We start from the raw sequence: 56,901 nt of genomic DNA on the forward strand, positions 1-56,901 counted from the left end.
ATCAGACCCAGCGCGGCGTCCGCGACGATCTCCCTGGCCGCGCAGTTGCGGCCATCGCTGAGCACCACGTCCGGCGGGTCGTCGTCGGAGAACGCGGTGTGGAAGGGGTGCCCGTAACTCGTCACCCCGCCGAGTGCCCGCAGCTCCTCCAGGGCGGCCGTGTTGGGCGGCCAGTCGGCTGTGCCCTCGAACCCCGTGTGGTAGTGCCGCGGCGGCTCCAGCAGGCCGAATGCGGTGAGGTGGCCCACGACGTCGTTGCGGTACTCCACACCGATCCTCGCCAGGTGCCTGTCGTCGGACCACGGCAGGTCCTTGCCCGCCCAGTGCGCGAGCGCCTCGATGTCGTAGACGCGCCCGCTCGCCACGTTGCCGGCCACGAGGTTGAGCACGTGCAGGTCCTCGCCGTGCTGCGCCGCCGCGGCCAGCGTGGGTGCGGCGGGCTCCTCGCCCATCCAGTTGAGGTGCACGTGCAGGTCGCCGCCGTACCAGCCGCGGGCCGCCGCGTCGTACAGGCGCTCGGGCGCCAGCTCGACCAGCGTCTGCGCGCCCGCCTCCGGGGTGACGACGACTTCGGACGAGGTGTACTCCATGCCCCTGGCCACCGTCACGGTGATCGGCTCGGCGGGCACCGTGACCACGAGGTCGTCGCCGTGGAAGTACGGCCTGCGGTGGCCGTCCCTCTTGGGCGGGGCGCCCTCCGGATACCAGCCCTGCCCGTTCGCGCCCGTCACGTTCCACCGGCAGGGGAAGCCCGCCCGAACCCTGATCGTGGCCGCCTCGACCCGCCTGGACAACGGCGACAGATCGACGGGCTGCCCGCCGACGCTGACGTCCCGCTCCAGCGCCACCACCCTGGCGCCATGGGGCGGCACCTCGTACGGCGTGCCGTCCACGACGACCGTGACGGGCTCGTCCGTGCTGGAGTCCAGCAGCAACGACGTACGGAAGGGCCGGTCGTCCAGCACCACCTGCGTGTCGGCCTCCAGCGCGAACCCCTCGGGCGTCAGGCGTAGCGCGGCCAGGTTGTCCAGCACGTCGCCCGCGAGCGCGTCGCGCACGGCCCGCTCCGGATCGACCTCCTCGAGGTGGTCCTCGATCTGCTCCGGGGGATAGAGGTCGGCCAGCTGCCGCCGTGCCGCGTTCCAGTAGTTGTAGCGGCGGTCGAGGAACACGGTGGCCCATGCCTGGGTGACATACGTGATGGGCGGCTCGCCCCAGCAGGGACCGTGCGCGTCACGCAGCTCACGATATTCGGCCAGCGCGCGGGCCACAGGCGCGGGAAGCAGCGGATCGTCACACATCGGGCACTCCCTGAATCGGACGCGTCGTCATCGTGACACGAATCGCCGTCTGCGGGTACGGGGAGGCCATGACGAACATCATCGATCGTGAAGCCGTACAGGATCTGGTCGCCACCGGCCAGGCCCAGCTCGTCGAGGTGCTGCCCGAGGCGGAGTACGCGTGGGCGCACCTGCCCAAGGCCGTGAACCTGCCGCTGGCCGCGATGGGCACGTCGGCGGGCGAGCTCGACCAGGAGCGGCCCGTCATCGTCTACTGCCACGACTGGCTCTGCGACCTGAGCCCGCGGGCCGCGCACCGGCTCGACCGCCTCGGGTTCCGCGAGGTGCACGACTACCGGCTGGGCAAGATGGACTGGCTCGCGGCGGACCTGCCGTACGAGGGCAGTGCCGAGCTGGTGTCGCGGAACGTGCGCCGCGACCCCGTGACCGCCGCCCTCGACGACCCGCTGGACGAGCTCACCGAGCGCATCATCGCCGACCCCGCCGGGCTCGCCGTCGTGGTGGACGAGGACGACGTGGTCCAGGGCGTGGTCGGGTCACGCGAACTCAAGGGCGCCGACCTGAACGGCACCGCCGAGCGGGTCATGCGCGTCGGCGTGACCACGGTGCGGCCGAGCGAGCAGCTCGGACCCCTGATTCAGCGGATGGACCGTGCCAAAGTGGACCACGTCGTCGTCACCCAGATGGACGGCAGGCTCGTGGGCCTGTTCGGGCTGGGCGACGTGCGCTCGCCCGCATCTGAGTCCGACCTGGGTTGATCAACGCCGGCTCAACCGGAAGTTGGGTTGCCCGGGCACGCCCGGCTGCGCGTCGAGCGACTTGTCGTCGAGGATCTGCGCCACGTCCTCCGCGACGAAGACCCGTACGTCCTCCTTCTCGACCACCTGGTCACCGGCGTGCGGCGTGCTGGCCAGCGACAGCTCGAGCGTCCCCGCCGCATCGGGCTTCGGGGAGATGCGCAGGCCCGCGTCGGCAGGCACGTCCTCTCCCACCATCAGATCACGGATCGCCTCGACGGCGTTGTCAGTCAATGTCAGCACAGCGAGCTCCTTCGCCATCGACGAACCCTTCGCCTCCCCCACACCCCTCGTCCCAAACCCGGCATGTCAGGACAGCTCCCGGGTAGCGGTGCCGGCATGGGTAAGACCGACAAGGCCGTCCTCGACGTCCTGCTCGACCGCTACGGGCGGACGTTCGCCAAAGAGGCCGGTATCAAGCTCGCCGACCAGCCCAAGCCGCTGTACCAGCTGCTCGTCCTGGCCAATCTGCTCAGCGCCCGGATCTCGGCCGAGATCGCGGTCGCGGCCGCCAAAGAGTTGTTCAAGGCGGGGTACGGCACTCCCAAGGCCATGCGGGACGCGAGCTGGCAGGACCGCGTGGACGCGCTGGGCCGCGGCCACTACCGCCGCTACGACGAGCGCACCTCGACCATGCTGGGCAAGGCCGCCGAGCTGCTCCTGGACCGCTGGAAGGGCGACCTGCGCCGCCTGCGCGAGGAGGCCGGCGGCGATGTCCGCAGGATCACGCAGCTGCTGACGGAGTTCCCCGGCATCGGCCCGACGGGGGCCGACATCTTCCTGCGCGAGGTCCAGGCGGTGTGGCCCCAGGTCGCGCCGCACCTGGACAAGCGGGTGCTGGACGGCGCGGAGGAGCTCGGACTGCCGCGCCAGGAACGCCCGCTGGCCCGGCTGGCCCATTCGAACGACGAGCTGGCCCGGCTGTCGGCGGCGCTCGTACGGGTGTCGCGCAGCAAGAAGACGGTGGACGAGGTGATGGCCGCCGCCCACTGACCGCTGGATCCATGGCCAGGCGCGGGCGCTCTGTTAGGTTCGGGTCCATGGGTGAGTTTGTGAGCGTCGAAGTGGCCGACCAGATCGCCACGATCCGTCTTGACCGTCCGAAGATGAACGCCCTCAACGGCCAGGTCCAGCGGGAGATCGCCGAGGCCGCCCGCGAGGTGGACGCCGACCCGCAGGTGCAGGCGGTGATCGTCTACGGCGGCGAGAAGGTCTTCGCCGCCGGCGCCGACATCAAAGAGATGGCCGACATGTCCTACGCCGACATGGCCACCCACTCCCGTACGCTGCAGGCCTGCTTCACGGCGGTCGCCCAGATCGGCAAGCCGGTCATCGCCGCCATCGCCGGATACGCCCTGGGCGGCGGCTGCGAGCTCGCCCTCTGCGCCGACTTCCGGGTCGCGGGCGAGTCGGCCAAGCTGGGCCAGCCGGAGATCCTGCTCGGCATCATCCCCGGCGCCGGAGGCACGCAGCGCCTGCCGCGCCTGATCGGCCCCGCCCGCGCCAAGGATCTGATCTTCACGGGCCGCCACGTGCCCGCCGCCGAGGCGCTCGCGATGGGCCTGGTGGACCGGGTGGTGCCGGACGAGCAGGTCTACACGGCCGCCCTGGAGTGGGCCGCCACGTTCGTCGGCGGCCCCACGGTCGCGCTCCGCGCCGCCAAGCAGGCCATCGACCAGGGCCTGGAGGTCGACCTCGACACCGGCCTCGAGGTCGAGCGCCTGCAGTTCTCCGGCCTCTTCGCCACAGACGACGCCAAGACCGGCATGCGGGCGTTCACGGAGAAGGCAAAGCCCAAATTCACAGGTCGTTGACAAGAAAGTCGACCCATTCGGAAAGCTCGTCCTTTCGGGCGGGGGTTTACCACTATGGTGGCGTTTCATGATGCGCCTCCTGGTCCCCGCCCGGCTCCGGAAGGCCGTGCGCACGTGGTTCGACTCCCGCTACATCTCCATTTCCGACCATCGTCAGGACATCAGGGACGCGCTCTGGGAGGTCCAGACGCTGCGGCGGGAGATGGCGACCCTCCAGAGCGAGGTCGAGCGCCTCAGGAACGCCCGCCCGGCGCCGGCCGACAGGGCTGACAGGGCCGACAGGGCGAAGATCGACGAGGCCCACCGGCTGGCCGAGGAGACGGCGAAGGCGCTGGACGGCGTGCTCCAGAACGAGGTCCTGGTCTGGCAGGCCATCGACGACCTCCGCGCCGGCCGTACCGCCGGCGAGCAGGGAGAGCAGTCGTGCGCGTGACCTGGTCAGGCACGGGCCTGACCTTCCGCCTCGACGCGGAGGACGAGATCACGGGCAAGGCCTCCGACGAGCACCCCGTCAAGCTGGCCACCAACTCCTGCTCCATCGGCGGCGTCCCCGACGACGCCCACCCCGACCTCTTCGCCGTGGCCGCCTGGACGGTCGTGGCGCCGTGGACCAGGAAGCGGATCACCTTCGACCGCGCCATCTCGGCCCAGGTGGCCGAGGCGCTGCACGCCGGCTGGGGCATCGAGGCGGGCCCGGTGGGAGTGGAGCCGCGCCAGACCGGGGCCAGGCTGGCGATCTCGTACAGCGGCGGCGCGGACTCCGTGGCGGCGGCCACGATCTACCCCGAGGCGCCCTTCGTGCACTTCCGGCGGGTGCCCCATCCGCGCGTCCCCAACCGCTGGTCCCACTACCGAGCGGACGTCCTGGCCAAGCTCGCCGCGAAGACGGGGCGCGAGCTGAGCACGGTCGACTCCGACCTCGAGTTCACGCTGGCCGAGCCCCGCCCCGGCTACCCGGAGCACCACGCGGTCGCGGCGGGCGCGTTGCTGCTGGCCGACCAGCTGGACCTCGGCGGTCTGGGGTTCGGCTACGAGCTCGGTTCGCGCTGGCTCGGCGGTGACCGCTATCTGTTGCGCTACACCCCCGACAACCCCATGTGGTCGCCGCACGGAAAGTGGGGCAGGCTGTTCGCCGCCGCCGGCGTGCACATCGTGCTGCCCGTCGGCGGGGTGAGCGAGGCGACCACCATGCGCCTGGCCCTGGGCTCCGACCTCAAGGACTACGTGCGCTGGTGCCTGCGCGGCACCGACGGCCCCTGCCGTACCTGCGGGAAGTGCCTCTACAAGGAGCTCATCCAGGCGGCCGTCGAGCGCCGCCCGCTCGACACCCCCGTCACCGCCGACCGCCCGGTCGCCCGCAAGTGGCTCAGGAAGCCGCCGTACGGGGGCATGGAGATGATCCAGTACGGGCTGGCGCGCGTGCCCGGCATCGAGAACACGCTCTTCGCGGGGACGCTCGACTACTTCGACGTCACGGAGGAGTCCACGAGCTGGCTCGACCGCTGCTACCCGCGGGCCCTTGAGGAGATCCCCGCTCAGTGGCGCGGCGAGGCGACGGCGTTCGTCGGCGAGCACGTCGGGCTGATGACGCAGGAGCAGGTCCGCCAGGTGGAGACATGGGGCTCCTGACCCCTTTCGAAGGACCCGGCAGTTAAGGAGCCCGGCAGTTGAGGAGTAGGGACGCGTGAAGGTTTATCTGTCGGTGGACATGGAGGGCGTGACGGGGTTGACCGACCCCGAGGAGATGCACGCCGGCAAGCGCGGCTACGAGCGCGGCTGCGAGCTGATGACCGCCGACGCCAACGCCGCCATCGAGGGGGCGTTCGACGCAGGAGCGGCAGGCGTGCTGGTCAACGACGCCCACGGGTCCACGAAGAACCTCAGGATCGATCTGCTGGACCCCCGGGCGAGCCTCATCCGCGGCCCCGGGAAGGCGCAGCGGATGGCTCAGGGGCTCGACGGGTCGTTCCAGGCCGCGTGCTTCGTGGGCTACCACGCCCGCGCGGGCGTACAGGACGGCGTCCTGAACCACACCTGGATGGGCAAGGAGATCCAGAACGTCTACCTCAACGGCGACCTGTGCGGCGAGACGCGGCTCGTCGCGGCGTGCGCCGGGTTCCACGGGGTGCCGGTCGTGCTGGTGACCGGGGACGAGGCCGTCGGCGCGGAAGCGCGCGAGCTGCTGGGCGATGTCGAGACGGTGGCGGTGAAGAAGGGGATCGACAAGTTCTCGGCCGAGTTGTTGCCACCCAGCGTCGCCCAGGCCAGGATCCGTGAGGCCACGGCGCGAGCGCTGCGCCGGTTGACCGACTTCACGCCGTACCAGGTGCCGGCGCCGTACACACTTGGGGTGGAGTGGAACTCCACCGCCATCGCCGCCGCCGTGGCGCTGGTCCCGGGGGTGAAGACGGTGGGGTCGCGGCACACGGAGTTCACGACTGACGACTTCACGCAGATCATGGCGCTGTTCGGCATCTTCGCCACCATCGGCGGCCAGGTCGCCTGCGGCAGCGGCCCGTACGGCTGAGCCGGGCAGCGAGGAGACGGAGAAGTGGACGGGGCGGCACTGACGCGGCGGGGGTTACTCGTCGGGATCGGGGCGGTGGGCGGCGCGGGAGCCATGTACGCCGCCATGGGCGCACTCGGCCTGGCGCCGTCGGAGCAGGACAAGCAGTTCGTCGCTCCGAGGCCGGGCGACTTCAGCCTGCGTGGCAAAGGGGCGGCCAAGGTCGTGATCCTCGGCGCCGGGGTGGCGGGGCTGACGGCCGCGTACGAGCTGGGCAAGGCCGGGTACGACTGCACGCTGCTCGAAGCCAGGGACCGGGCGGGCGGGCGCAACCTCACCCTGCGCGGCGGCGACCGGCTGGCCGAGCTCAACGGCCCCACCCAGGAGGTGAAGTTCGGGGAGGGCGTCTACTTCAACGCGGGCCCCGGCCGGATCGCCCCGTGGATGGTGACGCTGGACTACTGCCGCGAACTGGGCATCCCCATCGAGACCTTCGTCAACAACAACGCCGCGGCCTACGTGCACACCAACGGCCAGACGATGCGGGCCCGCACTGCCCGAGCAGATATGTACGGCTATATCGCGGAATTACTGGCCAAAGCGACAAATGTCGGTGCACTCAACAAGGCCATCACCAAAGACGACCAGGAAAGGCTGCTCGAGTTCCTCAGACGGTTCGGCGACCTGGGTCCCAAACTCGAGTACGAAGGGTCCATGCGGCGCGGTTTCGTGAAATATCCGGCAATAAGCGTCGGCACCCCGCTCGACGCCCCCGGCTCGCTCAGCCAGGTCCTCGCCGCCGGCACCGGCCGGGCCATCACCAACGACTTCGGCTACGAGCAGGCCACCCCCATGTTCCAGCCGGTCGGCGGCATGGACGCCATCGTCACGAAGCTGATGGAGGCGGTGGGCAAGGACCGGATCAGGACCGGCGCCCGGGTCACCAAGATCACCAACCTCGGCGACGGCGTGGAGGTCCTCTACGAGGGCGGCAGCGTCAAGGCCGACTACTGCATCGCCGCCCTCCCGCCCCACCTCCTCGCCAAGATCCCGCACAATCTGGGCGACCCGGTCACCACCGCGCTCAAGGCCCCGATCCCGGTCGCCACCGGCAAGATCGGCCTGGAGTACGGCAAGCGCTGGTGGGAGCTGGAGGACCGCATCTACGGCGGCGTGACCGAGACCGACCTCGACATCACGCACATCTGGTACCCGTCCCACGGCTACCACTCGGAACGCGGCCTCCTCGTCGGCTACTACAACACCGAGCAGAACGCCGAGCTGTACGGAGCCCTCACCCCGGAGGACAGACGGCGCAGAGCGCTCACCCAGGGCAAGAAGATCCACGGCGACAAGTACCGCCAGAACCTCCTGTCCAGCGTCTCCATCGCCTGGCACCGCCAGCAGCACATCCAGGGAGGCTGGGTGCGCTGGCCGGACTTTGATTCGTCCTTCACTTTTCTGCAACGCCCCGCCGGAAGGGTTTACTTCGCGGGCGACTGGCTCACCCATCTGATCGCCTGGCAGGCGGGGGCCATGGAGTCGGCCCGCGGCGTCGTCACCCAGCTGCACCAGCGAGTGCTGCAGTCCGGGTGATGCCGCACGCTGCTCCCGTGACTGGAGTTAGGGTCCTGGGAGAAAGCGATCGAGGAGAGATGGGATGGCGTTGCACTGGATGCCCGCGACCGAACGGACCGACCTGCTGGCCGATCCGGTGGCGGCGGCCGTGGGGGACATAGAGGGTGCCGAGGTGGCCGAGATCGACCCCGAGCTGGCCGACACGGCGGCGTTCTGCGAGCGGTACGGCGTGACACTCGACGAGTCGGCCAACTGCGTGGTCGTGGCGGCCAAGCGGGGTGGCGAGACGCGCTACGCCGCCTGCATGGTGCTCGCGACGATGCGCGTGGACGTCAACGGCGTCGTCCGCAGGCACCTCGACGCCCGCAAGGCGAGCTTCGCGCCGATGGCCGACGCGGTCGAGCTGACCGGGATGGAGTACGGCGGCATCACCCCGCTCGGCCTGCCGGGCGACTGGCCGATCCTGGTGGACACGCGCGTCGCCGAGCACCCGAGGGTGGTGATCGGGAGCGGCGTGCGCAGGTCCAAGCTGGCCGTCTCCGGCGCCGCGCTGGCCGGGCTGAAGCACGCCGAGGTGCTGCCGCTGGCCGGCTGACAGAAAACTGAAGCCGATTCGAGACCGTTGGATGGGAAACCGATGGGGCCTTTCTGGACGTTGTACGAGTGGGAATGTGGCCTCATGGTTCATCTCGTGGGCGGGGATTAAGCCGGTATGGTGCTTCATGCCATGAACGATGACCGACTAGGCCCTTACCGGCTGCTCAGGCGGCTAGGTGAAGGCGGGATGGGCGTTGTCCACCTTGCTGTCGACCCCCAGGGGCGGCAGGTGGCGGTCAAGGTCCTGCGCGGAGAGGTCGCCGGCGACGAGGTCGCCAGGCGGCGGCTTTCGCGTGAGGTCGAGACGATGCGGCGCGTGCGGAGCAAATACATCGCCGAGGTGCTCGACGCCGACGTCACCGGTCATCGCCCGTACATCGTCACCCGCTACGTCCCCGGCCGCCCCCTCGACGAGATCGTCAAGGACGACGGGCCGCTCGACCTGCCCGCGCTGGTCAGGATCGCGCACGGGGTGGCGTCCGCGCTGGACTCCGTGCACTCGGTGGGCGTGATCCACCGCGACCTCAAGCCGGGCAACGTGCTGATCCTCGACGGCGAGCCCGTCCTGATCGACTTCGGCATCGCCCAGGCGGTGGACGCGACGCGGCTGACGCAGACCGGCATGTTCATCGGCACGCCCGGCTATCTCGCCCCCGAGATCATCGAGGGGCAGGAGGCCGGTCCCGAGGTCGACATCCACGCGTGGGCGGGCACGCTGCTGTTCGCAGCGACCGGCCTGCCGCCCTTCGGCAAGGGCACGCTGGAGATGATCTTCTACAACATCACCGCGGGCAAGGCCGACGTGAGTGCCGCCCCCGCGGAGCTGCAGCCGCTGCTCAAGGCCGCGTTCCAGCGCAATCCGAACAAGCGCCCCAGGGCGGCGGAGCTGGCCGCGAAGACCATCAGGATCCTGCCCGAGCCGAAGGGTGTCTCGCCCGACGACATCTTGACCGTCCCGCGCCCCAAGGAGGTCGTGCCCGACCTCGCGCCGGTGCAGGACAAGCCGTCGTACGACATCTCCACGCCGCCGGTGACGCCGAAGCGCCTGCTCGAGTCGCAGGAGCAGCCGGTCGCGCCGCCGCAGGAGCAGGAGTACGTCTCGCTCCTGCCCAACCAGCCCGACCCGTGGCCGACCCGCAGGGTGACGCCCGAGGAGCTGCGGCGGATCCAGCGCGAGAGCGGGATGACCCCGCCCTGGCAGCAGCAGCCGGCCAACAACCACGGCCTCGCGGCCCCGCCCGGCGAGGGCGACGTGCCGACCAAGCGGGTGCGTCCCGAGTCGCCCGACTACGGCAGGCTCCACACGCCGGTGCCGAACGCGCCGGTCCCCCATGCCCAGGGCCACGGCGCGGGTCCCGCCCTGCCCGACTACGCCAGGCCCGCGCCGAGCCCGCTCCAGCCGCCCCCGTACATCCCGCCGCAATACCCGCAGCCCGAGCCGTACGTTCCGGCGGTCCCGTCAGTCAACGGGCTGCAGCGTTCCAAGGCGTACGGCGTGGCGAGCGCGATGCTGCTCGTCCTGATGATCGTGGCCGCGGTGCTCGCGCCCGTGGTCGTCGCGGTTCTGGCGATCCCGGCGGCGATCCTGCTGCGCGCGGCCGACCTGGCCCAGCCCCAGCTCGCCGCCCGCCGGGCCGCGGGGGCGGCGGCCGCCGACGTGGTCAAGGTGTTCGCCCATCCTCAAGCGCTGGCCAAGTCGGTGGGCATCACGCTGGCGCTGGTCCTCTACGCGCTCATCCTCGGCCTGCCGGTGACCCTGCTGCTCACCGTGGTGGCCAGAATGGACCCGTCCAATGCCCTGGCCTGGGGCGCCGCGGTCGCGCTGTGGACCGTGTGCGCGGGTCCGGGAGTGGAGGGTCCTGGCAAACAGATGCGCAGGACGCTCTCATCGCTCGTACCCTCGAGGACAGCGGCGATGGTGATGGCGGGAGTCCTCGCGGCGGGCGCCGCGCTCTCGCTGATCCTCGCTGCCGGCACGTTCGGGGACAAGCCAAGGGGGGCCGTATGGACTCCGCTGAACGTCGATCCAGTGGTCGAGCAGCTAGAAGGTCTGAGGGGGAATTCCGGGGGATGACGCGGGGAAGGTGGCGATGAACACCCAGGCAGCAGACCGCCTCGGCCCGTACCGTCTGGTCAGGAAGATCGGCGAGGGCGGCATGGGGGTCGTCCACCTCGGTCTCGACGGCGAGGGTCGCGAGGTCGCCATCAAGGTCCTCCACCCGCACGTGGCCGCCGACCTCAAGGCGCGCGACCGGCTCACCCGCGAGGTCGAGACCATGCGCCGGGTGCGGAGCCCGCACGTCGCCGAGGTCATCGACGCCGAGCTCGTGGGCGGCCAGCCGTACGTCGTGACCCGCTTCGCGCCGGGTCGCACGCTGGAGGACACCGTCCTGGAGGAAGGTCCTCTGGAAGCGCGCGAGGTCATCAGGCTCGCCCAGGGGCTCTGCCAGGCGCTGGTGGCCATCCACGCGGCCGACGTGATCCACCGCGATTTCAAGCCGTCCAACGTCATGCTGGTCAACGGCGAGCCGCTGGTCATCGACTTCGGCATCGCCCACCTGGTGAACGCGACCAGGCTGACGCAGACCGGCATGTTCGTGGGCACGCCCGGCTACCTGGCGCCCGAGATCATCCGCGACTCCGACATCACGCAGGCGGCCGACGTGCACGCGCTGGCCTCGACGGTGTTCTTCGCCGCCACCGGCGCGCCGCCGTTCGGCACGGGGACGTTCGAGGCGGTCTGCTTCAACATCATGGAAGGGCGGGCGCAGCTCGACAAGGCGCCCGCGTGGCTGCGCGGCTGGCTCGGCAGGGCGCTCAGGGTCGATCCCGCGACCCGGCCAGGCGCGCAGGAGCTGCTGCGGATGGCCAGGGCGCTCGATCCCTCGGTGACCACGTTCCACGAGAACTCCTTCGACGAGGCCTCCGCCGACGGGCCGACGGGCACCAAGCGCATGGGCGGCGGCACCCGGACCATGGACACGTTCTCCGACCTGCTGCCGCCGGTCGAGTACGGCAGGCCCGCGCCGCCTCCGCACAAGGAGGAGAGGCCGCCCCCGTACCGCGAGGAGAGGCCGCCGCCATACCGGGAGGAGAGGCCGCCACCCTACGTGCCCGCACCGGTCGCGGCCAGGCCGCCGATGCCGCGCCCCGACCAGCGGGTCGCCGGCTACCCGGCGCCGCCGCCGACGGCGCCGTCGCAGGCCAGGCCACATACGCCGCCGCCCCGCTACCAGCCGCCGGCCGAGCGGAAGAGATACCTGTTCGGCAGCCAGTTCGTGGGCCTGCTGCTGCTGGTCACGCTGGTGGCGCTGACCGTCATGATGCCGGTCATGGTGGGCGCGGTCGCCGTCGCGCTCGCCCTGGTGCTGCGCCTCGGCGAATACCTCTTCGGCGACCTGGCCAAACGGCGGCAGATACGCGGGAGCAGCTCGGCCGATCCGCTGCTGGCGGTGGCCGGCACGCCCTGGGCGCTGGTGAAGTCCGCGCTCATGACGGTCGTGCACGTGCCGCTGGCGTTGCTGTTCGGCCTGTGTGTCTGGGGCGCGCTCCGCTGGGTGGGCCAAATGGGGTTCAACGAGGCGGCCTCGTTCGCGGCGGGTGCCTTCGTGGCGGGCCTGTTCGTGCTGCCGGGCGGCGGCGCGCCGCGCAAGGCCGTCACCCGCTCGCTGACCGGCGTGCTGCGCAGCCCCGGTGCGGCGCTGGTCGCGGTCGTGGTGGTGGGCACGGCGGCGCTGTTCGCGGTGATGTTCGCGCTGGGGCAGGACCCGGTGTGGTATCCGTGGCGGGCACCGGAGTCGGTCTTCGACGACCTGGCGAGCGACGCCAAGCAGAGCACGATCGGCCTGATCACCGGAATGATCGACAGTCTGCTCAAAGACCTCGGATTGGGATTCCTGACGTCCTGGTTCTGAGTGTCCCCGCGGGCTCTCGGGGGGAGAGATGAGGGTATGAGCGAGCGCCTCGGCCCATATGAGCTCCTTTCCCGGCTCGGGGCGGGCGGGTTCGGCGAGGTGCACCTCGCGCTCGACGCCGAGGGCCGAACGGTCGCGGTCAAGGTGCTCCACCCTCACGTCGCCGCCGACGGCGGGGCCCTGGCCCGGCTGGGGCGCGAGGTGGAGACCATGCGCAGGGTCGGCGGGCCGCACGTGGCGGAGGTGCTCGACGCCTCGCTGGAGGGCGCCAGACCCTACCTCGTGACCCGCTACGTCCAGGGCCGCCCGCTCAGCGCCGTGCCCGTGCCCGTCGCCGACCTGCGCACGCTGGCCTCCGGTCTGGCCGACGCGCTGCTCGCCATGCACGAGGCCGGGGTGGTGCACCGCGATCTCAAACCGGCCAACGTGATGATGGCCGAGGGCGAGCCCGTGGTCATCGACTTCGGCATCGCCAGCGCGCTCGACTCGTTGTCGGTCACGGCCTCCGGCGCGGTGGTGGGCACGCCCGGCTACCTGGCCCCCGAGGTGCTGGAGGGCAAGAGCGCGGGCATGGAGGCCGACGTGTTCTCCTTAGGGGCGACACTGGCCTACGCGGCGACCGGGCGGCAGCCGTACGGGCGGGGGCCCGCCTCCGCGGTCGCGTACCGGGTGGTGCATCACCCGCCCGATCTGGAGGGCGTTCCAGAGTGGCTGGCGCCGCTGTTACGTGAGTGCCTGGCCACCGACCCGTCCGCGCGGCCGACGGCCGCGCAGCTCTGTGCCAGGCTCGGTGTCGAGCCCGTCTCCCACGTACGCGAGGTCCCGCCCCGAGAGGTGCGGGCCGCCGACGACATGGCCACCAGGGAGTGGCGGCCGGGCAAGGAGCGGCATCGCAGGTCGGTGGAGGAGTCGAGGGCCAGACACCGGGAGAAGGTACGCAGACGCTGGCTGATCGGCTCAGGGCTGTTCGTGTCGCTGCTGGCCGCCGCCGCCCGCGAGCCGCTGCCCGAGGTTGCGCTGTTCCTGCTGGCGGCGTACGCGCTGGCCGTGGTGTCCGACGCCGGGGTGGCGCTGTTCTCGCACAGCCCCTACCGGCGCAGCCGGTTGATCGCCGACCTGGCCAGTGTGGCGGGCGCCGTGGGGCTGTGCTTCGGACTGGCGGCGATGGTCAGCACGTTCACGCTGGTGCTGTTCGCCGGCACGGCGCTGGTGGTGGGGGTCGTCTTCTTGCTGTCAGCCTAGACCGAACAAAGTTCTGTATAGTTGGTACCTGTAGGTTTGCGGTTAAGCTACTCATGGGTAACATGACTCGCGGAAAACTGAGGCACACCCTCTGTCGGTGGCCCGACGGGCACCTGGCAGTCTGGACAGCATTGCATTCGGCGTCCATCGCAACGAGGCGGTGGCGCACGCGAACACGGGAGGTCGGCCGCCGGCCATGAACATCGTCGTCTGCGTGAAGCAGGTCCCCGACACTGCGACCGAGCGCAAGCTGCGGTCCGATGACAAGACGCTCGACCGCGACGCCGCCGACGGCGTGGTCAACGAGCTTGACGAGTACGCGGTCGAAGAAGCGCTGCGGCTCAAGGAGGCCCACGGTGGTGAGGTGACCGTGCTCACCATGGGGCCCGGCAAGGCCACCGAGACCATCCGCAAGGCGCTGGCCATGGGAGCCGACAAGGCCGTCCACCTCAGCGACGACGCGCTGCACGGCTCCGACGCGCTGTCCACCTCGTACGCGATGGCGCAGGTGCTCAAGAAGATCGGGTTCGACCTGGTCGTCCTGGGCTCGGAGTCCACCGACGCGCGCACCGGCGTGCTGGCCGCGATGCTGGCCGAGCGCCTCGGCGCGCCGCAGCTCACGCTGGCCAACAAGGTCGACGTCGACGGCGCCTCGATCACGATCCAGCGCATCACCGACTACGGCTACGACAAGGTCGAGGCCACGCTGCCGGCCGTCGTCTCCGTGGTCGAGAAGATCAACGAGCCGCGTTACCCCTCGTTCAAGGGCATCATGGCCGCCAAGAAGAAGCCGGTCGAGACGCTGGCCATCGGCGACGCGTCCATCGACGCCGCCCACGTGGGTCTGGCCGCCGCGTGGTCCTCGGTCGTCGACTTCGCCGCCGCCACGCCGCGCGCGGCCGGCACGATCGTCAAGGATGAGGGCGACGGTGGCACGAAGGCCGCCGAATTCCTCGCGTCCAAGAAGTTCATCTGAGAACGGGAGTATTTACAGAAATGTCGGAGATTCTCGTTCTCGTCGAGCAGGTCGAAGGCGAGGTCAAGAAGGTCACGCTCGAGCTGCTGACCCTGGCCCGCGCGCTCGGCACCCCCGCCGCCGTCTGGGCGGGCCCCGGCATCACGCCGGAGGCCAAGGCCAGGCTGGCCGAGTACGGCGCTGAGAAGATCTACGTCGCGCCGTCGAGTGACATCGTGGAGTACGTGGTCGCGCCCAAGGCCGAACTGCTCGCCCAGCTCGTGGCCGACAAGTCGCCGGCCGCCGTGCTCGTGGCCGCCACGCCCGAGGGCAAGGAGACCGCCGGCCGCCTCGCCATCAAGACCGACTCCGGGGTCATCACCGACGCCGTGGGCCTGGGCGAGGGCTTCGTGGCCGACCAGTCCATCTTCGGCGGCGGCGTCAACGTGCAGTCCAAGGTGAGCAAGGGCACGCCGATCGTGGCCGTACGCCCCAACTCGACCACCCCGGAGCCCTCAGCCGGGGCCGGGACCGAGGAGGAGGTGTCGGTCACGCTGTCCGACGCCGCCAAGGCGGCCCGCGTGGTCGAGCGGGTCAAGCAGGAGAAGGGCGCCCGTCCCGAGCTGACGGAGGCCGCGATCGTGGTCTCCGGCGGGCGCGGCGTCGGCTCGGCCGAGAACTTCTCGATCATCGAGCAGCTGGCCGACTCCCTCGGCGCCGCCGTGGGCGCCTCACGCGCCGCCACGGACGCCGGGTGGTATCCGCACCAGTTCCAGGTGGGGCAGACGGGGAAGACCGTGTCGCCGCAGCTGTACATCGCGGCGGGGATCTCCGGCGCCATCCAGCACCGGGCCGGCATGCAGACCGCCAAGACGATCGTGGCGATCAACAAGGACCCGGAGGCGCCGATCTTCGAGCTGGCCGACTATGGCGTGGTGGGCGACCTGCACCAGGTGGTGCCGCAGCTCACCGAGGAGGTCAACAAGCGCAAGTAGGGGGCAAGTGGGCCCCAGGGGCAACGGCACGGTCTTCGCTGGACAGCGCTTCGCGCATAGAGCTCAGGCTGTGACATCGGGGGGCGCGGCCCCCCGAACCCCCAGCTCAAAGGCGCGGTCCCTCGCGACGAGGCGCTTCGCGCCAGAGGTTCGGGCTGTGACTTTGGGGGGGCGCGGCCCCCCAAACCCCCACCCAAAGCCGCGTCGCCGATCCGTCGGCCGATTGCGTTCGCGAGGGGCACGCGAAGAGAGGGAAGGCGTTGCTACGCTTGTAGCAAGTCGCCTACAGTTGTGGTATGACCGCAATTCCTGCCCGAGAACTGCGCAACAACACCGCTGAGGTGCTGCGGCGCGTTGAATCCGGCGAGGAGATTGAAGTTCTCCGAGACAATCGACCAGTTGCGAAGATCATTCCAATCTCTCGTCGTCGTCGCTGGATTTCCGCAGTGGAAATCGGCACCGAACTGACCCGTCTCGGCGTCGACACGACCGGCTTGGCGGACGAACTACGGGAGACTCTCGTCGAGACGACGGACGATTTGCCGTGGTAGAGCGCAAGCGCGCATTGGCTGACACGTCAATCTTCATCGGATTGGAAGCAGAGCGCTTCGACGCCAGTCGGTTCGCGGACTATGCGTGGGGCGTGTCGGTGGTGACGCTCGGTGAGCTCAGGCTCGGGGTGCTCCAGGCTCGCGATCCCGACACGTCCGCCCGCCGACTCACCACTTATCAACTCGCCGGACGCTTCGAGCCGATCGCGATCGACGAGGCCGTCTCCGACGCGTGGGCCTTGCTGGTTTCCCGGCTACGAGCCGCCGGACGCAAGGCGCCCATCAACGACAGCTGGATCGCCGCCACAGCCATCGCACACCAGGTTCCTGTCGTCACGCAGGGCTCGGACTATGACGAGATGCCAGGCGTCGAGGTCATCAAGCTGTGACATTGGGGCGGCCTCCAACCCCCGCTAAAGCCGCTTCGCCGGTTCGTCGGGCGACTACCCGCTGAAGCAGACCGTCTCGGGGCCTTGGCGCAGGTCTTCGACCTGTATTCAGTTGAGTGGCTTGCCGACCAGAGACGCCTGCCAGCCGACCTGTGCGTAAGCGATCACGCCGCCTTCGACGACTCCGATGCCCACACCTCACGCCCGCAGCACGGTGACCTGCCGCCCCGCCGGGGTGTGGGCCTGATCGAACCGGACCCGCTCCTCGATCGGCGACGCATCAGGACGGCGATCGAAGATCACCAGGTAGCCGGTGTCGAGATCAAGCCGGTCCAGATAGCGGTCGAGCTGAGTGAGCCCCTCGTCCACCGGATCCCGCTGATCAGGCCGCCACACCTTGAGCTCCATGGCCTCCCGCTGCACCTGCCCCTCGCCGTACGGCCAGCGCAGGTAGACATCCAGCCGTCCGGTGCCCGCGGCATACTCCCTGTCGAGGAAGCCGCCGCCGTTGACGATCCGGTGCAGGTAGGCCATGAGGATGATCTGGCACGCGGCCTCGTGGTAGGCGGTGCCACGGACCAGCGTCTCGCCGTGCTGCTTCCAGAAGGCGGTGAACTCGCGCAACAGCTTGAGCGGGTCCAGACGGCCGTCGGGGAGGACGAAAGATCGCGAATCGTCCCGGACGATGGCTTCCGTACGGGCCGGATCGGCGCACCGGGGATGACGGCTGACAGAGACGAATGTCAGGCCGGGACCTTCATGGGCTCGCGTTCGACGGCCGGAGCCGGGGCGATCGCGGTGGGCTCCCTGCGCGGGAGGAGCCGGGAGGCGAGGGCGATCAGCGCGCCGAGTACGACCCCGATGCCGAGCGCGGTACGCAGCGAGGTGGCGTCCGACAGGAAGCCGATCACCACGGGGCCGAGCAGCAGACCGGTGTACCCCATGGCTCCTGCCTGGGCGATCGCCGGTCCTGGCGTGTCGGTCGCGGTGCCCGCCAGCGACAGTGTCAGCGGCGAGATCGTCGCCACGCCGAGCCCGACGAAGAACATCGTGAACACCGCCACCGACGCCGCCGGCGCGAGCAGCACCACCGCGAAGAACCCCGCCGTCGCCACCCCCGACACGGTCAGCATGCCGCGGACGCCGAACCTCGTGCGCAACCGGTCACCGGTGAGCCTGGCGACCAGCATGCCCACCTCGAACACCGGGTAGCCGAGGGCCGCAAGCGCTTCGGGGGCGCCCAGCTCGTTCCGCAGGTAGAGGCCGTTCCAGTCGGCAACGGTGCCCTCCACCATGAACGCGAAGAACATGATCGCGCCGAGCAGGTAGACGATCGGGGGCATGCGCCGGCGGGCCTCCGTCATGGTCCCCGTCGCCGGGGGCTCGGGCAGGTACGTACGGCCGAGCACCACCATGATGGGCAGCGAGACCAGCCCGATCAGCGCCACGTTGGCGGTGAACGGCAGCCCCACGGCGATCGCCAGACTGCCAAGCGCGCCCGCGGAGATGGCGCCTACGCACCAGCCCGCGTGCATGCCGTTCATCAGCGGCCGTCCGAACGCCCGCTCGACCGTGGAGCCCTGGGCGTTCATGGCCACGTCCACGGTGCCGAACGCCATGCCGAAGAAGGCGACGGCCACCAGGAGCAACGGGAGGTTCGGCGCGAACGCCACGGCCAGGAGGCCCAGCGCGGTGAGCGGTCCGCCGACCCGCAGCACGGCCCTGCTGCCCGCGCGGGCCATCACCTTTCGCATGGACTGCATGGTCACCAACGCGCCCAGGCCCCACACGAGCAGGATCGTGCCGACCGTCGACTCCGAGAGGCTCAGCTTGTCGGTCAACGCGGGGATGCGCACCGTCATGGTGCCCACCATCAGGCCGGCGAGCACGAACGTAAGGATCGCCCCGTAACGAGCACTCCTCAGGGCGCGGGTCATTAGTACACCTCACACAAAGTCATAGTTTTTCGCGATATTTCGCCCGCAAAGACCCGCTAGGTCGCCGCGTGGCACTGCCCCACTTCGCCGCACCCCCGAGGACCTGCACCCCCACAGTGGCGGAAGGGGGCGCGTCCACCGAGGCAGGAGGGCGCGCAGGGCCGCGTGCCCACGGTCGGGGCGGAAGGCGGAAGCAGAAGTCGGGAACCGGCGCTGGCCCAAGCCAGGCCGAGCGTCCGCCAGGCCGAGCCGCGTCCAGCCGAAGCCCGGCGCAGGCCGGACAGAGGGGGCCGGAACAGGACCAGGACAGGCGAGGGCCGGGCCGGTTGGCATGGGTCGGCTTGGCCGGAAGGCCGCCGAGCGCCGGGGCCGGGTGGGCCGGTTAGGAGGGGGGTTTGAGGAGGGTTTTCAGGCGGGACTCGAGGGCCTGGAGGTCGTTCTCCGTGTTCAGCTCCGGGTCGTGGCTGGCCACGTCCCAGAGCCCCTCACACGCCAGCCGTACGATCTGCGACGCCAGCGGATCCGGCTCCTCGTCCAGCTCCTCGCGATGCCAGCGGGCCATCGCGTCGCGCAGCGGCGCCAGCAGGAAGAGGTTGCCGGAAGCCCCCGTGACCACGGCCCATCGTCGCAGCCGTCCGGAGCGGACGGCGGCCAGCGTGGCGCCCAGGTAGCGCTCGGTGTAGGTCTCGCCGGGCTGCTCGGCCACGAGGTGGTCGAAGTCCTCGATCAGGCGCTCCACCATGCCCTTGATCAGGGCCTCTTTGGAGCCGTAGTGATAGAGGAGGCCGCCCTTGCTGACGCCCGCCCGGTCCGCCACGGCGGCCAGGGTGAGCGCGGCAGAGCCCTGGTCGCAGAGGAGATCCTCCGCCGCGTCCAAAAGCTCATCCCTTCGCATGTCCGTAACTGTACCGTCCGGACGGTACAGTTGCAAACGAGATACCCTGATCGGGTGACCAGACCGTCGGCCTATCTTGATCATGCGGCGACCACGCCCATGCTGCCCGAGGCGATCGAGGCCATGACGGAGCAGCTTCAGCGCGTCGGCAACGCATCCTCGCTGCATGCAGCGGGCCGCCGGACGCGCAGAGTGGTCGAGGAGTCACGCGAGACGATCGCCGACGCGCTCGGCGCGCGGCCCAGCGAGGTCGTGTTCACCTCGGGCGGCACCGAGGCCGACAACCTCGCGATCAAGGGGCTCTACTGGTCGCGCCGTCCGAGGCGGCGCATCCTGATCAGCTCCGTGGAGCACCACGCCGCGCTCGACCCCGCCCGGTGGCTGGCCGACAGCCAGGGCGCGGAGGTGGAGCTGCTCGACGTGGACGCGTACGGCCGGGTCCAGCCCGACACGCTGCGCGAGGCCATCGAGCGCGACCCCGGCGACGTGGCCATGGTCAGCATCATGTGGGCCAACAACGAGGTCGGCACGGTCCAGCCCGTTCACGTGCTGGCCGCGATCGCCCACGATCACGGCATCCCGTTCCACACCGACGCGGTCCAGGCGGTGGGGCAGCTGCCCGTGTCGTTCTCCGCCTCGGGGGCCGACGCGCTCACGATGACCGGACACAAGATCGGCGGCCCGATGGGGGTCGGCGCGCTGCTGCTGGCCAGGGGGCTGACGCCGGTCTCCGTGCAGCACGGCGGGGGGCAGGAGCGCGACGTGCGCTCGGGCACGCTCGACGCGCCCGCCATCGCGGGGCTGGCCGCCGCCGTCACCACGGCCGTCAAGGAGCAGGAGGCCCTGAGCCGCCGCCTGACGTCGCTGCGCGACGAGCTCATCCAGCGGGTACGCGAGGCCGTCCCCGACGTCGTGCTCAACGGCGACCCGGACCTGCGGGAGGCAGACCCTTCGCCGGCGCGGCTGCCCGGCAACGCCCACTTCTCCTTCCCCGGCTGCGAGGGAGACGCGCTGCTCATGCTGCTCGACGCCAAGGGCGTGGAGTGCTCGACGGGCTCGGCCTGCTCGGCGGGCGTGGCGCAGCCGTCCCACGTGCTGCTGGCCATGGGGGCCGACGCGGCGGCGGCGCGGGGCTCGCTCAGGTTCACGCTGGGGCACACCTCGACCCGCGACGACGTCGACCGCCTGATCGAGGTGCTGCCCGCCGCCGTCGAGCGCGCCCGCCGAGCCGGGCTCAGCTGACCACCGACGGGCCTCAGCCACGGGTCGACCGGCCTCAGCTGACCACCGACGGGCCTAGCTGACCACCGACCGGCCTCAGCCGCGGGACGAGCAGCCGGGCGAGCTCAGCTGGAGGCTCAGCAGACGGGCAGACCTCAGGTGAGGAAGGCCACCACGGCCGACCAGGCGGAGTCGGCGGCCACGTCCACCCGGGGCTCGCCCTCCTCCCAGCTCACGATCAGCTCCTTGGCATGGATCGCCGCGTCGCCGGTCGGGTCGGCGTACACGTGGATGATCCGGTGCCCCTCGGCGCTCATGTGCGCCGCGAGCACCGCGTCGTCGCGCAGCTTGAGCAGCCGCGCGGCCAGGCGCTCCTCGAAGTCGCGCAGCGCCGTCAGCGAGTCGCCGACCGGCAGGCCGTTCTCGTCGCGGTGCGCGTACGGCAGCGTGATCGCGATGTGCTGGTCGAACAGCGGATAGTCCACAGGACGCAGCGGATGGCGGGTCGTGGCGACGAGCGGCGCGCCGCTCGCCGTCTGCCCTTCGAGCAGCACCCACTCCTCCTCGGTGTAGCCCGAGGCCAGGTCGGCGACCACGGCGGGCAGGTGAGCGGCGGCCACCGAGTCGATCGGCTGGAACGTGGCGGGTGTGATCTCCCCGACCCACCTGGCCACGTCGTCCTCGCCGAGCAGCCAGTCGAGGGCCAGCAGCGTGGCCTCCATCCTGGTGTCCTCGTCGAGCTCGCCGAAGATCGGGTGGTAGGCGGCCACGTCCACGCGCGGCTGGTCCCTCGGCACCCGCAGCCCCAGCATCAGCTTGTCGAGCGCGAACTCGTAGCCGCCCACGTCGAGGGTGAGCTCCAGCGCCTGCGGATTGGCCTGCCGTGACGGATGGAACTCCCACAGCAGATCCAGCGGCGGCGCGGCCTTGGCCCAGCGGTGCGCGAGCGAGCGCAGCTCGGGATCGCCCGCCGCGGTCACCACTAGGGCGTGCGCGGCGTTCTTGCCGGGAGCCACCTCCCAGACCAGGCCTGGGTGGATCGCGGCGACCGCCGGGGCGAGCCGTTCCTCCAGCCCTTCGACCTCGCCCTCGGCGACCAGGGAGTCGAGCCCCGGCCTGGCCTCCTGCCACCACGCCCAGAACTCGGCGATCCCGTCGCCGGCCTCTTCCTCTGCGTCCTTGCGCCCGAACAGTCGCATGGGCTGAATACTCGCAGATACCGACCATGGTCGCGCACTCCCGTCAGGACAGTACGCTGGAATGGTCATGGGACTGCGTGTGCTTGCCGCCATGTCGGGCGGCGTCGACTCCGCCGTGGCCGCCGCTCGGATCGCCGAGGCCGGTCACGACGTCACTGGTGTGCACCTCGCGTTGTCGGCCAACCCCCAATCCCACCGCACGGGGGCGAGGGGCTGCTGCACGATCGAGGACTCGCGCGACGCGCGTCGCGCCGCCGACGTGATCGGCATCCCGTTCTACATCTGGGACATGGCCGAGCGCTTCCAGCGTGACGTGGTCGAGGACTTCGTGTCCGAGTACGCCGCGGGCCGCACGCCCAACCCGTGCCTGCGGTGCAACGAGAAGATCAAGTTCTCGGCGGTGCTCGATCGGGCGCTGGCCCTGGGCTTCGACGCGGTCGCCACCGGTCACCACGCCAAGCTGGTCGACGGGGTGTTGTCCAGGAGCGTCGACCAGGGCAAGGACCAGTCATACGTGCTGGGCGTGCTCACCCGCGAGCAGCTCAGCCACGCGATCTTCCCGCTGGGCGGCTCGACCAAGGCCGAGGTTCGCGAGGAGGCCGCCAGGCGTGGCCTGACCGTCGCCGACAAGCCCGACAGCCACGACATCTGCTTCATCGCCGACGGCGACACCCGCGGCTTCCTGGCCAAGCGCCTCGGCGCGGCCGAGGGGCCCATCGTCGACCAGAGCGGCGAGGTCGTCGGCAGCCACCAGGGCGCCCACGGCTTCACGATCGGTCAGCGCAAGGGCCTGCACATCGACCGCCCCGCCTCCGACGGCCGGCCCCGCTACGTGCTGTCGATCGAGCCGGTGTCCAACACGGTCACGGTCGGCCCGCGTTCCGCGCTCGAGGTCACCTCGATCACGTGCGGCAGCCCGGTGTGGAACGGCCCGTCCACGGTCGAGGATCTGACCGTGCAGCTCCGGGCGCATGGAGAGGTGTACGGGTGCCGTTTCGAGGAGGCCGGCGGCGGCCTCCGCATCGAGCTCGACCGCCCGGCCACCGGAGTGGCGGCGGGCCAGGCGGCGGTGCTCTACTCCGGCGACACGGTGATCGGGTCGGCGACGATCGTCTCCGCTAGCTGAGCGTGGCGGACTCGCCGACCGCCAGCCGGCGGAAGTCGGCGCTCTGCGTTTCCGACTCCGCCTTCAGCCAGTTGTCCACCAGGCCCAGGCCGACGTCGTTGTACAAGCCGTCATGGGTGGAGAACGCCCTTCCCGGGCGGACCGTGCGGAGATACTCCACCATGTCCCCCAGCTTCAGCCACGGCCCGCCGGTCGGGACCAGCAGGGTGGGCACCTCCACGCCCGGGACCGTCAGCGCGTCACCCGGGTAGAAGATCTCATCGTCGATGAGGAAGCCGACGTTCTGGACGACGGGCACGTCGGGATGGTTCTTGGCGTGCCACTCGCCGAAGGCCCGCACGCGGAAACCGGCCGTCTCGAACGCGTCGCCGTGCCGTACCACCTGGACCTTCCCCGGCACGTCCGTCAGCTCCGCGGCCACGCCCTCGCAGGTGTAGATCTCCAGGGCGGGCGAGGCGGCCTTCAGCTTGTCGACGTCCACGTGGTCCCAGTGCTCGTGGGTGATCAGGACCGCGTCGGCTCCGTCGAGCACCGGGCTCTCGGTGAACGTCCCGGGGTCGATGACCAGGACCTTGCCGTTCTTCTCCACGCGTACGCATGCGTGATCGTATTTCGTCAGCTCCACCCGGCAGAGCCTACGCTTGTGCTCATGTCTACGTGGGAAGCAACCGGGGTCGGGTCGCATCCGGGCGAGGATCATCTCGAGGCGATCAGGGTCGTGTTCGGCGAGGTGCCGGGGCTGCCGTACCTCCCCGAGCTGCCGGCCAGGGGCGTCGGCGCCGACATGATCGGCAGGACGGCCGGGATGCTCGTCGAGCTGCCCGTCGAGGTGCAGCCCTCCGGGTGGCGGCTGACCGATCGGCCGGGGCGCGACCACCAGCGGGCCGTCGACCATCTCCGGCGGGACCTCGACGGGCTCGAGGAGGTCGGGCACGACTACTCGGGGCCGCTCAAGCTGCAGGTCTGCGGGCCGTGGACGCTGGCCGGGTCGATCGAGCTGAAACACGGGGACAAGGTGCTCTCGGATGCGGGGGCCGTACGCGATCTGATCGCCTCGCTGGCGCAGGGGGTGGCCGACCACTGCGCCGAGGTGCGGCGGCGGCTGCCCGGGGTGACGGAGATCGTGCTGCAGCTCGACGAGCCCGGGCTGCCCGGGGTGCTGGCCGGGACCGTGCCGACCGCCTCGGGGTTCGGGCGGCTCGCCGCCGTCGAGGAGTGGCGGGTGGAGGAGTCGCTGCGGTCCTTCGACAGCCCGATCGTGCACTGCTGCGCGCCGTCCGTGCCTTTCGACGTGCTGCGCAGGGCCGGGGTGCGGGGAGTGTCGGTGGACGCCTCGCTGCTGCGGCGCAGGGACGAGGACGCCGTCGGGGAGTGCGTCGAGGCGGGACTGGCGTTCTTCCTGGGGGTCGTGCCCGGCACGGACGCCCGGTTGCCGGACGTCGGGGTGGTCGCCAAGCCGGCGCTGGACCTGTGGCGGCGGCTCGGGTTCGCGCCCGATCGGCTGGCCGGGCAGGTCGTGCTGACTCCCTCCTGCGGGCTGGCAGGGGCGTCGCCACGGTACGCCCGTGCGGCGCTCGCGGCCTGCCGGAAGGCGGCCCAGGTGCTCAGGGACGACCCCGCAAGCGGGATGCAAGGCGGCTGAGTAGCCTCCGGTTCATGATTCTTCGCACTGTGGCGGTGGCCGCCGCCGTCCTCGTCGCGTCCGCCACGCCCGCCCTCGCCTCCGCCAACCCGGAGGTGTGGAGCTGGGGGTCGATCTACTCGGCCGACCGGGCGGGCAAGGCCAAGGGGAAGGTGGTGCACGACCGGCCGGGGTTCGTGGTCAGCGGGAAGCTGTACGACTTCCCGGGGCGTGCGGGGTGCTCGTGGGTGAAGTTCCGGTGGGTCAAGGAGTCGGGCGGCAAGGGGTACAAGACGTACCACAACTGCTCGGGGACGAAGCCGCTGGAGTTCTCGTTCGAGGCCGGATACATGCTGTCCATCGAGGGCAAGGTCTGCCGCGGCACTGCCAAGACGGTCACCGGCAAGTGCTCGACCTGGGAAGGGGTCTGGGCACAGGGCGGGTGAGGAGGTGTTCTTGTCGGTGCCCGGCGGTAGCGTTTGGTCAGGGTGTTGGACGAGAGGAGACCCTGGTGACTGAGCCTGGCGCCGAGGTGGAGGGCGTTCCCGTGACCGCGCTCAAGCGGCATGCCGAGCTGAGCGAGCTGGTCGAGGACGCTCGCTGGCGCTACTACGTGCTCGACCAGCCCACGGTTAGCGACGCCGAGTTCGACGAGTGGTTCAGGGAGCTGCTGGCGCTGGAGGAGGCGCATCCGACGCTCCAGACGCCCGACTCGCCCACACAGAAGGTGGGCGCGCCGGTGTCGGGCGACTTCGCCAAGGTGCAGCACCTCAACCGGATGGAGAGCCTCGACAACGCCTTCAACGAGGCCGACATGGCCGCCTGGATGCAGCGGGCCGAGCGGCTGGCCGAGGGCGACCCGGGGCCCTACCTCTGCGAGCTGAAGATCGACGGGCTGGCGATCGCGCTGGTCTACCGCGACGGCAAGCTGGAGCGGGGCGCGACCCGTGGCGACGGGCGCACGGGCGACGACGTGACGGCCAACGTCCGCACGATCAAGGGAGTCCCCCACCGGCTCAAGGGTGACGACATCCCCAGCCTGGTCGAGGTGCGCGGCGAGGTCTACATCCCCGTCGAGGACTTCAAGAAGCTCAACGAGCAGCTCGTCGAGCAGGGCAAGCCGCCGTTCGCCAACCCGCGCAACTCCGCGGCGGGCACGCTGCGGCAGAAGGACCCGCGCATCACGGCCCAGCGGCCACTGCGGATGCTGGTGCACGGCATCGGCATCTGGGAGGGCTCGCCCGTGCCGAAGGCGCAGTCCGAGGTCTACGACCGGCTGCGGGAGTTCGGGCTGCCGGTCAGCGATCTCTACAAGGTGCTGCCCGGGCTGACCGAGATCAACGAGTTCATCGAGCACTACCGCGTGCACCGGCACGATCCCGCGTACGAGATCGACGGGGTGGTCGTGAAGGTCGACGACTTCCGCACGCAGCGGGAGCTGGGCTCCACGTCGCGGGCGCCGCGATGGGCGATCGCGTACAAGTACCCGCCGGAAGAGGTCAACACCAAGCTGCTCGACATCCAGGTGGGGGTCGGGCGCACGGGGCGGGTGACGCCGTACGCGGTGATGGAGCCCGTGTCGGTGTCGGGCTCGACCGTCGAGCGGGCCACCCTCCACAACGCCGCCATCGTGGTCAAGAAGGGCGTGCTCATCGGCGACACCGTGGTGCTGCGCAAGGCGGGCGACGTCATCCCGGAGATCGTCGGGCCGGTGGCGGCGCTGCGCGACGGGTCGGAGCGCGAGTTCGTCATGCCGACCCACTGCCCCGAGTGCGGCACCGAGCTGGCGTACGAGAAGGAGGGCGACGCCGACCTGCGCTGCCCCAACGCGCGCAGCTGCCCCGCCCAGATCCGCGAGCGCATCTTCTTCGCGGCCGGACGGCGCGCCCTCGACATCGACGGGCTCGGCTACGTCGCGGCCACCGCGCTCACCCAGCCGCTGCCGCCCCAGGAGCCCGTGGTGCGCACCGAGGCCGACCTGTTCGACCTGACCCTGGAGCAGCTGCTGCCCATCAAGTCGGTGGTGCGCGACCAGGACACCGGCCTGCCCAAGATCGATCCCAAGACGGGGGAGCAGAAGGTCGTCACCTTCTTCTCCAACATCGACGGCAAGCCCAGCCAGAATGCGCTGCAGCTCATGGAGGAGCTGGAGCGGGCCAAGCAGGTGCCGCTCGCGCAGCTGCTGGTCGCCCTGTCCATCCGCCACATCGGCCCGCCCACCGCCCGGGCGCTGGCCGACGAGATGCGCTCGATCGAGCGCATCATGAACGCCTCGGAGGAGGAGCTGGCCGCCGTCGAGGGCATCGGGCCCCGGGTGGCGGCGACGATCCGGGAGTGGTTCTCCGTCGACTGGCACCGCGAGATCATCGAACGGTGGCGGGCCGCCGGAGTGCGGATGGAGGACGAGCCCGCGCCGGAGAAGGGGCCGCAGACCCTCGCGGGGCTGACGTTCGTGGTGACGGGCACGCTGGAGGGCTACACCCGCGACTCGGCCTCCGACGCGCTCACCAGCCGGGGCGGGAAGGTGTCGGGGTCGGTGTCCAAGAAGACCTCGTTCCTGGTGGCGGGGGAGAACGCGGGGTCGAAGTACGACAAGGCGGTGAGCCTCGGGGTGCCGATCCTGGACGGGGGCGGGTTCGAGCTCCTCCTGAAGGAAGGCCCGGAGGCGGCGGCCGCGGCCGCGATCGCCCCGGAGGCCTAGCCGGCGGCCGCCCACGCGGGCGGCCGTGACTCCCTTCTCGGCGCTGGGGTGCGGTGCTCGCACGTGGCGCAGGCCCCGTGCGGCATGGCGAGTGGCACACTCGCGCATCGGCACGCCGCACATCGCGTGGCGCATTCGCACATGGCACACCGGCGCCGGGGTCCGCCACGCCACATCCCGCCGGTGCGGCGCTTCAAGGAGACGCGCCACCGTGCCGACACCAGGTGCGATGTGCCTGGCCCGCCGATTCCGCGTGCGTGACGTGCCGCGTTCCACGTGCCGCGTTCCACGTGCCGCGTTCCACGTGCCGCGTTCCACGTGCCGCGTTCCACGGGCCGTGTGGCACGCGCCGTGTGCCATGCCCGACTGCGCGAGATGCCGGGTGCCACGCCGTCTCGATGCAGCGGCGGCGGGGTGTGCCGGGAGTGTGTGCGGTTTGCTACCGAGGGTGGTTTCTGGGTATATGTCGGAAAGGAGAAGTGACGGAACGTACGCGCTTGGTTTCGCGAAGTGGGGTGAAGGTCGTACCCTCCCATAGTGACCTAATGGGGGTTCTGTTACCGATGACTGGCCCAACCGACACCCGCGACACCGGACCACGCGTCGGCACGCCGCTGTGGGCGTTCCTCGCGGGCATAACCGTGATCGGCTTTACCGCGCTCGTGGTGGCCATGCTCAGGCTGGACGCCGGCGGACTGCTGGAGCTGGCCCGCACGTCGCTGTTCTGGGTGCTGGCGGTGCTGGTGATCCTTGGTGAGCTGAGGCCCGTGATGGTGTCCTCCGCCACCGCCGTGGGCGGCACGTACCCGTCGACCATGTTCACCTTTGCCGTGCTGCTGCACTTCGGGCTGCCCGTCGCGGTGCTGATGCAGGCCGTCGCCGTCGCCATGAACGGGGTGGTGACGCGTAAGTCGTGGCATCGGGTCATGTTCAACATCGCGCAGTCGACCCTCGCGCTCACCGCGGCGGCCGTGGTGCTGGGGCTGTTCGGCATCGTGCCGAGCCCGGCGGCGCCATGGGTGCCGGGCGGCGGAGATCTGGCGGCGATCGCGCTGGCCGGGGTCGCGTACTTCGCCACCAGGGCCACCCTCGTGTGCGGCGCGGTCGCGCTGCACGAGAGGCGCTCGATCGCGCGGGTGCTCAAGGTCACGGTCGGCCCGCAGGCCCTCGTGTACGTCGGGCTCCTCGGCCTGGCGCCCCTGGTCGTCGTGGTCATGGAGCACTCGCCTGGGCTGGTGCCCCTGTTCGTCGCTCCCCTCACGGCCGTCTACTTCACCGCCACGCTCTCGATGCGCCGTGACCACCAGGCCCTGCACGACGAGCTGACCGGCCTGCCCAACCGCAAGATGCTCATCGTCAGCACGGAGGAGGCGCTGGCCGAGGCCAGGCAGGACGAGCGGGTCGGCCTGTTCCTGCTCGACCTCGACCGGTTCAAGGAGGTCAACGACACGATGGGGCATCCGGTGGGCGACCGGTTGCTGCAGATGGTCGCGCACAGGCTCACCCATTCGGTACGGCCGGGCGACGTCGTGGCGCGGCTGGGCGGCGACGAGTTCGCCGTGCTGCTGCCCTCGATCAGGGACGCCCACGCGGCCAGGGAGGTCGCGGCGCGGCTGCGCGCGGCGCTGACCGAGCCGGTCCGGTTGGAGGGCATGACCTTCGACGTGGACGGCTCCGTCGGGATCGCGCTCTATCCTGACCACGCCCCCGATTTCGAGCTGCTCCTGCAACGGGCCGACGTGGCCATGTACCTGGCGAAGGAGGGTCGTACCGGCGTAGAGCTCTACCAGCCCGACAAGGACCGCAACTCGCCGGAACGCCTCAACCTCCTCGGCGACCTGCGCCGCGCCATCGACAACCGTGAGCTCCGCCTGCACTACCAGCCCAAGGTCAGCCTGGAGACCGGCGCCGTCCAGGGAGTCGAGGCCCTGCTGCGCTGGCACCACCCGGTGCACGGGTCGATCGCGCCGTCGGAGTTCGTCCCGCTGGCCGAGCAGTCGTACCTGATGCGGCCGCTCACGGCGCATGTCATCGAGGCGGCGCTCGAGCAGGCCGCCCGCTGGTGGCACGCGGGGATGCGGGTGCCGATCTCCGTCAACATCTCGGCCCGCGACCTGCTCGACTCGGCCCTGCCTGAGCGGCTGGAGGAGGGCCTGGCCGAGCACGGGCTGCCGCCCGGGGCCATCCAGCTGGAGGTGAAGGAGCGCATCCTGACGGGCGACCAGGCCTACACCCAGGAGACCATCAAGGCCCTGGCCACGCTGGGCGTGCCGTTGGCGCTCGACGACTTCGGCACCGGCTACTCCTCGCTCATCAGGCTCCAGCGCCTGGCGGTGTCCGAAGTCAAGATCGACGCCTCGTTCGTCCGCCGGATCGCCGAGTCGGAGGACGACGACCGGATCGTCCGCTCGATCGTGGACCTGGTCCGCTCGCTCGGGCTGCGCTCGGTCGCGGAGGGCGTGGAGTCGGACGAGGTGGCGATGCGGCTGGCGGAGATGGGCTGCGACATGGGGCAGGGGTGGCTGTTCGGCCGGCCCATGCCCGCCGCCGACGCGACGGTCTGGCTCAGGGAGCACGCGGGGGCGGGCCCCGGGATCGAGTACAGCTACCGGCCCGAGGTCAGCCGCTCCGCCTGACCCGGTGAGCCGCCATTCAGCGCGGCCGCTGACGAACGGGCGGGTTACTGGTTCGGGCGTGCTACGTCAAGGCCCCTAGGATGGCAGTGTCCACCAAGAACACTCCATCCACGAAACGGGTTAAACGACTCATGTCCGCCATAACCCGCGACGAGGTCGCACACCTGGCCCGGTTGTCCAGGCTGGCGCTCACCGACGACGAGCTCGACCACTACGCCACCCAGCTCGATGCCATCATCGAAGCGGTCGCGAAGGTTGCCGAGGTCGCCGCCGAGGACGTGCCGCCGTCGTCGCACGCGCTTCCGCTGACCAATGTCTTCCGTGCCGACGAGGTGCGACAGTCCCTGACGCCCGACCAGGCGCTCTCCGGCGCGCCCGCCGTCGAGGACGACCGCTTCCGGGTGCCGCGCATCCTCGGGGAGGAGGCATGAGCCTTATCCGTAAGACCGCCGCCGAGCTGGGATCGATGATCGCCGGCGGCGAGGTGTCGGCCGTCGAGGTGGCCGAGGCGCACCTCGACCGCATGGCCGAGGTGGAGCCCAAGATCCAGGCGTTCCTCCACGTCGATCGCGAGACGACGCTGGAGCAGGCGCGGGCCGTCGACGCCAGGCTGCGGGCGGGCGAGAAGCTCGGGCCGCTGGCCGGCGTGCCGATCGCGCACAAGGACATCTTCGCCACGCGCGACATGCCGACGACCGCCGCGTCCAAGATCCTCGAGGGCTGGCGCCCGCCGTACGACGCGACCGTCACCGCGCGGCTGCGCGAGGCGGGGCTGGTCTTCCTCGGCAAGACGAACCTGGACGAGTTCGCCATGGGCTCCTCCACGGAAAACTCGGCCTACCAGATGACCCGCAACCCGTGGGACCTGTCCAAGGTGCCAGGCGGCTCGTCGGGCGGCTCCAGCGCCGCCGTGGCCGCGTACGAGGCGCCGCTGTCCACGGGCACCGACACGGGCGGCTCGATCCGCCAGCCGGCCGCGGTGACCGGGATCGTGGGGATGAAGCCGACGTACGGTGGCTCGTCCCGTTACGGGCTCATCGCGTTCGCCAGCTCGCTCGACACCCCGGGCCCGTTCGCGCGTAACGTGCTCGACGCGGCGCTGCTGCACGAGGCGTTCTCCGGGCACGACCCGATGGACTCCACCTCGGTCGACGCGCCCGTGCCGAGCGTGGTCGAGGCCGCGAAAAACCCCGACATCGCCGGCATGCGGATCGGCGTCGTCAAGGAGTTCGCCGGCGAGGGCTACCAGCCCGGCGTGCTGGCCCGCTACCACGAGGCCGTCCAGCTCCTCGAGTCGCTCGGGGCCAAGGTCGTCGAGGTCTCCTGCCCGTCGTTCACGACCGCGCTGCCCGCCTACTACCTGATCGCGCCGTCGGAGTGCTCGTCCAACCTGGCTCGCTTCGACGCCATGCGCTACGGCCTGCGCGTCGGTGACGACGGCACCCGCAGCGCCGAGGAGGTCATGGCGCTGACCAGGGCCGCCGGGTTCGGTCCCGAGGTCAAGCGGCGCATCATGCTCGGCACGTACGCGCTGTCGAGCGGCTACTACGACGCCTACTACGGCCAGGCGCAGAAGGTGCGCACGGTCATCTCCCGCGAGTTCGAGGCCGCCTACCAGCAGGTGGACGTGCTGGTGTCGCCGACCACGCCGACCACGGCGTTCGCGATCGGCGAGCGTGCCGACGACCCGATCGCGATGTACCTCGCCGACCTGTGCACCATCCCGTCCAACCTGGCCGGCAACGCGGCCATGTCGGTGCCGGTCGGCCTGGCCGACGAGGACAACCTGCCGGTCGGCCTGCAGATCATGGCGCCGGTCCTGGCCGACGACCGCTGCTACCGCGTCGGCGCCGCCGTCGAGAAGGCCCTGGAGAGCCGCTGGGGCGGCCCGCTGCTGAAGGAGGCCCCGTCGCTATGACCATGGTCTATGACGAAGCGCTCGACCGGTTCGAGCCGGTGCTCGGCCTGGAGACGCACGTCGAGCTGGGCACCAGGTCGAAGATGTTCTGCGGCTGCAAGACCACCTTCGGCGCTCCGCCCAACACGCAGGTCTGCCCGACCTGCCTGGCGTTCCCCGGATCGCTGCCGGTGGCCAACGCCCAGGCCATCGAGTCGACCATCCGCATCGGCCTGGCGCTGAACTGCTCGATCGCCGAGTGGTGCCGCTTCGCCCGGAAAAACTACTTCTATCCGGACATGCCGAAGAACTACCAGATCTCGCAGTACGACGAGCCGCTCTGCGTCGACGGCTACGTCGACGTCGAGATCGACGGCAAGACCGTGCGGATCGAGATCGAGCGGGTGCACCTGGAGGAGGACACCGGCAAGTCCACCCACGTGGGCGGCGCGACCGGGCGCATCCACGGGGCCGACTACTCGATCGTCGACTACAACCGCGCCGGCATCCCGCTGGTCGAGATCGTGACCAAGCCCATCCCCGGCACCGACCGGCTCGCGCCCGAGGTGGCCAAGGCGTACGTCACCGAGCTGCGCGAGATCATGCGCTCGCTCGGCGTCTCCGACGTGCGCATGGAGGAGGGCTCGCTGCGCTGCGACGTCAACGTGTCGCTCATGCCGCGGGGCTCGTCCGAGTGGGGCACCCGTACGGAGACCAAGAACGTCAACTCGCTGCGCAGCGTCGAGCGGGCCGTGCGGAGCGAGATCGAGCGGCAGGCCGGCATCCTGGCCGACGGCGGGAAGATCGTTCAGGAGACCCGGCACTTCCACGAGGACACCGGCACCACCACGTCCGGTCGGTCCAAGGAGGAGGCGCAGGACTACCGCTACTTCCCCGAGCCCGACCTGGTGCCGATCGCGCCCGACCCGGCGTGGGTGGCCGAGCTGAAGGCGGCGCTGCCCGAGCTGCCGTCGGTCAAGCGCAAGCGGCTGCAGGCCGAGTGGGGGCTGTCCGACCTCGACATGGAGGCCATGCACAACGCCGACGCCATCGACCTGGTCGAGGCCACGGTCGCGGCGGGCGCCCCGGCGGCGGACGCGCGCAAGTGGTGGATGGGCGAGCTGGCCAGGCGTGCCAACGAGGCCGGCACCCCGCTGGCCGACCTGCCCATCACCCCGGCCCAGATCGCCAGGGTGACCGAGCTGGTGGCCTCGGGCGCGCTCAACGACAAGCTGGCGCGCGAGGTGCTCGAAGGCGTGCTGGCCGGTGAGGGCACGCCCGACGAGGTGGTCGAGAAGCGCGGGCTGCAGATCGTCAGCGACGAGGGCGAGCTGCTGGCGATCATCGACCAGGTCCTGGCCGCCAACGCCGACGCGGCCGAGAAGGTCAGGTCCGGCAAGATCGCGGCGGCGGGCGCCCTGGTGGGCGGCGTCATGAGGGCCAGCAAGGGCAAGGCCGACGCGGCCCGTGCCCGCCAGCTGATCCTGGAGAAGCTGGGCGTCTCCGAGTAGTCGCTGTTGTACCAGGAAGGCCTCGCCGCCATGGGTGGCGGGGCCTTCGTGCTGCTGGACGGTCCTAGGTCCAATTGCCGGTGCCGATGTAGGACTCCCGCTGGATGTGGGGAGAGCCGGGCCGCCGTAGGTTCGCCGGGTGACGCGGAAAGCATTGACGGCGGGCCTGGTGGCCATGGTGTCGCTGGTGGCCTTCGAGTACATGGCGGTCGCGATCGCCATGCCGGTCGTGGCCAAGGAGCTCGGCGGGCTGGAGCTGTACGGGTTGGCGTTCAGCGGCGCGATGGCCGCCAGCGTGATCGGGACCGTGCTCGGCGGCCGGTGGGCCGACGTGCGCGGCCCTCTGGCGCCCCTGTGGACCGGCGTCGCGGGCTTCGTCGGCGGGCTGACGGTGGCCGGGCTGGCGCCGAGCATGGAGGTGCTGATCGCCGGACGGTTCCTGCAGGGGTTCGGCGGCGCGCTGGTCAGCGTGGCGATGTACGTGGTGGTGGCCCGGGTCTATCCCGAGAACCTGCATCCCAAGATCTTCTCATTGTTCGCGACCGCGTGGGTGGTGCCCTCCATGGTGGGGCCGGCCATCGTGGGCGTGGTCACCGACACGCTCGGCTGGCGCTGGGTGTTCCTGCTGGTGCCCATCATGACCGTGGCCGGCGGCCTGGTGCTGCTGCGCGGACTGGCCGGGCAGCCGGTGAGCGGCGGGCAGGCCGAGCCCGCGCCAGGGCTGCCGGGCAAGGTCGCCTGGGCGGCCGTGACCGCCGTCGGGGCGGGGCTCATGCAGTACGGCAGCGACGGGCGCCTCCCCCTCCTGGTCGCGGGCCTGGTCGTGCTGGTCGTGGCCCTGCCCAGGCTGCTTCCCGCCGGCACCCTGCGGGCCGCCCGCGGGCTGCCTGCCGTGGTCGGGCTGCGTGGCCTGGCCGCCGGCGCGTTCTTCGCGGCCGAGGTGATGGTGCCGCTCATGCTGATCGAAGAGCGCGGCCTGTCCGCGCTCGCGGCCGGGTTCGCCATCATGGGCGGCTCCCTGACCTGGTCGTTCGCGTCGTGGTTGCAGGGACGCGAGACCTTCAGCCAGCTGACGAACCTGCGGCTCGGCTCGGCCGCGATCGCGCTCGGCATCCTGCTCATGGGCGCGGTGACGTTCACCGCGGTGCCGCTGGCGCTGGCGTACCCGGCGTGGATCATCACGGGGTTCGGGATCGGACTGGTGTACCCGACGCTGTCGGTCCTCACGCTGGAGCTGTCGGCGCCCGGCGAGCAGGGGAAGAACAGCTCGGCGCTGCAGGTGGGCGAGTCGGTGTTCTCGGTGGTGGCGGTGGCCGTCACCGGCGCGTTGTTCGCGGCCGCCGGGTCGGGCTACTGGGCGGTGTTCGCCGCCACGCTCGTCATGGCGCTCGCCGGGCTGGCGATCGCCCCTCGGGCGGTGAAGAGCGGTTCCGCCGTGCCGGCGGAACCGTCTCCAACGCCGCTCACTCGACAGGCGTGACCGCGCGCCGCCGGACCGACAGCTTCCTGAACACCGGCGCGAGCAGGGCCAGGAAGGCCAGCACCAGCAGCGCCACCGCCACAGGGCTCTTCACCAGCACCGTCACGTCGCCCGCCCCGATGGCCAGCGCCCTGCGGAGCTGGATCTCGGCCATCGGACCCAGGATCATGCCGATCACCGCCGGGGCCACCGGAAGGCCGAAGCGGCGCATGGCGTAGCCCAGGAGGCCCAGGACGTACAGGACGACGAGGTCGACCACGGTGCCGTTCAGGGCGTAGACGCCGAGGGCGGCGAACAGGACGATCCCGGCGTACAGGTACGGGCGCTCGATACGCAGGACGCGGGCCCACAGGGGCGCCAGGGGCAGGTTGAGCACCAGCAGCATCGCGTTGCCGATGAACAGCGACGCGATCATGCCCCACACCAGCGCCGGGTTGTGGTCGAACAGCTGCGGTCCGGGCTGGAGCCCGTACTGCTGGAAGGCGGCCAGCAGGATCGCGGCCGTCGCCGACGTGGGCAGGCCGAGCGTGAGCAGCGGGACCAGGGTGCCCGCCGCCGAGGCGTTGTTGGCCGCCTCGGGCCCGGCCACGCCCTCGATGGCGCCCTTGCCGAACTCCTCCTTGGCGACCCCGCGCGCCAGCCGCTGCTCGGCCGCGTACGACAGGAACGTGGGGATCTCCGCCCCGCCGCCGGGCAGCGCGCCGAACGGGAAGCCCAGCGCGGTGCCGCGCAGCCACGGCAGCCACGAGCGCCGCCAGTCGGCCCGCCCCATCCAGGCCCGGCCGACCGGCACCACCTCGGGCGGCGCGTGACGCAGCCGCGAGGCCACGTAGAGTGCCTCGCCGAGCGCGAAGAGGCCGACCGCGACGATCACCACGTCGATGCCGTCGAGCAGCTGCGGGATGCCCAGCGTGAGCCGTGCCTGCCCGGTCTGCTGGTCGATGCCGACGAGCCCGATCACCAGCCCGAGCCCCAGGGAGGCCAGGCCGCGCACGACCGAGCGGGACAACACGGACGACACGGCGGTGAAGGCCAGGATCGCCAGCGCGAAGTAGTCCTCAGGGCCGAACGAGATCGCGAAGCTCACCACCGCCGGCGCGGCCACGACCAGCAGCGCCGTGGCGATCGTGCCCGCCACGAACGACCCGATGGCCGCCGTGGCCAGCGCCTGCGCCGCCCGCCCGCGCCGGGCCATCTTGTTGCCCTCCAGCGCCGTGATCATCGAGGAGGACTCGCCGGGCGTGTTGAGCAGGATGGAGGTGGTCGAGCCGCCGTACATGCCGCCGTAGTAGATGCCGGCGAACATGATGAACGCGCTGGCCGGCGGCACCGTGAACGTGATCGGCAGCAGCAGCGCCACGGTCATCGCGGGCCCGATGCCGGGCAGCACGCCGACCAGGGTGCCGAGCGTGACGCCGACGAGCGCGTACAGGAGGTTGACGGGGGTGAGCGCGGCGGCGAAGCCGTCGATCAGGAGCTGCAGCGACTCCACCTAGATCACCCCCGCCAGCGGCCCGCCCGGCAGGGACACGCCGAGGCCCTTGACGAACAGCAGGTACGTGGCGAGTCCCATGATCACCGAGACCACGGCCGCGCGCCGCTTGTGCTCGGCGCCCAGCGCCACCGACAGGCCGAAGAACAGCAGGCTCGCGCCGATGATCCAGCCGACCACGTTCAGGAGCGCCGCGAACGCCAGGAAGATCCCGCTGACCAGCCCGACGCTCCGCCAGTCCGCGGGGGCGTCGACGTCCACGTCCTCGCTCTCCTCTGGATCACCGTGGCCGCCGCGGATGACGTCTGCCACGTAGAGCAGGCCGATGAGCACCATGGCGCCGCCCACCAGCATGGGGAAGAAGCGCGGGCCGATGCCGAGCTGGGAGGCCGCGGCTGAGACGTCGAGCGTTCCGACCACGACGAACACGCCCAGCACCAGCACCACGACCGCCAGCCCGAGCTCGGGCCGCCACCAGCGAGCCATCAGGAAACGAGCCCCATCTCGGCGATGATGCCCTTGACCCGGGTCTGCTCGGAGTTCAGGAAGTCGGTGAACTGCTGGCCGGTCTGGAACGAGTCGATCCAGCCGTTCTTGGCCACCGCGTCCTTCCACGGCTGCGAGTCGTGCATCTTGGTGACCAGGTCGGTCAGGGCCTTCTTGTCGGCGTCGGAGAGGCCGCCGGGGGCGACGAAGCCGCGCCAGTTGGACAGCTCGACGTTCAGGCCGCCCTCCTTCAGCGTGGGCGCGTCCAGGCCGGAGATCCGCTGGCCGGAGGTCACGCCGAGGGCGCGCAGCTTGCCCGACTTGACGTGCTCGGCGAACTCGCCCACGCCCGAGATGCCCGCGCTGACCTTGTTGCCGAGCAGCTCGTTGAGCGCCTCGCCGCCGCCCGAGTGGGCGATGTAGTTGACCTGCTTGGGGTCCACGCCCGCGGCCTTGGCCATCAGGCCGGCCACGATGTGGTCGGTGCCGCCCGCGGAGCCGCCCGAGATCGACACCTTCTTGGGGTCGGCCTTCCAGGCCGCCACCAGGTCAGCCAGCGTCTTGTACGGGGACGCGGCCGGGACCACGACGATCTCGTACTCCTCGGTCAGCTTGGCGATGGGCGTGGTCTCGGCCAGCGTGACCTTGGACTTGTTCTGCTCGATGGCGCCGACCATGACCAGGCCCATGGTCATCAGCAGGTTGCCGTTGCCCTTCTCGCCGGCGAGCTGCGCCAGGCCGATCGTGCCGCCCGCGCCGGGCACGTTGAACACCTCGACCTTGCGCTTGGAGTCGGCGGCCTTGATCGCCTGCTCGGCGATGCGGGAGGTCTGGTCCCAGCCGCCGCCGGGCGCGGCCGGAGCCATGATCCGCAACGAGCCGCTGGCGGAGGTGCCAGTGCCGGACTCGCCGCAGCCGGTCAGCGCGGCGAGGGAGAGTGCCGCGAGAGCGGCGAGTACGCGCAAGCGCATGATCACTCCAGGGGGTGTTTCGCGGTTGTAAATCCGGGGTTAAGACTGGGATCGTGAAGCCTCTTCCCGTCCGCGTCGAGGGTTTGCGCGCTTGCCGTCATAGTGGTCGTATTGGTCGCGACCTGGCCGTGACCTGCGTTTGTTTCCATGTGCAACGTGAGATGGGTGCGCGACGCCTCCCTAGGGACCCAGCTGTTCGTGCTCCAGATGGTGATCGTGATCCTCGCCGTCGGGGGCACTGCGGGAGTGTGGGCAGAGCACACGCGCGACCAGCTCGACGCGCTGCACCAGCAGCGCGCGCTGGCCATCGCGCAGTCCGTGGCAGGGCTCCCGCAGGTGCGCGAGGCGTTCAAGCTCAAGAATCCGGAGACGGTGCTGCAGCCGCTGGCCATGAGCGTGCAGCACGAGACCGGCGCCGACTACGTCGTGATCGCCAACGACCAGCAGAAGCGCTATGCACACCCCAACACCGCGCTGATCGGCAAGCAGCTCTCCACGGACGGCACCACCGTCCTGCGGACCGGCAGGAGCTGGGTCGGCACCGAGACCGGCACGATCGGCACCACGGTCAGGGGCAAGACGCCGATCCGCGACGAATACGGCAACGTGATCGGCCTGGTCTCGGTCGGCGTGCTGGAGACCACGGTCGTCGGCCAGCTCGGCGCCGCGCTCCCGCCGCTGATCTGGACGGCGCTGGCCGTGCTGCTCGCCGGGCTGGCACTGGCCGCGGTGATCACCGCGCGGGTGCGCAGGCAGACGTTCGGGCTGGAGCCGCGCGAGATCGCCGCGCTGCTGGAGCAGCGTGAGGGCGTGCTGCACGGCGTCAAGGAGGGCGTGCTCGCGCTCGACCTCAACGGCCGCGTCACGCTGGTCAACGACGCCGCCCGCGAACTGCTCGGCGACGTCGGTGAGGATCTGACCCAGATGCCCGTCTCCGAGCGCATGCGCGACGTGCTCGGGGGCGCCGACCCCGGCGAGGACCGCGTCGTGCTGCACGGCGAGCGGGTGCTGGTGCTCAACCGCACTCCGGTATGGGTACGCGGCCGGCACCGCGGCTGGGTGATCACGCTGCGTGACCGGACAGAGCTGATTCGCCTGGCCCGCGAGCTCCACGACACCAGCAGCGCGACGGAGGCGCTGCGGGCCCAGGCACACGAGTTCGCCAACCGGATGCACACCGTCGTCGGGCTGCTGGAGCTGGGCGAGCACGAGGCGGCCGTCAACTTCATCACCAGCACCACCCGCGGCACGTACGCCACCGACCTGCGCGAGCGCGTCCAGGAGCCCACGCTGGCCGCCCTGCTGCTGGCCAAGTCCGCCGAGGCGGCCGAGCGCGGCGCCCGGCTCGTGCTGTCGGAGGACTCCTGCGTGCCCGAGGGCACGCTGGGCGACCCGCAGGACGCGGTCCTCGTGGTCGGCAACCTCGTCGCGAACGCCATGGACGCCCTCGACGGCGCCGAGGGCACGATCGAGGTGTCGGTGCAGGCCGACGCCGACGGCTTGCACGTGCGGGTGGGCGACTCGGGTCCCGGCATCGCGCCCGACCTGGTGGAAGAGGTGTTCAGGGAGGGCTTCACCACCAAGGCCGCCCGATCGGGCCCGCGCGGGCTGGGGCTGGCGCTGACCCGGCAGGCGTGCCTGCGCAGGGGCGGCTGGGTACGCGTGCGCAACTCGGGCGGCGCCGTCTTCACGGCCCTGCTTCCGCCGAAGGCGCACCCATGACCCGCGACGGCGCCCGGCGGCCGGGCATGGGGGCCAGGGACGCCGCGGCACCGCCACCTGGAGGAGCGGCGGACGCGTGGTGACCGGAGCGATGAGGGTAGGCGGCACCGTGGGGACCGAGCCGCCGGACGGGGTGAGGCCATGAGCGACCTGCGCGTGCTTGTGGTGGACGACGACTTCATGGTCGCCCGCATCCACAGCGGCTACGTGTCCAGGATGCCGGGCTTCCGGGTCGTCGCCGTCGCGCACACCGGGGCCGACGCGCTCGCCGCGGTGGCCGAGCAGCGGCCCGACCTCGTGCTGCTCGACATCTACCTGCCCGACATGTCAGGACTTGAGGTGCTCAAGCAGCTCCATGACGTGGACGTCCTCATGATCAGCGCCGCCCGCGACGTGCCCACCGTCCAGGAGGCCATGCGCGGCGGCGCCGTCAACTACCTCATCAAGCCGTTCACCGCGGCCGCCCTGACCGAGCGCCTCCAGCAGTACGCCGACACCCGCAGGCGCCTGTCCACCATCGGAACCGAGGCCCGCCAGGACGACGTCGATCGGCTCTTCGGCACCCCCAAAACCGCTGCACCCATGCCAAAAGGGTTGTCCGCGGCCACGTGCGCGCTGGTCGCGGATACCCTGCGGGAGGCGGGCCGCGACCTGTCGGCGACCGAGGCGGCCCAGCTCACGGGCCTGTCGCGGGTGAGCGTCCGCCGCTATCTCGAATACCTGTGCGCGGCGGGTCAGGCCGAGTTCCGGCCCCGGTACGGCACGGCCGGCCGACCCGAACATCGCTACCGGTGGCTAGGTTGACACACTTCCGTAGCCATTTCCCGTGACATATGCGGATCCGCGTGCCTTACTGTTGCCTGAGACTTGGCTGCGGACCGGGAGGAGATTGAGGCGTGCGTAACGCCGGACCGATCGAATCACCGACCGACCCGTTCGCCTCGGTGCCGTTACCCACGTCAGGCGTCTCCAAGAAGCCGCGGATCGAAGGCCTGCCCCCGGGCGTCTCCCGGGACATCTTCGGCCCACCGGACAGGCAGGAGCCCCGACCGGCCCAAGGCCCGAGCGCCCCGGGCGGTCCCTCGGGCGGCGCGCTGCCCCCTGTGGCGCCGCCGGCGCAGCCGTGGCCCATGAACGACAAGCAGTCGCCGGCCCCGGCCGCCCCCATGTTCGGCACGCCTGTGGAGCGACCGCCCGCGTATGAGCCCGAGCCGCCCAGGCGGCGCCGCCTCCTGCCCGGCCTGCTGGCGTTCGTGGCGGTCCTGGCGGGGCTGGCGTACGTCGTGCCCGCCGTGCTCATGTCGGGCTCCGTGCTGCGCGGCACTCACGTGGCGGGCGTCGACATCGGCGGGCTGACCGTCACCCAGGCGGCCGACAAGCTCCGCAACGAGCTCGGCACCAGGCTGAGCAAGCCGGTCGTGGTCGACATCGCCGGCCGGAAAGAGACCATCCAGCCCGACGAGGCCGGGCTCGAGCTCGACGTGGTGAGCACGATCGGGCAGGCGCCCAGCGGGTTCCCCAGCCCGCAGGAGGTGTGGCAGGGGCTGACCGGCAAGACCGAGCTCCAGCCGAAGGTGAACCTCGACTCCTCCCAACTCGCCAGGACCGTCGAGGGCCTGGCGGAGGCCGCCGACAAGAAGGCGCGCGAGGGCCGGGTGTTCTTCTCCGGGCTGCAGCCGAAGATCCGCCGGCCGGAGGACGGCGTGCTGCTCGACCGGGACGACGCCGTACGCAGGGTCGGCGACGCCTTCCTGCGCGGGGGCGGCAACGTCGTGCTGACGCTGCGGCCGGCCAAGCCCGTCACCACTCCGCAGGCCGTCGAGGCGGCCCTGGCCAAGGCGAAGCAGGCCGTCTCCGCGCCCATCACGCTGGCCCTCGGCGGCAAGCAGGTGCAGATCCCGCCGGCCATGATCGCCGCCAACCTGACCTACGGCTCCGACGGCTCCGGCGGGCTCGCGCCCACGTTCAACGCCAAGGCGGTGCTGGCCGCCGTGGAGAGCCGGCTGGTGGACGCCGCCCAGCAGCCGCGCGACGCCACGTACGACATCGTGAACGACAAGCCGGTCCTGGTGCCCGCGCGCACGGGACGGGGCGTGAACGACAAGCTGCTGGCCAGGGACGCCGAGCGGGTGTTCGACCAGGGCGGCAGCCGCACCATCCCCGTCCGGCTGGGCGCCGTCGCCCCCACCGTCACGACCGCCCAGGTACGCGGCCTCGGCATCCAGGAGGTCGTGGGCACGTTCAACACGACGTTCGACTGCTGCCAGGCGCGGGTGAAGAACATCCAGCGGATGGCGCAGGAGCTCGACGGGCACCTGGTCAAGCCGGGGGAGACGTTCTCGATCAACGAGGTCGTGGGGGAGCGCACCGTCGAGGACGGGTACGTCGAGGCGGGGCAGATCGTCGGCGGGCGGATGGTGAACATCGTGGGCGGCGGCGTGTCGCAGTTCGCCACGACGATGTACAACGCGGCGTTCTTCGGCGGGTTCGATCTCGTCGAGCACAAGCCGATGGACTATTTCGCACCTCGCTACCCCGCCGGGCGTGACGTCACGCTGCTGTATCCGGAAACGGACCTGAAGTGGCGCAACGACTCCGAGCACGGGGTGCTGATCAAGACGGCCTTCACGGACACGTCGGTGACGGTCACGCTGTGGAGCACCAAGCGGTACGACAAGGTGGAGGCGGTGGAGTCGGACCGGCGGGACTTCGTGCCGTTCAGGACCGAGAGCAGCTCCGCGCCCGACTGCCTGCCCACGCAGGGACAGCAGGGATTCACGATCGACGTCACCCGCGTGTTCCAGAAGGACGGCGAGGTGGTCAAGAAGGACAAGAAGGTGACCACCAAGTACCGCGCCCAGCCGCAGACGACCTGCACGGCGACCCGCTGAGGCCCGCGCGCACGGGGGCCGCGGCGCTTGGCCCGGCCCCCCGGATCAGCGGCCGGTTCACGACGGGGTGACCGAGAGGATGCGGTCGTCGCCCGGCCGTGGGGAGCCGCGGCCGTCCTTGTTGCTGGTCCCGACCCACAACGTGCCGCCAGGGGCGGACGTGACGGCGCGAAGGCGGCCGTAGCGGTCGGTGAAGCGGGCGACCGGCTCGCCCGCCGACCCGTCCGGCCTCAGCGGGACCTGCCACAGGCGCTCCCCCCGCAGCGCGGCCACCCACAACGAGCCCTTCGCGTACGCCATCCCCGACGGTGACGCCTCATCGGTGGTCCACGTGACGATGGGGTTCACGAAGCGGGGATCGTCGCCGCGCCCCTCGACCTCCGGCCAGCCGTAGTTGCCCCCGGCCTTGATGAGGTTCACCTCGTCGTAGGTGTTCTGGCCGAACTCCGTGGCGTACAGCCGCCCAGAGGGGTCCCAGGCGAGCCCCTGGACGTTGCGGTGCCCGTAGCTGTAGACGAGCGTGCCGAACGGGTTGCCGGGGGCTGGGGCGCCGTCCACGGTCATGCGCAGGATCTTGCCGCCGAGCGAGTCGCGCTGCTGGGCGAGCTGGTCGTCGCCGGTCTCGCCCGTGGCGGCGTACAGGTAGCCGTCCGGCCCGAACGCCAGCCGCCCGCCGTTGTGGATCCCGCCCCTCGGGATGCCCCGCACCAGGACCCGCTCGTCGCTGAGGCGGTCGCCGGAGAGCCGGTAGCGGACGATCCGGTTGTCCTGCTCCGCGCTGTAGTAGAGGAAGACCTGCTCATCCTTGACCGCCACCCCCATCAACCCGCCCTCGCCTTCGGGCCGCACCCCGGAGATCGTCCCCAGCGACGTCACCTTCCCGTCCGGGCGGACCCGCAGCAGCCGCGCCGAGTCCCGTTCGGTGACCAGCGCGTCGCCTCCGGGCAGGAACGCGATCGCCCACGGCACGGACAGCCCCGTCGCCACGTCCTTGGGCTCTCCTGGGCCGCCCGTGGCCGTCGGGGGCACGTCCCCATCGCTGGCCAGGCCGTTGGAACAGGCCGTCGACGCGGCGATGAGCATGATCGTCAAGAGCTTTCTCATATGTTCCATACTTCCCGGCGAGTCGCAAGGTTCTCGGCATGAAGACCTAGGTTCCATCCGCCACGCCGGCACCGCGGGCATGGTGGACGCGGCGTTCCTCGCCCGGATGAGTGGACGGCGCCGTGCTGGTCAATGCCGCCAGGGGCGGGATCGCCGACACGGACGCACTGATCGCGGAGCTCAAAACCGGTAGGCTCCGTGCGGCGCTGGATGTGACCGCGCCCGAGCCGCTGCCCGAGGGCCACCCCCTTTGGAGCGCTCCGGGCGTTCTGATCACTCCGCACATCGCGGGCAGCACTCCGGCGTCGGGACGGCGCGTGCTGCGACTGATCCGCGCCCGGCTCCTGCGTCACCTCGCAGGCGAACCGCTGGTCAACGTCATAACGGACACATACTGAGAGGATCCCGGACCGTGGCTGGTCCGTGACCTTCGGTGCGTACCGTGGCCCTTGCAGGGAGGTCCTGACTCGCTGTCAAGGATCTCTTGGCGGAAATTGGTCTTTGTGGTTATCAGATCGGTGACGACATCGGCGTTGTCACCACCTGCGCACCCACGAGCGCACACACTGGCGAAGTGATCGGCCGGGCTTCGGCGGTCATCAGGTGCAGAGTTCGAGACGGGATGGGCAACGACTGTGATCCGCTGGCGTGATCCACGGGTGCCGCTGACCGCCGCGGCGGCGGCAGGCGCGGTGGCGTTCGCCGCTGCGCTCAGCGTAGGCCGTCAGGCCTTGCTCGCCGGCGCGGTCGCCGGCGGGCTGGCGGCGCTGATCGCCGCCTGCTCCCTGCTGGTCGCCTCGGTGAAGTCGGCGGCGGACCGGCCCATGGCGCTGGGCGCCCGCTGGATGGGCGGCGGAGCCGTCATCTGGGCGGCCGGGGTGGCGCTGCGCCCGTTCGCCGAGAGCTTCCTGGTCAGCTTCGCGGACCTGTTCGTGCTGCTCGGCACCGTGGTCACGGCCAGCGGGGCGCTGATCGCCGCCGACCGCAGGTTCCCGGCCAGGATCGTTTTACGGCATGTGACCGACTCCTATCTGTGCGCCGCCTCGCTCTTCCTGATCGGCTGGGTCGTGGCACTGCGCCACGTCTACGACGATTCCGCCGATCCCGCGGCGTTCACGCTGGTGATGTTGCCGCCGATGATCGCGCTGCTGGTGACGTGCGCGGTGATCCCGTCGGTGCTCACCAGCCGGGCCTCCTCCTGGCTGCTGGCCCTGGCCGGCGTCGGCGTGCTCGCCACCATGACCGTGGCGGGCCTGGCTGCCGCGGTGGCCAGGCTCGACGGCGGCCACCCGCAGATCTGGAGCGTCATGCTGGCGCCCGTCGCGTTCCTGCTGCTCGCGGCCGTGCCCTGGGGCCCGCCCGCGCGCGAGTCGGACAGGTCCGCCGTCGGCAACGTGGTCGCGCTCGTGCCGCTGGCGCTGGTCGCCGTGGCCGCCTGCACGTGGCTCGCCCACCTGGCCGGCGAGCGCCCCGAGCGTCCGGTGACCGGCGTCGTGGTGGTCGCGGTCTCCGTGGTGCTGCTCCTGCTGGTGCGCCTGTTCGTGGCCTCGGCGGCCAACATGCGCCTGCGCGGCCAGGTCAAACTCGCCGAACGGCAGCTCAAGGAGCTGGCGGAGAGCACCGGCGACGTGGTGTTCACCTGCGACTACACGGGCGTGGTCCGTGAGATCGGCCCGGGGGTCGAGGTCACGTACGGCTATCACCCCGACGCGGTGGTCGGCGGGTCGATCTTCGACTACATCCACCCGGAGGACGTCCCGGGCATCCAGGTCGCGCTGCGCGCCATGCACCTCGACGAGGACAACACCACGGCACCGGGCGCCTGCCTGATCGCCTGCCGGGTGCGCGCTGCCGACGGCACCTGGCGGCCCACCGAGTCCGTCGCCACCCGCCACGTCGGCGGCGAGGACCTGATGCTGGTCACCACCAGGGACATCAGCGACGAGGAGGCGCTGCGCAACCAGGTCGCCCACCTGACCTTCCACGACGGCGTGACCGGGCTGCCCAACCGCTCCTACTTCGAGGAGCGCACCCGCGAGGTGCTCTCGGGGCGCACCTCGGGACATGTCGCGGTCATCTTCCTCGACCTGGACGGGTTCACCTCGGTCAACGACTCGGTCGGGCACGCCAGCGGCGACTACCTGCTCGGCCAGGCTGCGCGCAGGCTGCGCGGCGCCGTACGCGTCGACGACACGCTCGCCCGCTGGGGCGGCGACGAGTTCGCCGTGCTCGTCGAGACCGGTGGCGAGGCGCAGGTCGCGGTCGACCTGGCCGAGCGGCTCGTACGCGCGGTCTCGCAGGAGCCGTTCCGCGTCGCCGACCGCGACGTGGCGCTGACCGCCAGCGTGGGCGTGGCCTTCACCGAGGACGACATGCCCGCCGGCGACCTCATCCGCAACGCGGACGTCGCAATGGCACGCGCCAAAGAGCTGGGCGGACGCCGGGTCGAGGTGTTCGCCGCGCAGATGCACGCCGACGTGGTGCGCAGGCTGGAGCTGGCGGCCGACCTGCAGCGGGCGCTGATCGACCAGCAGTTCGCGATCGAATACCAGCCGGTGGTCGATCTGGCCACGTCCCGGGTCACCGCGGTCGAGGCGCTGGTGCGCTGGTGGCGGGGCTCGGTGTTCGTGCCGCCGGAGCAGTTCCTCGGCCCGGCCGAGGACACCGGGCTGATCGTGCCGCTGGGCGAGTGGATCCTGCGCGAGGCCTGCCGCGAGGTGGCCGCCTGGCGGGCCTCGTCCTGGGACATCGGCCTGTCGCTCAACCTGTCCGCCCGCCAGATCACCGCGCCGCGTTTCGTCGAGACGGTCGAGGAGGCGCTTCGGGAAAGCGGGCTGCCCGCCTCCGCGCTCACCCTCGAGGTGATCGAGGAGATGCTGGTCGAGGACGCCGAGGAGACGATCAAGCGGCTGTCCGAGCTGCGGGCGCTCGGGGTGCGGCTGGCCATCGACGACTTCGGCACGGGCTACGCGTCGCTGGCGTTCCTACGGCAGCTTCCCGTCGACATGATCAAGATCGATCCGTCGTTCGTGTCGGGGCTGGGCAAGGACGACACGCTGACGCTGCTCACCCGTACGATCGTGCGGCTCGGCCACGACCTCGGTCTTGTCGTGGTGGCCGAGGGCATCGAACGTCCTGAGCAGCTCGAACTGCTCAAGCGGATGGGGTGCACGAAGGGGCAGGGTTTCCTGGTGGCACGGCCGATGGCGGCCCGCGGAGTCGACTCGCTGATGCGGACGAGTCTCACTGTTTGAGACATGTGTCCACGAAGTTGGCACCGGGGCGTTCCGAGCGGCTATGGTGTTTGCCATGCTTCGCAGTGAGATTCTCGTAGTACTTCGCCGGCGCGCAGGCCGATAGCGAAGCACGACGACCTGCGCGCCGCCCCAGACCCGCCGACCGGTGGGAAGGGGCATTTTTTATGTCCTTAAGCGAGTAGCCACGCAAGGAACGAGCCGATGACCGAACGGATGACAGGTGCACAGGCCCTGGTGAGGGCTTTGGAGCACGTTGGAGTCGACACAGTGTTCGGGATCCCGGGCGGTGCCATTCTGCCGGCCTACGATCCTCTCTACGACTCGACCAAGGTCCGGCACGTGCTCGTACGCCACGAGCAGGGTGCGGGTCACGCGGCCGAGGGCTACGCGCAGGCGACCGGCAAGGTCGGGGTGTGCATGGCCACCAGCGGTCCCGGTGCCACCAACCTGGTGACGCCGATTGCCGACGCGTACATGGACTCGGTGCCGATCGTGGCGATCACCGGTCAGGTGGCCAGCGCGGCCATCGGCACGGACGCGTTCCAGGAAGCCGACATCTCCGGCATCACCATGCCGATCACCAAGCACAACTTCCTGGTCACGGACCCCGCGGACATCCCCCGCACGATCATGGAGGCCTTCCACATCGCCTCCACCGGCCGTCCCGGCCCGGTGCTCGTGGACATCTCCAAGGACGCGCTGCAGGCCGACACCACCTTCAGCTGGCCGCCGACCATGCAGCTCCCTGGCTACCGCCCGGTCACCAGGCCGCACTCCAAGCAGATCCGCGAGGCCGCCAAGCTGATCGCCGAGTCCAAGCGGCCGGTCCTGTACGTCGGCGGCGGCGTCCACAAGGCGGGCGCGTCCGCCGAGCTGCTCCAGCTCGCCGAGCTGACCAACATCCCGGTCGTCACCACCCTGATGGCGAGGGGCACGTTCCCCGACAGCCACCCGCAGCACATGGGCATGCCGGGGATGCACGGCAGCGTGTCGGCCGTGGGCGCGCTGCAGAAGGCCGACCTGCTCATCGGCCTGGGCGTGCGCTTCGACGACCGGGTGACCGGCGATCTGGCCTCGTTCGCGCCGAACGCCAAGGTCGTGCACGCCGACATCGACCCGGCGGAGATCTCCAAGAACCGCCACGCCGACGTGCCGATCGTGGGCGACTGCAAGGAGGTCATCGGCGATCTCGTCGCCGCCATCCAGGCGTCGGAGCAGAAGGGCGACTACACCGCCTGGTGGACGATCCTCAACGGCCTCAAGAAGACGTACCCGCTGGGTTATGAGACGTTCGAGGACGGCTCGCTGGCGCCGCAGTACGTCATGGAGCGGCTGAGCGCGATCGCCGGGCCCGACACGTACTACGTGGCCGGGGTCGGGCAGCACCAGATGTGGGCCGCGCAGTTCATCGACTACGAGAACCCCGGCACGTTCATCAACTCCGGCGGCCTCGGCACGATGGGCTTCGCCGTCCCGGCCGCGATGGGCGCCAAGATGGGCCGCCCCGACGCCACGGTGTGGGCCATCGACGGCGACGGCTGCTTCCAGATGACCAACCAGGAGCTGGCCACCTGCACCCTGGAGGGGGTGCCGATCAAGATCGCCGTCATCAACAACGGTAACCTCGGCATGGTCCGCCAGTGGCAGACGCTCTTCTACGACGAGCGTTACTCCAACACCGACCTGCAGACGACGCGCCGCATCCCGGACTTCGTCAAGCTCGCCGAGGCCTATGGTTGTGTGGGCCTGCGTTGCGAGCGTGCCGAGGACGTGGACGCCGTGATCGCGAAGGCCATGGAGATCAACGACGTGCCCGTCGTGGTCGACTTCGTCGTCCACCAGGACGCCATGGTCTGGCCCATGGTGGCGGCAGGCACCAGCAACGACGACATCAAGATCGCCCGTGACATGGCGCCTAAGTGGGAGAACGAGGATGAGTAGGCATACTCTGTCGGTGCTTGTCGAGAACAAGCCGGGCGTCCTGGCGCGCGTGTCCGCGTTGTTCAGCAGGCGGGGCTTCAACATAGACTCGCTGGCAGTGGGGCCGACCGAACACGACGACATCTCGCGCATGACCATCGTGGTCAGCGTCGAGGAGTTGCCGCTTGAGCAGGTCACCAAGCAGCTCAACAAACTGGTGAACATACTGAAGATCGTCGAGCTCGACACGTCGCAGTCCGTCCAGCGCGAGCTGATGCTGATCAAGGTCAAGGCCGACGCCGACAGCCGTTCCCACGTGCTGGAGCTCGTCAACCTCTTCCGCGCCCGCTGCGTCGACGTGGCCGCCGACGCCGTGACCATCGAGGTCACCGGCACTCCCGACAAGCTCGAGGCGTTCGTCAAGGTGCTCGAGCCGTTCGGGATCAAAGAACTCGTCCAGTCGGGCATGGTGGCCATCGGCCGCGGCGCCCGTTCCATCACCGACCGGTCCCTCAGGGCATTGGACCGTACCGCCTGAAAGGTTTTGAGCAAGTGACCGAGATTTACTACGACGACCAGGCCGACCTGTCGATCATCCAGGGACGCCACGTGGCCGTGCTGGGGTACGGCAGCCAGGGCCACGCCCACGCGCTCTCCCTGCGTGACTCCGGCGTGGACGTCCGCGTCGGCCTGCCGGAGGGTTCCAAGAGCCGCGAGAAGGCGGAGAACGACGGGCTGCGGGTCGTCACTCCGGCGGAGGCGGTCGAGGAGGCCAACCTCACCATGATCCTCGCGCCGGACCACATCCAGCGCGACCTGTACACCCAGCACGTCGCCCCCAACCTGGTCGAGGGCGACGCGCTGTTCTTCGGCCACGGCCTCAACATCCGCTACGGCCTCATCGAGGCCCCGGAGGGTGTGGACGTCTGCATGGTCGCCCCCAAGGGCCCGGGCCACCTCGTCCGCCGCCAGTTCGAGGCCGGTCGCGGCGTGCCCGTCCTCGTGGCCGTCGAGAAGGACGCTTCGGGCAAGGCGCTGGACCTGGCGCTGTCGTACGCCAAGGGCATCGGCGGCACGCGCGCCGGAGCTCTCCGCACCACCTTCAAGGAGGAGACGGAGACCGACCTGTTCGGCGAGCAGGCCGTGCTGTGCGGCGGCGTCTCCGAGCTCATCAAGGCGGGCTTCGACACGCTGATCGAGGCCGGCTACCAGCCCGAGGTCGCGTACTTCGAGTGCCTGCACGAGATGAAGCTGATCGTCGACCTGATGTACGAGGGCGGCATCTCGAAGATGTACTGGTCGGTCTCCGACACGGCCGAGTACGGCGGCTACACCCGCGGCCCGCGCGTCATCACCGACGAGACGCGGCAGGAGATGCGCCGGATCCTGGGCGAGGTCCAGGACGGCACCTTCGCGCGGCAGCTCGTCGAGGAGTTCGAGAGCGGCCAGAAGGAGTTCAAGCGCTACCGCGAGGAGCTGGCCGAGGACGCGATCGAGAAGACGGGCGCGAAGCTCCGCCCGATGATGAGCTGGCTCAAGGCGTAGTTTTCGCTGGGACGCACGCTCTTCGAGTAGTAGGTTGCGCAGGCTCACCCACAGTGCGACTTGAAGGGCAGGAGTGGCCCGGGGTCTGACTCGCTTACCCACTGGCGTTGTTGCTCGGAACGGGATTTGCCGATCCCGAGCGGCTCTTGCACCGCATGCTTGCAGGGCGGTGTGACCTGATAGGTGCTTGCCTGGTGGCTCATCACTGTGTTGTCCGTCCGTCCTGCTGGTATGCGAGCCCGCAGGACGGACGAGGCAGAGGTGACAGGGCGTGGCGGGTAAGAAGGGCAAGGCGCGGGTGATCGGCGGGGTGGATACTCACGGCCAGACGCATCACGCTGCGGTGATCCTGATGAACGGGCGGCGGCTGGCCGATGCCGAGTTTCCGGCCACTTGTCAGGGCTTTGACAAGCTGCTGGCCTGGCTGCGCGGGTTCGGACGGGTCGCGTCGGTGGGTGTGGAGGGGGCCGGCAGTTACGGTGCGGGCCGCGGCCGTGCCCAAGGCCAGGGACGCGCGGGTGGAAGCCATCCGCGCTCTGCACGCGGCCCGAGCCGGCGCGGTCAAGGCCCGCACGGCCACGCTGAGTCAGCTCAAGGCCATGCTGGTGACCGCCCCTGCCGAGTTGCGTGAGCAGCTGAGCTGGCCGGGCCGCGCGGCGGGCAGTATCGTGGCCGCCTGCCTGCGGCTGCGTTCCGGTGCCGATACGGACGCGTCATCGTCTCAACCACGGTGGCGTTGCGCAGTCTCGCCCGCCGGCACCGGCACCTGAGTGAGGAGATCGGCGACCGCGACGCCAACCGCGCCCTGCACATGATCGCCGTCAGCCGCCTGGCCCACGACGAACGCACCCGCGCCTACGCCGCCCGCCGGACCAGCGAAGGCCTGTCGAAGAAAGACATCCTGCGCTGCCTCAAGCGCTACATCGCCCGCGACGTCTTCCGTATTCTCACCCACGGCCACGAACGAGCGACCAAACCCGCTTCTGACTGTTGACAAGACATAGGAGCATCCCGTCGCCCGACTGGGTGGTGGGCCTGCTGGACCCCGCCCCAAGCGGTCCTCGCTTCGCTCGGGCGCTCTTCCCCGGTCGGCAAGACGTCGGCGGCTTCCGGCTGAGCGGTGAACCACATGGGACGGTGTTCGACGAGCTGATGTCGACCGGTGCGATGATCACTGGCAGACGAACGTGAGGCCCGGGCGTACGCGTGAGCTTGGCCTCCATGCTCTCGTGATGAAGGGCATACGCTCCACCGAGGAGCAGACGGTCAGCGCTGATGGATGTCGTCATGCGTCGGCGCGTGCTGGTCGCGTATCCAGAGCCCCGAGTCCGTCGCCCAGGGTGGCAGCCGTCCCCTTCTGGAGAGCTCAACCGGGCAGGTGACGCCCGGGACGCCCGTGCACTTGCCGGCCGGTCAAGGCATTGATCGTTCGGATGGCGCTGGAGAAACCCAGTGCGAAGGGATGTCTTCTTCCCCACCCTCAGCCCGGAGCTTCATGCCTATTTGCTACCTCTGTCCGTCGTGACAGGGAGAGTATTCGACCCCGCTTCCGTGCCGGCGAGCCCGGCATACCGAAGGCATACCGCGGTGGGGGAGGATCTGGGCCGAGGTAGGTATAAATGATCAAATTACTTGGGTCTTTCGCAGTGTCGGACGCCAGTGGTCGGTTGATCAAAGTTGGCGCGGCGAAGCAGCAGGCGATCCTCGCCGTTCTCGCGCTGTGCAGGGGCAGGATGGTCACCATCGACAGGCTGATCGGAGAGCTCTGGCAGGATGAGCCGCCGACCACGGCGAAGGCGAGCTTGCAGACATACGTTTACCGGCTGCGACGGACACTGGCCCCGCTCGCCGCAGACGGTGTCGACCTGATCACGTCAGGACAGAGCTACGCGTTGATGGTGCCCGATTGCGCCGTTGACGTCAGGGCATTCGAGACCGCGGCTGAGCAGGGTGCCGATGCCCTGATCCACGGCCAGGCCGATCTCGCGGTGAGCCTGCTGCGGGAAGCGCTTGGTTTGTGGCGCGGCCCGCTGATGCCGGAGATCGACGTCGAGCTCGTCCGCATCGAGCGCCGCCGGCTGGAGGAGTTGCAGCTCACCACTCGTGAACTGTGTGCGGAGGCCGAGCTCCGGCTCGGGTACCACAGTCGCGTCATCCCTGACCTGGAGCGGCTTGTCCGGCGCCATCCGCTCCGCGAGACGTCGTGGGCGATGCTCATGAGGGCTCTGGCGTGCCGTGGTCGCCGCGCGGAGGCGCTCGCCGCTTACCGCCGGATGCGCGGCATCCTCGACGAGGAACTCGGCGTCGAGCCCACCGACGACGTTCGCCGGCTGCACCAGGACATCCTTCGCGGCACGCATGCCTGACCCGAGCGCCGGTCAGGTGCTCACCTGGACACGGTGAGCACCTGACCGATGCTGCTCTTACGCGGTCAGCAGCATCGCCGGGTGTAGCGGTCCCACCAGCAAGCGCCCGGCCCGCAGACGCACTTGTTCAGGGTCTTCTGGTAGCCGCTGCTTCCGCAGGCAGGGTTGGGGTAGCACCGACTCCAGTAGGAGTACCCGGAGTTGCAGTCGACGGCGGCGGCCTTCGACTGAGGAAGCAGCCGGCTCAGAGCCTGGTCGGCGATTCTTCCGATGGTTTTCATCTCTCTCTTCCTTGTGTTGTGATCATTTTTCTGATGGAGATGGCTTGGATATCGGAGACGGGGAAGAAGCCGAGAGCCCGGGAGTCGAAACTCGTGTGCGCGTTGTCGCCGAGCAGGACCAGCTGCCCCTCGGGCACCCGCTCGTCGGCGATGACGTCCTTCGCTATCTCGGGAACCAGGTCGCCCGGGAGCGCGGCGATGCGTTTGACGAGGAGGCCCCCGCCGCCGAGCAGCCGGTTGGCGACGACGGCTATCTGATCGCGCCGCAGGTCCGAAGGCGACACCCGGCGAGCAAGGATTCTGTCGCCGTCGACCAGGGCCGGGGCCATGCTGTCGCCGTCGACGCGGATGATCGAATACGTACGGCGCAGCCGTACCAGCAAGGCGACGAACAGGCAGGCGGCGGCGAGCAGCCAGAGCATCATGCGACCACCGCCTGAGGCGGATCGACGTACCCCTTGGCCTGCAGGTTGAACAGTCGCGCGTACCGGCCGCGGGCGGCCATGAGCTCGTCATGCGTCCCCGCCTCGACGATCGTGCCGTTCTCCAGGACCACGATCCGGTCCGCGTCGCGGACGGTGTTGAGCCGGTGGGAGATGAGCACGCTGGTGGCGCCGTCACGCTGGTGCCGGGTCCTGGCGTGCACGTCGGCCTCGGCCTCGGGGTCGAGCCCCGCGGAGGGTTCATCGAGGATCATGAGGTCGCGGTAGCCGCGGAACATCGCCCGGGCCAGCGCCGTGCGCTGCCACTGGCCACCGGAGAGCTGCACGCCGATCTCGGGGTCGTCCGTGTCGTCTTCTTCGAAGAACATCCTGGTGAGCAGGGTGTCGTAGCCGCGGGGGAGGGACGCCAGCTTGTCGTCGATGCCCGCCTGCTGCGCGGCGGCGCGGATGCGTTCGCGATTGTCGCGGGCGGCGACGAAGCCGATGGAGACGTTGTCGGCCGCGGACATGTCGTAGGTCATGTGGTCCTGGAAGAGGCCGGTGAGGCGATGTCTGAGGTCCTCCGGGCGTACCAGGCGGATGTCCACGCCGTCCCAGGTGATGGAGCCGCGCTGCGGGTCATAGAACCTGCACAGCAGCTTGACCAAGGTGCTCTTGCCCGCGCCGTTCAGACCCACGATGGCGACCGCCTTGCCGGCTGGGATGAACAGGTTCACGCCGCGCAGGATCCAGGGGTGCCGGTCGCTGTAGCGGAACCAGACGTTGGAGAACTCGATGCCGTGGCTCAGCCGGGGCAGCGGCCTGGGGTCGGCGGGGATCGGCAGGTCAGAGCCCGCCTGGGTCACCGCCACGTAATGGTCGAACATGATCAGGTCCTGGTGCAGGGCGGCGATGCCGTTGACCAGGTTGTAGAGGGCACCCTGGACCGCGGCCACGGCCGCGATCAGCAGGGACACGTCGCCCACGCTCAGCGCGCCGGACCTGGCGGCGATCACGGCCCAGACCAGCCCGCCTCCGGCGACCGCCGCGCCCAGCAGCGTCAGCGCACCCTCGACGGTGAGCTCCCTGAGGTCCATCCGGCGATGGGCGGCGTTGGCGGCCTGCAGCTCGGTCATCATCCGGCCGCGCAGGAATCTGCCGCTGTTGAAGAGCCGGATCTCCTTGGCGGCCTCAACGGTGCCCAGCAGCGACCCGTAGAACATCTGCCGGCGCTCCGTCGGGCCGATCTCCCACATCAGCGAGGCACGGCGGCGTGACAGGCGGAGCTGGGCCACCAGCGCTGGGACCCCGGTCAGCAGGACGATCCCGGTCAGGATGGGGCTGATCACCAGGAGTGAGCCGACCATCCCCACCAGGGTGATCGATGACCGGATGGTGCCGAACGAGCCGGTGATGATGCTCTGGCCCGACTGAAGACTGTTTTGCGCCAGCCGCAGCCGGTCATGGAAGTCCGGATCCTCGAAGCGCCGCAGACCGGCGAAGCGCAACGTCGCCGTGAACAGCTGCGCCGTGGTCCGCGCCGTGAACGCCCTGGCCATCTGGTTGCCCAGATACTGGCTCACCTGGGGAAGCGCCGCGATCAGCACACCGGATGCCGCCAGTGCGACGGCGAGCGTGATCAACCCAGCGTCAGAGCCGTGACCTGCCAGATCGTCCACGACCAGCTTGGTCAGCCAGGCGACCGCGATCGGCGCCACCGCTTCGACCAGCATCACCAGGACGAAGACGGCCATCATGCCGGGCGCGGTCCGCAAGGCGACGTCAGCCGCCGCGCGTGCCGTACCGATCATGCGTGGACAGCGTCCGGCATGGCGGCATCGCTGAAGACGACGGTGCCTGTGACGTCCGTCGCGATCACCGTCGGGTACCCGGAGACCTTGAACACCTGCTGGACCGGGCCCTGGGGCTCCTCCTGCACGACGCGCGCCACCTTCGCCAGGCGCGCGATGTACGCGGCTGGATCGTCTTGGGGGCCGGCGACCACTATGGCGAGTACTGGGTCCGAGATCCGCTCCGCCCACTCGATGAACTTCGGCAGCAGCTCTCTGCAGGGCTGGCAGCTCGGGGAGAAGAAACCGACCAGCGCGGAGCCCTCCAGGAACGACGCCGAGATCGGCTCACCGTCGGTGGTCGTGGCGGCGAAATCCGGGATCCTTTCGCCGGGCGCCAGACCCTCCTGCATCATCGGCGGGGCGGCCTGCAGCTTGCGAAGCCGCCGGATCACGCCGATGAGCAGCAGCAGGTTTGCCAGACCCAGCAGCCCGACCAGGACGACTGCGGCAATCAGATAGGGCATCACGCACTCCCCGAGGTTTCCGTGAACAGATCGACGATGTCGTCGAAAGCGATCACCAAGATCGCTCCGATCAGACCGGTGGGTACCGCTATCGCCAGCCCCGCCACGGTGGGCGTCACGTCAGGGCCGGCCAGCGCCGTCCAGCCGAGGGCGACCGCGACCAGCAGCAGGCTGTTCCGCGCCAGGTGCACCGGGCCGAGATGGGAGTCGGAAAAGCCGAAGCAGCGGCAGGACACCCGCAGGCCTCGCCGTACCGTGATGGCGATCGCGGCGCAGAATCCGCACAGCAAGACCCCTGCCAGGGGCAGACCCACCCGTGGGATCACCATGAGCGCGGCTGCGGCCGCTTCACCGGCCGCCACCACGCTGCCCACCGGAACGCGGAGGCGCGTAGGGATCATCGCCAGGGATGAGGCGAATGACCGCATGGCACTGCGGCTGCGGAGCTTGGTGAACGCGGAGACCGCGAACACGGTCCCGAGCAGCACCTGGCAGGCGACGAGTAGAAGACCCACGGCAGGCATACTTCTCGGTCGCGCCAGCCCGTCTCTAGCGCGCCGCTAGCGCCGACGGTCGTACGGGTGCCGAACCCCTGTGCGGCCAACTGCTGCACAGGGGTTCGGCGAGTGAGTGCATAGTCCACGGCGGCGATGGCTGCCATTGGCCGCCGGACAGCTCGCAGCCGTCCTTGACGCGGCGGTCCAGCAGGGTGCGGTAGCCGTGGGGCAGGCCAGCGATGACGTCATCGGCGCCAGCGATGGCGCGCAACCTGTTCCCCGACAAGATCGCCCTGCGACTGGACGAGTCGGAACAGATCGGGTCGGCGATGGGGAATCCCAGCGCGGCACCCCGACCGAGAACGCCATCGCCAGCGGGACCGCGGTCACATCGAGCTACCGAGCCGCGCTCGATCGACGCATGCGGCCAGGCGGGAAACGCCCTTTCCGTGTCTACGGTTAAGGATCGTCCTCCCACGGACTGCCAACATCACCCTAAAGAGGTCAGATAGACACCCGCGCGCAAAACTGCCCAGTGCACGTGGGCACGGTCCTGCTCCATGATGAGCGGGCGAGAATCGCACGCCACCCTTCAGTCAATGGAATGTCTGGATCACGTCGTCGGCGCTGAGCCGCTTCCCGTGCTGGAACTCGGCCGTGAACGCCTCGTTCCCGAGAGTCTCCCGCAGGGCCGCGGCGATGCGGTCCACGTCGCCTCGTTCGGCCCGTGGCAGGGGTGCGCCGAGCGATTCGCGCAGTGCCGTGGC

53 protein-coding genes and 1 pseudogene (2 of these 54 running past the window's edge) are annotated in these 56,901 nt (G+C 70.2%); 37 read left to right on the forward strand and 17 right to left on the reverse strand.

Features of this window, described 5'->3' with window-relative positions; genetic code table 11:
• Positions 1–1,301: the 5' portion of a CehA/McbA family metallohydrolase gene (locus ACIBVN_RS35770; protein WP_397144142.1), read on the reverse strand. Its footprint begins 706 nt before the window's first position; the window shows 1,301 of its 2,007 coding nt (coding positions 1–1,301); it begins with the start codon at positions 1,299–1,301; its stop codon lies beyond the left edge, outside the window.
• 32 nt (positions 1,302–1,333) lie between these two features.
• Here ACIBVN_RS35770 and ACIBVN_RS35775 point away from each other — a divergent pair, with 32 nt between their 5' ends.
• A complete protein-coding gene (locus ACIBVN_RS35775; RefSeq protein ID WP_397144144.1) occupies positions 1,334–2,059 on the forward strand; it encodes a rhodanese-like domain-containing protein in 726 nt (241 codons plus the stop codon).
• Here the strand turns inward: ACIBVN_RS35775 and ACIBVN_RS35780 are convergent, their stop codons facing one another.
• Positions 2,060–2,341, reverse strand: coding sequence for a HesB/IscA family protein (locus ACIBVN_RS35780; protein WP_397144146.1), 282 nt, complete (start codon positions 2,339–2,341; stop codon positions 2,060–2,062).
• A gap of 96 nt (positions 2,342–2,437) precedes the next feature.
• Here ACIBVN_RS35780 and ACIBVN_RS35785 point away from each other — a divergent pair, with 96 nt between their 5' ends.
• The 14 genes from ACIBVN_RS35785 to ACIBVN_RS35850 all read left to right on the forward strand — a co-directional run bounded on the left by ACIBVN_RS35785 (position 2,438) and on the right by ACIBVN_RS35850 (position 16,639).
• The gene (locus tag ACIBVN_RS35785) at positions 2,438–3,091 is read left to right on the forward strand and encodes an endonuclease (RefSeq protein ID WP_397144148.1); all 654 of its coding nucleotides are present in this window, start codon (positions 2,438–2,440) and stop codon (positions 3,089–3,091) included.
• A 47-nt stretch (positions 3,092–3,138) separates the two neighbouring features.
• Positions 3,139–3,912, forward strand: a complete 774-nt coding sequence (locus ACIBVN_RS35790) for an enoyl-CoA hydratase/isomerase family protein (RefSeq protein ID WP_397144150.1) — start codon at positions 3,139–3,141, stop codon at positions 3,910–3,912.
• 67 nt (positions 3,913–3,979) lie between these two features.
• Positions 3,980–4,345: a hypothetical protein gene (locus tag ACIBVN_RS35795; RefSeq protein ID WP_397144152.1), complete on the forward strand. Its 366-nt coding sequence runs from the start codon at positions 3,980–3,982 to the stop codon at positions 4,343–4,345.
• Positions 4,336–5,541, forward strand: a complete 1,206-nt coding sequence (locus ACIBVN_RS35800) for a DUF6395 domain-containing protein (protein WP_397144154.1) — start codon at positions 4,336–4,338, stop codon at positions 5,539–5,541. The genes ACIBVN_RS35795 and ACIBVN_RS35800 overlap by 10 nt, the downstream gene beginning before the upstream one ends.
• A gap of 55 nt (positions 5,542–5,596) precedes the next feature.
• Positions 5,597–6,439, forward strand: coding sequence for a M55 family metallopeptidase (locus tag ACIBVN_RS35805; protein WP_397144156.1), 843 nt, complete (start codon positions 5,597–5,599; stop codon positions 6,437–6,439).
• A 24-nt stretch (positions 6,440–6,463) separates the two neighbouring features.
• Positions 6,464–8,014, forward strand: coding sequence for a flavin monoamine oxidase family protein (locus ACIBVN_RS35810; protein ID WP_397144158.1), 1,551 nt, complete (start codon positions 6,464–6,466; stop codon positions 8,012–8,014).
• 64 nt (positions 8,015–8,078) lie between these two features.
• Positions 8,079–8,591, forward strand: coding sequence for a YbaK/EbsC family protein (locus ACIBVN_RS35815; protein WP_397144160.1), 513 nt, complete (start codon positions 8,079–8,081; stop codon positions 8,589–8,591).
• A gap of 132 nt (positions 8,592–8,723) precedes the next feature.
• On the forward strand, positions 8,724–10,667 hold the full coding sequence (locus ACIBVN_RS35820; RefSeq protein WP_397144162.1) for a protein kinase: 1,944 nt from the start codon (positions 8,724–8,726) through the stop codon (positions 10,665–10,667).
• A gap of 16 nt (positions 10,668–10,683) precedes the next feature.
• Entirely contained in the window at positions 10,684–12,507 is a 1,824-nt protein-coding gene (locus ACIBVN_RS35825; protein ID WP_397144164.1) for a serine/threonine-protein kinase, read from the forward strand.
• Positions 12,508–12,543: 36 nt separating this feature from the next.
• Positions 12,544–13,749, forward strand: a complete 1,206-nt coding sequence (locus ACIBVN_RS35830) for a serine/threonine-protein kinase (RefSeq protein ID WP_397144166.1) — start codon at positions 12,544–12,546, stop codon at positions 13,747–13,749.
• Between the two features lie 196 nt (positions 13,750–13,945).
• Positions 13,946–14,725, forward strand: a complete 780-nt coding sequence (locus ACIBVN_RS35835; protein ID WP_397144168.1) for an electron transfer flavoprotein subunit beta/FixA family protein — start codon at positions 13,946–13,948, stop codon at positions 14,723–14,725.
• Positions 14,726–14,745: 20 nt separating this feature from the next.
• The gene (locus tag ACIBVN_RS35840) at positions 14,746–15,699 is read left to right on the forward strand and encodes an electron transfer flavoprotein subunit alpha/FixB family protein (protein ID WP_349450796.1); all 954 of its coding nucleotides are present in this window, start codon (positions 14,746–14,748) and stop codon (positions 15,697–15,699) included.
• A 296-nt stretch (positions 15,700–15,995) separates the two neighbouring features.
• The gene (locus tag ACIBVN_RS35845; RefSeq protein ID WP_397144171.1) at positions 15,996–16,250 is read left to right on the forward strand and encodes a type II toxin-antitoxin system Phd/YefM family antitoxin; all 255 of its coding nucleotides are present in this window, start codon (positions 15,996–15,998) and stop codon (positions 16,248–16,250) included.
• Positions 16,244–16,639 carry a type II toxin-antitoxin system VapC family toxin gene (locus tag ACIBVN_RS35850; RefSeq protein WP_397144173.1) on the forward strand — a complete coding sequence of 132 codons (396 nt, stop codon included), beginning with the start codon at positions 16,244–16,246 and terminating at the stop codon, positions 16,637–16,639. The genes ACIBVN_RS35845 and ACIBVN_RS35850 overlap by 7 nt, the downstream gene beginning before the upstream one ends.
• Before the next feature lie 198 nt (positions 16,640–16,837).
• Here ACIBVN_RS35850 and ACIBVN_RS35855 read toward each other — a convergent pair whose 3' ends face one another.
• The 3 genes from ACIBVN_RS35855 to ACIBVN_RS35865 all read right to left on the reverse strand — a co-directional run bounded on the left by ACIBVN_RS35855 (position 16,838) and on the right by ACIBVN_RS35865 (position 19,471).
• Positions 16,838–17,263, reverse strand: a complete 426-nt coding sequence (locus ACIBVN_RS35855) for a hypothetical protein (RefSeq protein ID WP_397144175.1) — start codon at positions 17,261–17,263, stop codon at positions 16,838–16,840.
• Positions 17,264–17,382: 119 nt separating this feature from the next.
• Positions 17,383–18,576, reverse strand: a complete 1,194-nt coding sequence (locus ACIBVN_RS35860; protein ID WP_397144177.1) for an MFS transporter — start codon at positions 18,574–18,576, stop codon at positions 17,383–17,385.
• 382 nt (positions 18,577–18,958) lie between these two features.
• Entirely contained in the window at positions 18,959–19,471 is a 513-nt protein-coding gene (locus ACIBVN_RS35865) for a TetR/AcrR family transcriptional regulator (protein ID WP_397144179.1), read from the reverse strand.
• Positions 19,472–19,525: 54 nt separating this feature from the next.
• On the opposite strand from ACIBVN_RS35865, the gene ACIBVN_RS35870 reads away from it, so the two are divergent.
• Positions 19,526–20,713, forward strand: a complete 1,188-nt coding sequence (locus ACIBVN_RS35870; RefSeq protein ID WP_397144181.1) for a cysteine desulfurase family protein — start codon at positions 19,526–19,528, stop codon at positions 20,711–20,713.
• Positions 20,714–20,847: 134 nt separating this feature from the next.
• On the opposite strand, the gene ACIBVN_RS35875 is transcribed toward ACIBVN_RS35870, so the two are convergent.
• Complete coding sequence (locus ACIBVN_RS35875) at positions 20,848–21,891, reverse strand: DUF695 domain-containing protein (RefSeq protein WP_397144183.1); 1,044 nt, start codon at positions 21,889–21,891, stop codon at positions 20,848–20,850.
• Between the two features lie 67 nt (positions 21,892–21,958).
• On the opposite strand from ACIBVN_RS35875, the gene mnmA reads away from it, so the two are divergent.
• Positions 21,959–23,017 carry a tRNA 2-thiouridine(34) synthase MnmA gene (gene mnmA / locus ACIBVN_RS35880; protein WP_397144185.1) on the forward strand — a complete coding sequence of 353 codons (1,059 nt, stop codon included), beginning with the start codon at positions 21,959–21,961 and terminating at the stop codon, positions 23,015–23,017.
• On the opposite strand, the gene ACIBVN_RS35885 is transcribed toward mnmA, so the two are convergent.
• Positions 23,010–23,642 (reverse strand): MBL fold metallo-hydrolase, encoded by a 633-nt coding sequence (locus ACIBVN_RS35885; protein ID WP_397144187.1) that lies wholly within the window; start codon positions 23,640–23,642, stop codon positions 23,010–23,012. The two genes, mnmA and ACIBVN_RS35885, sit on opposite strands and share 8 nt — an antisense overlap.
• Before the next feature lie 24 nt (positions 23,643–23,666).
• Here ACIBVN_RS35885 and ACIBVN_RS35890 point away from each other — a divergent pair, with 24 nt between their 5' ends.
• The 8 genes from ACIBVN_RS35890 (at position 23,667) to ACIBVN_RS35925 (ending at position 34,863) form a co-directional block, all read left to right on the forward strand.
• On the forward strand, positions 23,667–24,659 hold the full coding sequence (locus ACIBVN_RS35890) for a methionine synthase (protein ID WP_397144189.1): 993 nt from the start codon (positions 23,667–23,669) through the stop codon (positions 24,657–24,659).
• A gap of 14 nt (positions 24,660–24,673) precedes the next feature.
• Complete coding sequence (locus ACIBVN_RS35895; protein ID WP_397144191.1) at positions 24,674–25,084, forward strand: hypothetical protein; 411 nt, start codon at positions 24,674–24,676, stop codon at positions 25,082–25,084.
• A gap of 62 nt (positions 25,085–25,146) precedes the next feature.
• Positions 25,147–27,339 carry an NAD-dependent DNA ligase LigA gene (gene ligA / locus ACIBVN_RS35900; RefSeq protein WP_397144293.1) on the forward strand — a complete coding sequence of 731 codons (2,193 nt, stop codon included), beginning with the start codon at positions 25,147–25,149 and terminating at the stop codon, positions 27,337–27,339.
• Between the two features lie 563 nt (positions 27,340–27,902).
• Positions 27,903–29,975, forward strand: a complete 2,073-nt coding sequence (locus tag ACIBVN_RS35905) for a putative bifunctional diguanylate cyclase/phosphodiesterase (RefSeq protein WP_397144193.1) — start codon at positions 27,903–27,905, stop codon at positions 29,973–29,975.
• Between the two features lie 131 nt (positions 29,976–30,106).
• Positions 30,107–30,406: an Asp-tRNA(Asn)/Glu-tRNA(Gln) amidotransferase subunit GatC gene (gene gatC, locus ACIBVN_RS35910; protein WP_344991736.1), complete on the forward strand. Its 300-nt coding sequence runs from the start codon at positions 30,107–30,109 to the stop codon at positions 30,404–30,406.
• Complete coding sequence (gene gatA / locus ACIBVN_RS35915; protein ID WP_397144195.1) at positions 30,403–31,893, forward strand: Asp-tRNA(Asn)/Glu-tRNA(Gln) amidotransferase subunit GatA; 1,491 nt, start codon at positions 30,403–30,405, stop codon at positions 31,891–31,893. The genes gatC and gatA overlap by 4 nt, the downstream gene beginning before the upstream one ends.
• Positions 31,894–31,895: 2 nt before the next feature.
• Complete coding sequence (gene gatB / locus ACIBVN_RS35920) at positions 31,896–33,383, forward strand: Asp-tRNA(Asn)/Glu-tRNA(Gln) amidotransferase subunit GatB (RefSeq protein WP_397144295.1); 1,488 nt, start codon at positions 31,896–31,898, stop codon at positions 33,381–33,383.
• A 139-nt stretch (positions 33,384–33,522) separates the two neighbouring features.
• Complete coding sequence (locus ACIBVN_RS35925; protein ID WP_397144197.1) at positions 33,523–34,863, forward strand: MFS transporter; 1,341 nt, start codon at positions 33,523–33,525, stop codon at positions 34,861–34,863.
• On the opposite strand, the gene ACIBVN_RS35930 is transcribed toward ACIBVN_RS35925, so the two are convergent.
• Genes ACIBVN_RS35930 through ACIBVN_RS35940 form a run of 3 tightly spaced genes read right to left on the reverse strand, consistent with a single transcriptional unit; the run spans position 34,847 to position 37,812 of the window.
• The gene (locus ACIBVN_RS35930; protein WP_397144199.1) at positions 34,847–36,355 is read right to left on the reverse strand and encodes a tripartite tricarboxylate transporter permease; all 1,509 of its coding nucleotides are present in this window, start codon (positions 36,353–36,355) and stop codon (positions 34,847–34,849) included. The two genes, ACIBVN_RS35925 and ACIBVN_RS35930, sit on opposite strands and share 17 nt — an antisense overlap.
• On the reverse strand, positions 36,356–36,841 hold the full coding sequence (locus ACIBVN_RS35935) for a tripartite tricarboxylate transporter TctB family protein (RefSeq protein ID WP_397144201.1): 486 nt from the start codon (positions 36,839–36,841) through the stop codon (positions 36,356–36,358).
• Positions 36,841–37,812, reverse strand: a complete 972-nt coding sequence (locus tag ACIBVN_RS35940; protein WP_397144203.1) for a Bug family tripartite tricarboxylate transporter substrate binding protein — start codon at positions 37,810–37,812, stop codon at positions 36,841–36,843. Before ACIBVN_RS35940 ends, ACIBVN_RS35935 begins: the two co-directional genes overlap by 1 nt.
• 147 nt (positions 37,813–37,959) lie before the next feature.
• Here ACIBVN_RS35940 and ACIBVN_RS35945 point away from each other — a divergent pair, with 147 nt between their 5' ends.
• The 3 genes from ACIBVN_RS35945 to ACIBVN_RS35955 all read left to right on the forward strand — a co-directional run bounded on the left by ACIBVN_RS35945 (position 37,960) and on the right by ACIBVN_RS35955 (position 42,425).
• The gene (locus ACIBVN_RS35945; protein ID WP_397144205.1) at positions 37,960–39,534 is read left to right on the forward strand and encodes an ATP-binding protein; all 1,575 of its coding nucleotides are present in this window, start codon (positions 37,960–37,962) and stop codon (positions 39,532–39,534) included.
• Between the two features lie 141 nt (positions 39,535–39,675).
• Positions 39,676–40,338, forward strand: coding sequence for a response regulator (locus ACIBVN_RS35950; RefSeq protein WP_397144207.1), 663 nt, complete (start codon positions 39,676–39,678; stop codon positions 40,336–40,338).
• A 92-nt stretch (positions 40,339–40,430) separates the two neighbouring features.
• On the forward strand, positions 40,431–42,425 hold the full coding sequence (locus tag ACIBVN_RS35955) for a VanW family protein (RefSeq protein WP_397144209.1): 1,995 nt from the start codon (positions 40,431–40,433) through the stop codon (positions 42,423–42,425).
• Between the two features lie 57 nt (positions 42,426–42,482).
• Here ACIBVN_RS35955 and ACIBVN_RS35960 read toward each other — a convergent pair whose 3' ends face one another.
• Positions 42,483–43,538 (reverse strand): PQQ-dependent sugar dehydrogenase, encoded by a 1,056-nt coding sequence (locus tag ACIBVN_RS35960; RefSeq protein ID WP_397144211.1) that lies wholly within the window; start codon positions 43,536–43,538, stop codon positions 42,483–42,485.
• Positions 43,539–43,651: 113 nt separating this feature from the next.
• On the opposite strand from ACIBVN_RS35960, the gene ACIBVN_RS35965 reads away from it, so the two are divergent.
• From ACIBVN_RS35965 to ACIBVN_RS36005, 9 genes and pseudogenes are all read left to right on the forward strand, one after another.
• Positions 43,652–43,927, forward strand: a complete 276-nt coding sequence (locus tag ACIBVN_RS35965) for an NAD(P)-dependent oxidoreductase (RefSeq protein ID WP_397144213.1) — start codon at positions 43,652–43,654, stop codon at positions 43,925–43,927.
• Positions 43,928–44,164: 237 nt separating this feature from the next.
• Entirely contained in the window at positions 44,165–46,783 is a 2,619-nt protein-coding gene (locus tag ACIBVN_RS35970; protein ID WP_397144215.1) for a putative bifunctional diguanylate cyclase/phosphodiesterase, read from the forward strand.
• Positions 46,784–46,987: 204 nt separating this feature from the next.
• Positions 46,988–48,727, forward strand: a complete 1,740-nt coding sequence (locus ACIBVN_RS35975; RefSeq protein WP_397144216.1) for an acetolactate synthase large subunit — start codon at positions 46,988–46,990, stop codon at positions 48,725–48,727.
• Positions 48,720–49,244 (forward strand): acetolactate synthase small subunit, encoded by a 525-nt coding sequence (gene ilvN / locus ACIBVN_RS35980; protein ID WP_397144217.1) that lies wholly within the window; start codon positions 48,720–48,722, stop codon positions 49,242–49,244. Before ACIBVN_RS35975 ends, ilvN begins: the two co-directional genes overlap by 8 nt.
• Positions 49,245–49,267: 23 nt before the next feature.
• On the forward strand, positions 49,268–50,251 hold the full coding sequence (gene ilvC, locus ACIBVN_RS35985) for a ketol-acid reductoisomerase (protein WP_349450933.1): 984 nt from the start codon (positions 49,268–49,270) through the stop codon (positions 50,249–50,251).
• Between the two features lie 352 nt (positions 50,252–50,603).
• Positions 50,604–50,675, forward strand: a pseudogene (locus ACIBVN_RS35990) (hypothetical protein); the annotation flags it as partial.
• A 31-nt stretch (positions 50,676–50,706) separates the two neighbouring features.
• Positions 50,707–51,021: a hypothetical protein gene (locus ACIBVN_RS35995; RefSeq protein WP_397144297.1), complete on the forward strand. Its 315-nt coding sequence runs from the start codon at positions 50,707–50,709 to the stop codon at positions 51,019–51,021.
• Positions 50,988–51,245, forward strand: a complete 258-nt coding sequence (locus ACIBVN_RS36000) for a hypothetical protein (protein ID WP_397144218.1) — start codon at positions 50,988–50,990, stop codon at positions 51,243–51,245. Before ACIBVN_RS35995 ends, ACIBVN_RS36000 begins: the two co-directional genes overlap by 34 nt.
• A gap of 652 nt (positions 51,246–51,897) precedes the next feature.
• Positions 51,898–52,617, forward strand: coding sequence for a BTAD domain-containing putative transcriptional regulator (locus tag ACIBVN_RS36005; protein WP_397144219.1), 720 nt, complete (start codon positions 51,898–51,900; stop codon positions 52,615–52,617).
• A gap of 65 nt (positions 52,618–52,682) precedes the next feature.
• Here ACIBVN_RS36005 and ACIBVN_RS36010 read toward each other — a convergent pair whose 3' ends face one another.
• From ACIBVN_RS36010 to ACIBVN_RS36035, 6 genes are all read right to left on the reverse strand, one after another.
• Positions 52,683–52,898 carry a hypothetical protein gene (locus ACIBVN_RS36010; RefSeq protein WP_397144221.1) on the reverse strand — a complete coding sequence of 72 codons (216 nt, stop codon included), beginning with the start codon at positions 52,896–52,898 and terminating at the stop codon, positions 52,683–52,685.
• Complete coding sequence (locus ACIBVN_RS36015) at positions 52,895–53,323, reverse strand: S26 family signal peptidase (protein ID WP_397144223.1); 429 nt, start codon at positions 53,321–53,323, stop codon at positions 52,895–52,897. Before ACIBVN_RS36015 ends, ACIBVN_RS36010 begins: the two co-directional genes overlap by 4 nt.
• Entirely contained in the window at positions 53,320–55,131 is a 1,812-nt protein-coding gene (locus ACIBVN_RS36020) for an ABC transporter ATP-binding protein (protein ID WP_397144225.1), read from the reverse strand. The genes ACIBVN_RS36015 and ACIBVN_RS36020 overlap by 4 nt, the downstream gene beginning before the upstream one ends.
• Complete coding sequence (locus ACIBVN_RS36025) at positions 55,128–55,637, reverse strand: TlpA family protein disulfide reductase (RefSeq protein ID WP_397144227.1); 510 nt, start codon at positions 55,635–55,637, stop codon at positions 55,128–55,130. Before ACIBVN_RS36025 ends, ACIBVN_RS36020 begins: the two co-directional genes overlap by 4 nt.
• Positions 55,637–56,152: a MauE/DoxX family redox-associated membrane protein gene (locus ACIBVN_RS36030; protein WP_397144229.1), complete on the reverse strand. Its 516-nt coding sequence runs from the start codon at positions 56,150–56,152 to the stop codon at positions 55,637–55,639. Before ACIBVN_RS36030 ends, ACIBVN_RS36025 begins: the two co-directional genes overlap by 1 nt.
• Positions 56,153–56,730: 578 nt before the next feature.
• Positions 56,731–56,901 carry the 3' portion of a BTAD domain-containing putative transcriptional regulator gene (locus tag ACIBVN_RS36035; RefSeq protein WP_397144231.1) on the reverse strand. 3,009 nt of this gene lie beyond the right edge of the window, so the window shows 171 of its 3,180 coding nt (coding positions 3,010–3,180); its start codon lies beyond the right edge, outside the window — the gene reads right to left on this strand; it ends in the stop codon at positions 56,731–56,733.

The organism is Nonomuraea sp. NPDC049400, from assembly GCF_044466425.1.
GTDB lineage: Bacteria > Actinomycetota > Actinomycetes > Streptosporangiales > Streptosporangiaceae > Nonomuraea.

Excerpts from the sequence above, each read along its gene's own strand:
- ACIBVN_RS35895 (WP_397144191.1), top strand. The coding sequence starts at position 24,674 with ATGATTCTTCGCACTGTGGCGGTGGCCGCCGCCGTCCTCGTCGCGTCC.
- ACIBVN_RS35865 (WP_397144179.1), bottom strand. The coding sequence starts at position 19,471 with ATGCGAAGGGATGAGCTTTTGGACGCGGCGGAGGATCTCCTCTGCGAC.
- ACIBVN_RS35935 (WP_397144201.1), bottom strand. The coding sequence starts at position 36,841 with ATGGCTCGCTGGTGGCGGCCCGAGCTCGGGCTGGCGGTCGTGGTGCTG.
- ACIBVN_RS35845 (WP_397144171.1), top strand. The coding sequence starts at position 15,996 with ATGACCGCAATTCCTGCCCGAGAACTGCGCAACAACACCGCTGAGGTG.
- ACIBVN_RS35790 (WP_397144150.1), top strand. The coding sequence starts at position 3,139 with ATGGGTGAGTTTGTGAGCGTCGAAGTGGCCGACCAGATCGCCACGATC.
- ACIBVN_RS36010 (WP_397144221.1), bottom strand. The coding sequence starts at position 52,898 with ATGAAAACCATCGGAAGAATCGCCGACCAGGCTCTGAGCCGGCTGCTT.
- ACIBVN_RS35890 (WP_397144189.1), top strand. The coding sequence starts at position 23,667 with ATGTCTACGTGGGAAGCAACCGGGGTCGGGTCGCATCCGGGCGAGGAT.
- ACIBVN_RS35975 (WP_397144216.1), top strand. The coding sequence starts at position 46,988 with ATGACCGAACGGATGACAGGTGCACAGGCCCTGGTGAGGGCTTTGGAG.
- ACIBVN_RS36025 (WP_397144227.1), bottom strand. The coding sequence starts at position 55,637 with ATGCCCTATCTGATTGCCGCAGTCGTCCTGGTCGGGCTGCTGGGTCTG.
- ACIBVN_RS35820 (WP_397144162.1), top strand. The coding sequence starts at position 8,724 with ATGAACGATGACCGACTAGGCCCTTACCGGCTGCTCAGGCGGCTAGGT.
- ACIBVN_RS35905 (WP_397144193.1), top strand. The coding sequence starts at position 27,903 with ATGACTGGCCCAACCGACACCCGCGACACCGGACCACGCGTCGGCACG.
- ACIBVN_RS35785 (WP_397144148.1), top strand. The coding sequence starts at position 2,438 with ATGGGTAAGACCGACAAGGCCGTCCTCGACGTCCTGCTCGACCGCTAC.
- ACIBVN_RS35795 (WP_397144152.1), top strand. The coding sequence starts at position 3,980 with ATGATGCGCCTCCTGGTCCCCGCCCGGCTCCGGAAGGCCGTGCGCACG.
- ACIBVN_RS35960 (WP_397144211.1), bottom strand. The coding sequence starts at position 43,538 with ATGGAACATATGAGAAAGCTCTTGACGATCATGCTCATCGCCGCGTCG.
- ACIBVN_RS35950 (WP_397144207.1), top strand. The coding sequence starts at position 39,676 with ATGAGCGACCTGCGCGTGCTTGTGGTGGACGACGACTTCATGGTCGCC.
- ACIBVN_RS35940 (WP_397144203.1), bottom strand. The coding sequence starts at position 37,812 with ATGCGCTTGCGCGTACTCGCCGCTCTCGCGGCACTCTCCCTCGCCGCG.
- gatB (WP_397144295.1), top strand. The coding sequence starts at position 31,896 with ATGGTCTATGACGAAGCGCTCGACCGGTTCGAGCCGGTGCTCGGCCTG.
- mnmA (WP_397144185.1), top strand. The coding sequence starts at position 21,959 with ATGGGACTGCGTGTGCTTGCCGCCATGTCGGGCGGCGTCGACTCCGCC.
- ilvN (WP_397144217.1), top strand. The coding sequence starts at position 48,720 with ATGAGTAGGCATACTCTGTCGGTGCTTGTCGAGAACAAGCCGGGCGTC.
- ACIBVN_RS35815 (WP_397144160.1), top strand. The coding sequence starts at position 8,079 with ATGGCGTTGCACTGGATGCCCGCGACCGAACGGACCGACCTGCTGGCC.
- ACIBVN_RS35860 (WP_397144177.1), bottom strand. The coding sequence starts at position 18,576 with ATGACCCGCGCCCTGAGGAGTGCTCGTTACGGGGCGATCCTTACGTTC.
- ACIBVN_RS35945 (WP_397144205.1), top strand. The coding sequence starts at position 37,960 with ATGTGCAACGTGAGATGGGTGCGCGACGCCTCCCTAGGGACCCAGCTG.
- gatA (WP_397144195.1), top strand. The coding sequence starts at position 30,403 with ATGAGCCTTATCCGTAAGACCGCCGCCGAGCTGGGATCGATGATCGCC.
- ACIBVN_RS36020 (WP_397144225.1), bottom strand. The coding sequence starts at position 55,131 with ATGATCGGTACGGCACGCGCGGCGGCTGACGTCGCCTTGCGGACCGCG.
- ACIBVN_RS35830 (WP_397144166.1), top strand. The coding sequence starts at position 12,544 with ATGAGCGAGCGCCTCGGCCCATATGAGCTCCTTTCCCGGCTCGGGGCG.
- ACIBVN_RS35840 (WP_349450796.1), top strand. The coding sequence starts at position 14,746 with ATGTCGGAGATTCTCGTTCTCGTCGAGCAGGTCGAAGGCGAGGTCAAG.
- ACIBVN_RS36015 (WP_397144223.1), bottom strand. The coding sequence starts at position 53,323 with ATGATGCTCTGGCTGCTCGCCGCCGCCTGCCTGTTCGTCGCCTTGCTG.
- gatC (WP_344991736.1), top strand. The coding sequence starts at position 30,107 with ATGTCCGCCATAACCCGCGACGAGGTCGCACACCTGGCCCGGTTGTCC.
- ACIBVN_RS35875 (WP_397144183.1), bottom strand. The coding sequence starts at position 21,891 with ATGCGACTGTTCGGGCGCAAGGACGCAGAGGAAGAGGCCGGCGACGGG.
- ACIBVN_RS35825 (WP_397144164.1), top strand. The coding sequence starts at position 10,684 with ATGAACACCCAGGCAGCAGACCGCCTCGGCCCGTACCGTCTGGTCAGG.
- ACIBVN_RS35835 (WP_397144168.1), top strand. The coding sequence starts at position 13,946 with ATGAACATCGTCGTCTGCGTGAAGCAGGTCCCCGACACTGCGACCGAG.